Source organism: Methylophilus sp. 'Pure River' (assembly GCF_046765995.1).
GTDB lineage: Bacteria > Pseudomonadota > Gammaproteobacteria > Burkholderiales > Methylophilaceae > Methylophilus.
Window position 1 is genome coordinate 57672 of record NZ_JBKOUE010000008.1, and the last position, 57671, is coordinate 115342.

At 49.0% G+C, this 57671-nt stretch carries 59 protein-coding genes (2 of these 59 cut by a window edge); 38 read left to right on the forward strand and 21 right to left on the reverse strand.

The genetic code is table 11. From position 1 onward, the window contains the following. The 4 genes from ACIDE9_RS10725 to pqqA all read left to right on the forward strand — a co-directional run. Positions 1 to 426, forward strand: partial view of a Fur family transcriptional regulator gene (locus ACIDE9_RS10725; RefSeq protein ID WP_411994749.1) — the 3' portion only. 39 nt of this gene lie to the left of the window's left edge; 426 of the gene's 465 nt are visible here — the last part of the coding sequence; its start codon lies off the left edge, out of view; its stop codon occupies positions 424 to 426. A 118-nt stretch (positions 427 to 544) separates the two neighbouring features. Continuing rightward, entirely contained in the window at positions 545 to 949 is a 405-nt protein-coding gene (gene dksA / locus ACIDE9_RS10730; protein ID WP_194754333.1) for an RNA polymerase-binding protein DksA, read from the forward strand. A 10-nt stretch (positions 950 to 959) separates the two neighbouring features. Continuing rightward, positions 960 to 2192, forward strand: a complete 1233-nt coding sequence (gene zigA, locus ACIDE9_RS10735; RefSeq protein ID WP_411994751.1) for a zinc metallochaperone GTPase ZigA — start codon at positions 960 to 962, stop codon at positions 2190 to 2192. A 139-nt stretch (positions 2193 to 2331) separates the two neighbouring features. Then, positions 2332 to 2403: a pyrroloquinoline quinone precursor peptide PqqA gene (gene pqqA, locus ACIDE9_RS10740; RefSeq protein WP_081624291.1), complete on the forward strand. Its 72-nt coding sequence runs from the start codon at positions 2332 to 2334 to the stop codon at positions 2401 to 2403. A gap of 89 nt (positions 2404 to 2492) precedes the next feature. Here pqqA and ACIDE9_RS10745 read toward each other — a convergent pair whose 3' ends face one another. Further along, the gene (locus ACIDE9_RS10745) at positions 2493 to 5492 is read right to left on the reverse strand and encodes a PAS domain S-box protein (protein WP_411994873.1); all 3000 of its coding nucleotides are present in this window, start codon (positions 5490 to 5492) and stop codon (positions 2493 to 2495) included. Positions 5493 to 5983: 491 nt separating this feature from the next. On the opposite strand from ACIDE9_RS10745, the gene ACIDE9_RS10750 reads away from it, so the two are divergent. Both ACIDE9_RS10750 and ACIDE9_RS10755 read left to right on the forward strand, forming a co-directional pair. Further along, positions 5984 to 6298: a hypothetical protein gene (locus ACIDE9_RS10750; protein WP_411994753.1), complete on the forward strand. Its 315-nt coding sequence runs from the start codon at positions 5984 to 5986 to the stop codon at positions 6296 to 6298. A gap of 173 nt (positions 6299 to 6471) precedes the next feature. Beyond that, positions 6472 to 7173, forward strand: a complete 702-nt coding sequence (locus tag ACIDE9_RS10755) for an OmpW/AlkL family protein (protein WP_194754326.1) — start codon at positions 6472 to 6474, stop codon at positions 7171 to 7173. Between the two features lie 101 nt (positions 7174 to 7274). On the opposite strand, the gene ACIDE9_RS10760 is transcribed toward ACIDE9_RS10755, so the two are convergent. Then, complete coding sequence (locus tag ACIDE9_RS10760) at positions 7275 to 8108, reverse strand: class I SAM-dependent methyltransferase (RefSeq protein WP_411994755.1); 834 nt, start codon at positions 8106 to 8108, stop codon at positions 7275 to 7277. Between the two features lie 224 nt (positions 8109 to 8332). Here ACIDE9_RS10760 and ACIDE9_RS10765 point away from each other — a divergent pair, with 224 nt between their 5' ends. Beyond that, positions 8333 to 9400 carry a YdiY family protein gene (locus ACIDE9_RS10765; RefSeq protein WP_411994757.1) on the forward strand — a complete coding sequence of 356 codons (1068 nt, stop codon included), beginning with the start codon at positions 8333 to 8335 and terminating at the stop codon, positions 9398 to 9400. Positions 9401 to 9571: 171 nt separating this feature from the next. Further along, a complete protein-coding gene (gene ylqF, locus ACIDE9_RS10770) occupies positions 9572 to 10513 on the forward strand; it encodes a ribosome biogenesis GTPase YlqF (protein WP_411994759.1) in 942 nt (313 codons plus the stop codon). Positions 10514 to 10529: 16 nt separating this feature from the next. Here the strand turns inward: ylqF and ACIDE9_RS10775 are convergent, their stop codons facing one another. Next, positions 10530 to 11720 (reverse strand): GGDEF domain-containing protein, encoded by a 1191-nt coding sequence (locus ACIDE9_RS10775; protein WP_228519886.1) that lies wholly within the window; start codon positions 11718 to 11720, stop codon positions 10530 to 10532. A 204-nt stretch (positions 11721 to 11924) separates the two neighbouring features. Here ACIDE9_RS10775 and ACIDE9_RS10780 point away from each other — a divergent pair, with 204 nt between their 5' ends. The 18 genes from ACIDE9_RS10780 to ACIDE9_RS10865 all read left to right on the forward strand — a co-directional run bounded on the left by ACIDE9_RS10780 (position 11925) and on the right by ACIDE9_RS10865 (position 31913). After that, positions 11925 to 13952 carry a UvrD-helicase domain-containing protein gene (locus ACIDE9_RS10780; RefSeq protein WP_411994761.1) on the forward strand — a complete coding sequence of 676 codons (2028 nt, stop codon included), beginning with the start codon at positions 11925 to 11927 and terminating at the stop codon, positions 13950 to 13952. A 78-nt stretch (positions 13953 to 14030) separates the two neighbouring features. Continuing rightward, positions 14031 to 15116 (forward strand): GDP-mannose 4,6-dehydratase, encoded by a 1086-nt coding sequence (gene gmd / locus ACIDE9_RS10785; RefSeq protein WP_411994762.1) that lies wholly within the window; start codon positions 14031 to 14033, stop codon positions 15114 to 15116. Between the two features lie 3 nt (positions 15117 to 15119). Beyond that, entirely contained in the window at positions 15120 to 16097 is a 978-nt protein-coding gene (locus tag ACIDE9_RS10790; protein ID WP_411994763.1) for a GDP-L-fucose synthase family protein, read from the forward strand. Positions 16098 to 16184: 87 nt separating this feature from the next. After that, the gene (locus tag ACIDE9_RS10795) at positions 16185 to 17216 is read left to right on the forward strand and encodes a TDP-N-acetylfucosamine:lipid II N-acetylfucosaminyltransferase (protein WP_411994765.1); all 1032 of its coding nucleotides are present in this window, start codon (positions 16185 to 16187) and stop codon (positions 17214 to 17216) included. A gap of 44 nt (positions 17217 to 17260) precedes the next feature. Next, positions 17261 to 18451: an ATP-grasp domain-containing protein gene (locus ACIDE9_RS10800; protein ID WP_411994766.1), complete on the forward strand. Its 1191-nt coding sequence runs from the start codon at positions 17261 to 17263 to the stop codon at positions 18449 to 18451. Next, positions 18444 to 19250 carry an amidohydrolase family protein gene (locus ACIDE9_RS10805; RefSeq protein ID WP_411994768.1) on the forward strand — a complete coding sequence of 269 codons (807 nt, stop codon included), beginning with the start codon at positions 18444 to 18446 and terminating at the stop codon, positions 19248 to 19250. Before ACIDE9_RS10800 ends, ACIDE9_RS10805 begins: the two co-directional genes overlap by 8 nt. Further along, positions 19247 to 19930 carry a class I SAM-dependent methyltransferase gene (locus tag ACIDE9_RS10810; protein ID WP_411994770.1) on the forward strand — a complete coding sequence of 228 codons (684 nt, stop codon included), beginning with the start codon at positions 19247 to 19249 and terminating at the stop codon, positions 19928 to 19930. Before ACIDE9_RS10805 ends, ACIDE9_RS10810 begins: the two co-directional genes overlap by 4 nt. Positions 19931 to 19962: 32 nt before the next feature. Further along, positions 19963 to 20682: an RraA family protein gene (locus tag ACIDE9_RS10815; RefSeq protein ID WP_411994772.1), complete on the forward strand. Its 720-nt coding sequence runs from the start codon at positions 19963 to 19965 to the stop codon at positions 20680 to 20682. Between the two features lie 96 nt (positions 20683 to 20778). Then, positions 20779 to 21915 (forward strand): dTDP-4-amino-4,6-dideoxygalactose transaminase, encoded by a 1137-nt coding sequence (gene rffA, locus ACIDE9_RS10820; protein WP_411994773.1) that lies wholly within the window; start codon positions 20779 to 20781, stop codon positions 21913 to 21915. Next, positions 21902 to 22606, forward strand: coding sequence for a class I SAM-dependent methyltransferase (locus ACIDE9_RS10825; protein ID WP_411994775.1), 705 nt, complete (start codon positions 21902 to 21904; stop codon positions 22604 to 22606). Before rffA ends, ACIDE9_RS10825 begins: the two co-directional genes overlap by 14 nt. Further along, on the forward strand, positions 22603 to 24039 hold the full coding sequence (locus tag ACIDE9_RS10830; RefSeq protein ID WP_411994777.1) for an MOP flippase family protein: 1437 nt from the start codon (positions 22603 to 22605) through the stop codon (positions 24037 to 24039). The genes ACIDE9_RS10825 and ACIDE9_RS10830 overlap by 4 nt, the downstream gene beginning before the upstream one ends. Positions 24040 to 24145: 106 nt before the next feature. Next, on the forward strand, positions 24146 to 25060 hold the full coding sequence (locus tag ACIDE9_RS10835; protein ID WP_411994779.1) for a glycosyltransferase family 2 protein: 915 nt from the start codon (positions 24146 to 24148) through the stop codon (positions 25058 to 25060). Next, positions 25053 to 25724: a CatB-related O-acetyltransferase gene (locus tag ACIDE9_RS10840; protein ID WP_411994780.1), complete on the forward strand. Its 672-nt coding sequence runs from the start codon at positions 25053 to 25055 to the stop codon at positions 25722 to 25724. Before ACIDE9_RS10835 ends, ACIDE9_RS10840 begins: the two co-directional genes overlap by 8 nt. 21 nt (positions 25725 to 25745) lie before the next feature. Then, positions 25746 to 26504 (forward strand): glycosyltransferase family 2 protein, encoded by a 759-nt coding sequence (locus ACIDE9_RS10845; RefSeq protein WP_411994782.1) that lies wholly within the window; start codon positions 25746 to 25748, stop codon positions 26502 to 26504. Then, positions 26504 to 27394 (forward strand): NAD-dependent epimerase/dehydratase family protein, encoded by an 891-nt coding sequence (locus ACIDE9_RS10850; RefSeq protein WP_411994784.1) that lies wholly within the window; start codon positions 26504 to 26506, stop codon positions 27392 to 27394. The genes ACIDE9_RS10845 and ACIDE9_RS10850 overlap by 1 nt, the downstream gene beginning before the upstream one ends. Then, entirely contained in the window at positions 27388 to 27960 is a 573-nt protein-coding gene (locus ACIDE9_RS10855) for a sugar transferase (RefSeq protein ID WP_411994786.1), read from the forward strand. Before ACIDE9_RS10850 ends, ACIDE9_RS10855 begins: the two co-directional genes overlap by 7 nt. 17 nt (positions 27961 to 27977) lie before the next feature. Continuing rightward, entirely contained in the window at positions 27978 to 29897 is a 1920-nt protein-coding gene (locus ACIDE9_RS10860; RefSeq protein WP_411994788.1) for a polysaccharide biosynthesis protein, read from the forward strand. A gap of 93 nt (positions 29898 to 29990) precedes the next feature. After that, positions 29991 to 31913, forward strand: a complete 1923-nt coding sequence (locus ACIDE9_RS10865) for an ATP-binding cassette domain-containing protein (protein ID WP_411994790.1) — start codon at positions 29991 to 29993, stop codon at positions 31911 to 31913. A 79-nt stretch (positions 31914 to 31992) separates the two neighbouring features. Here the strand turns inward: ACIDE9_RS10865 and ACIDE9_RS10870 are convergent, their stop codons facing one another. The 3 genes from ACIDE9_RS10870 to flgA form a co-directional block, all read right to left on the reverse strand. After that, a complete protein-coding gene (locus ACIDE9_RS10870; RefSeq protein ID WP_370583258.1) occupies positions 31993 to 32475 on the reverse strand; it encodes a flagella synthesis protein FlgN in 483 nt (160 codons plus the stop codon). Positions 32476 to 32477: 2 nt separating this feature from the next. Beyond that, positions 32478 to 32801: a flagellar biosynthesis anti-sigma factor FlgM gene (gene flgM / locus ACIDE9_RS10875; RefSeq protein ID WP_194754308.1), complete on the reverse strand. Its 324-nt coding sequence runs from the start codon at positions 32799 to 32801 to the stop codon at positions 32478 to 32480. A 168-nt stretch (positions 32802 to 32969) separates the two neighbouring features. Further along, positions 32970 to 33731: a flagellar basal body P-ring formation chaperone FlgA gene (gene flgA, locus ACIDE9_RS10880; RefSeq protein WP_194754307.1), complete on the reverse strand. Its 762-nt coding sequence runs from the start codon at positions 33729 to 33731 to the stop codon at positions 32970 to 32972. A 236-nt stretch (positions 33732 to 33967) separates the two neighbouring features. Between flgA and flgB the strand changes: the two genes are divergently transcribed. The 11 genes from flgB (at position 33968) to flgL (ending at position 44013) form a co-directional block, all read left to right on the forward strand. Continuing rightward, the gene (gene flgB, locus ACIDE9_RS10885; RefSeq protein ID WP_194754306.1) at positions 33968 to 34402 is read left to right on the forward strand and encodes a flagellar basal body rod protein FlgB; all 435 of its coding nucleotides are present in this window, start codon (positions 33968 to 33970) and stop codon (positions 34400 to 34402) included. Between the two features lie 16 nt (positions 34403 to 34418). Beyond that, positions 34419 to 34823, forward strand: coding sequence for a flagellar basal body rod protein FlgC (gene flgC, locus ACIDE9_RS10890; protein ID WP_194742118.1), 405 nt, complete (start codon positions 34419 to 34421; stop codon positions 34821 to 34823). Between the two features lie 20 nt (positions 34824 to 34843). Continuing rightward, entirely contained in the window at positions 34844 to 35512 is a 669-nt protein-coding gene (locus ACIDE9_RS10895) for a flagellar hook assembly protein FlgD (protein ID WP_411994794.1), read from the forward strand. Between the two features lie 39 nt (positions 35513 to 35551). Further along, a complete protein-coding gene (gene flgE / locus ACIDE9_RS10900) occupies positions 35552 to 36763 on the forward strand; it encodes a flagellar hook protein FlgE (RefSeq protein WP_194742120.1) in 1212 nt (403 codons plus the stop codon). 36 nt (positions 36764 to 36799) lie between these two features. Then, a complete protein-coding gene (gene flgF, locus ACIDE9_RS10905) occupies positions 36800 to 37543 on the forward strand; it encodes a flagellar basal-body rod protein FlgF (RefSeq protein WP_194742121.1) in 744 nt (247 codons plus the stop codon). 53 nt (positions 37544 to 37596) lie between these two features. Beyond that, the gene (flgG, locus tag ACIDE9_RS10910; RefSeq protein WP_194742122.1) at positions 37597 to 38379 is read left to right on the forward strand and encodes a flagellar basal-body rod protein FlgG; all 783 of its coding nucleotides are present in this window, start codon (positions 37597 to 37599) and stop codon (positions 38377 to 38379) included. 40 nt (positions 38380 to 38419) lie between these two features. After that, positions 38420 to 39070: a flagellar basal body L-ring protein FlgH gene (locus tag ACIDE9_RS10915; protein ID WP_194754303.1), complete on the forward strand. Its 651-nt coding sequence runs from the start codon at positions 38420 to 38422 to the stop codon at positions 39068 to 39070. A 77-nt stretch (positions 39071 to 39147) separates the two neighbouring features. Continuing rightward, a complete protein-coding gene (locus tag ACIDE9_RS10920) occupies positions 39148 to 40227 on the forward strand; it encodes a flagellar basal body P-ring protein FlgI (protein ID WP_194754561.1) in 1080 nt (359 codons plus the stop codon). A 13-nt stretch (positions 40228 to 40240) separates the two neighbouring features. After that, positions 40241 to 41326, forward strand: coding sequence for a flagellar assembly peptidoglycan hydrolase FlgJ (gene flgJ / locus ACIDE9_RS10925; protein WP_411994797.1), 1086 nt, complete (start codon positions 40241 to 40243; stop codon positions 41324 to 41326). 107 nt (positions 41327 to 41433) lie between these two features. Next, the gene (gene flgK / locus ACIDE9_RS10930; protein ID WP_411994799.1) at positions 41434 to 43086 is read left to right on the forward strand and encodes a flagellar hook-associated protein FlgK; all 1653 of its coding nucleotides are present in this window, start codon (positions 41434 to 41436) and stop codon (positions 43084 to 43086) included. Between the two features lie 21 nt (positions 43087 to 43107). Then, positions 43108 to 44013 (forward strand): flagellar hook-associated protein FlgL, encoded by a 906-nt coding sequence (gene flgL / locus ACIDE9_RS10935; RefSeq protein ID WP_411994801.1) that lies wholly within the window; start codon positions 43108 to 43110, stop codon positions 44011 to 44013. 23 nt (positions 44014 to 44036) lie between these two features. Here the strand turns inward: flgL and fliR are convergent, their stop codons facing one another. The 13 genes from fliR to fliF all read right to left on the reverse strand — a co-directional run bounded on the left by fliR (position 44037) and on the right by fliF (position 55694). Further along, positions 44037 to 44804: a flagellar biosynthetic protein FliR gene (fliR, locus tag ACIDE9_RS10940; RefSeq protein WP_411994803.1), complete on the reverse strand. Its 768-nt coding sequence runs from the start codon at positions 44802 to 44804 to the stop codon at positions 44037 to 44039. Positions 44805 to 44835: 31 nt separating this feature from the next. Beyond that, on the reverse strand, positions 44836 to 45105 hold the full coding sequence (gene fliQ / locus ACIDE9_RS10945) for a flagellar biosynthesis protein FliQ (protein ID WP_019882538.1): 270 nt from the start codon (positions 45103 to 45105) through the stop codon (positions 44836 to 44838). A 44-nt stretch (positions 45106 to 45149) separates the two neighbouring features. Continuing rightward, entirely contained in the window at positions 45150 to 45917 is a 768-nt protein-coding gene (fliP, locus tag ACIDE9_RS10950; RefSeq protein WP_194754298.1) for a flagellar type III secretion system pore protein FliP, read from the reverse strand. 113 nt (positions 45918 to 46030) lie between these two features. Beyond that, positions 46031 to 46531 carry a flagellar biosynthetic protein FliO gene (fliO, locus tag ACIDE9_RS10955; RefSeq protein ID WP_194754297.1) on the reverse strand — a complete coding sequence of 167 codons (501 nt, stop codon included), beginning with the start codon at positions 46529 to 46531 and terminating at the stop codon, positions 46031 to 46033. 34 nt (positions 46532 to 46565) lie between these two features. Continuing rightward, positions 46566 to 47051 (reverse strand): flagellar motor switch protein FliN, encoded by a 486-nt coding sequence (gene fliN / locus ACIDE9_RS10960; protein ID WP_411994806.1) that lies wholly within the window; start codon positions 47049 to 47051, stop codon positions 46566 to 46568. Further along, positions 47051 to 48052, reverse strand: a complete 1002-nt coding sequence (gene fliM, locus ACIDE9_RS10965) for a flagellar motor switch protein FliM (protein WP_194754296.1) — start codon at positions 48050 to 48052, stop codon at positions 47051 to 47053. The genes fliN and fliM overlap by 1 nt, the downstream gene beginning before the upstream one ends. 33 nt (positions 48053 to 48085) lie before the next feature. Beyond that, positions 48086 to 48670, reverse strand: a complete 585-nt coding sequence (locus tag ACIDE9_RS10970; RefSeq protein ID WP_411994808.1) for a flagellar basal body-associated FliL family protein — start codon at positions 48668 to 48670, stop codon at positions 48086 to 48088. A 146-nt stretch (positions 48671 to 48816) separates the two neighbouring features. Continuing rightward, entirely contained in the window at positions 48817 to 50220 is a 1404-nt protein-coding gene (locus tag ACIDE9_RS10975) for a flagellar hook-length control protein FliK (RefSeq protein ID WP_411994810.1), read from the reverse strand. 25 nt (positions 50221 to 50245) lie between these two features. Next, positions 50246 to 50692, reverse strand: a complete 447-nt coding sequence (fliJ, locus tag ACIDE9_RS10980; protein ID WP_411994812.1) for a flagellar export protein FliJ — start codon at positions 50690 to 50692, stop codon at positions 50246 to 50248. 13 nt (positions 50693 to 50705) lie between these two features. Continuing rightward, complete coding sequence (gene fliI / locus ACIDE9_RS10985) at positions 50706 to 52148, reverse strand: flagellar protein export ATPase FliI (protein ID WP_411994875.1); 1443 nt, start codon at positions 52146 to 52148, stop codon at positions 50706 to 50708. Positions 52149 to 52282: 134 nt separating this feature from the next. Next, the gene (locus tag ACIDE9_RS10990) at positions 52283 to 52951 is read right to left on the reverse strand and encodes a flagellar assembly protein FliH (RefSeq protein ID WP_019882547.1); all 669 of its coding nucleotides are present in this window, start codon (positions 52949 to 52951) and stop codon (positions 52283 to 52285) included. Between the two features lie 25 nt (positions 52952 to 52976). Continuing rightward, a complete protein-coding gene (fliG, locus tag ACIDE9_RS10995; RefSeq protein WP_194754291.1) occupies positions 52977 to 53975 on the reverse strand; it encodes a flagellar motor switch protein FliG in 999 nt (332 codons plus the stop codon). A gap of 3 nt (positions 53976 to 53978) precedes the next feature. After that, positions 53979 to 55694 carry a flagellar basal-body MS-ring/collar protein FliF gene (gene fliF / locus ACIDE9_RS11000; RefSeq protein ID WP_411994815.1) on the reverse strand — a complete coding sequence of 572 codons (1716 nt, stop codon included), beginning with the start codon at positions 55692 to 55694 and terminating at the stop codon, positions 53979 to 53981. Positions 55695 to 55960: 266 nt separating this feature from the next. Between fliF and fliE the strand changes: the two genes are divergently transcribed. Beyond that, on the forward strand, positions 55961 to 56326 hold the full coding sequence (fliE, locus tag ACIDE9_RS11005; protein ID WP_019882550.1) for a flagellar hook-basal body complex protein FliE: 366 nt from the start codon (positions 55961 to 55963) through the stop codon (positions 56324 to 56326). 24 nt (positions 56327 to 56350) lie between these two features. Here the strand turns inward: fliE and ACIDE9_RS11010 are convergent, their stop codons facing one another. Both ACIDE9_RS11010 and ACIDE9_RS11015 read right to left on the reverse strand, forming a co-directional pair. After that, positions 56351 to 56641, reverse strand: coding sequence for an EscU/YscU/HrcU family type III secretion system export apparatus switch protein (locus tag ACIDE9_RS11010; protein WP_019882551.1), 291 nt, complete (start codon positions 56639 to 56641; stop codon positions 56351 to 56353). Further along, positions 56628 to 57671 carry the 3' portion of a flagellar hook-length control protein FliK gene (locus ACIDE9_RS11015; RefSeq protein WP_411994817.1) on the reverse strand. 39 nt of this gene lie beyond the right edge of the window, so the window shows 1044 of its 1083 coding nt (coding positions 40-1083); its start codon lies beyond the right edge, outside the window; the stop codon is at positions 56628 to 56630. The genes ACIDE9_RS11010 and ACIDE9_RS11015 overlap by 14 nt, the downstream gene beginning before the upstream one ends.

Genomic DNA, 57671 nt, shown 5'->3' on the forward strand with positions numbered 1-57671 from the left:
CGCCCGACCAAAGCGCGCTTGGCCGTATTGAGCTCCCTGCTCAACTCGCACAATGCGCTGAGTCACACTGAGATACTGGCTGCGTTGCAAGGCATCAAAGAAATTGACCGGGTGACGGTATACCGGGTGCTGGACTGGTTACAGGAGCATGCCCTCATCCATAAAATATCCACCGATGACCGCGCCTGGAAATTTCAACTGAATGCCCCTAAACGCAGTTACAAAGCCACAGACGCCAGCACAAACAGCGGTTTGTTAAGCAATCACGGTCATGCTCATTTGCAATGCCAGCGCTGTGGCACAGTCCTTTGCATTCACGAATTGGCTGCGCATATTCCGCAAGCCATTTTCGACACCTACCAAATATCCCACATCGAAATCAACCTCAAGGGCCTCTGCCCACAATGCCAACAAGCGTCGGCCTAAAATAGTCGCGACTTTCTTTTACTACTCGATTACTATCCAACAATTTTGCAACTTAGTTGCAAATAATACCAACACCCACTAAAATGCAACTTTATTGCATTGCAACAAAGTTGCTTAAATGGTTACTCACGCACAATTATTAGCGATGTCAGCAGACGCTTATATGAACGAAGCACAACTGGCCTTCTTTCGGCAGTTACTGGAGGCACAGCTTCAAGCCTTGCAAGACAATATGCGCCAGACCAGTGAACATCTCTCAGATCAGCAAGAAACACCAGACCCGGCCGATCGCGCCACGCAAGAGGAAACACACAGCTTGGAACTGCGCACACGGGACCGCGAGCGCAAGCATTTAAAAACCATTCAATCAGCCTTGCGCCGCATCCAGGATGGCAGTTATGGCTATTGCGAAGACACCGGGGAGCCAATCGGTCTCGCCAGGCTATTAGCCAGGCCAACCACCAAGTTGTGCCTGGAAGCACAAGAGCGGCATGAGCGCCGCGAACGGCAATTTAACCACTAAAGGATGACCTATGAAAAAACTGCCAGTCACGGTACTTTCCGGCTTTTTAGGCGCGGGTAAAACCACCCTACTCAACCATATCCTCAATAACCGCGAAGGCAAGCGTGTCGCAGTGATTGTCAACGATATGTCCGAGGTGAATATCGATGCACAACTGGTGCGTGACGGTGGTGCAGCCTTGTCGCGTCAAGAAGAAAAACTGGTTGAGATGAGCAATGGCTGCATTTGCTGCACCTTGCGCGAGGACTTGCTGATTGAAATCACACGGCTGGCCAAAGAAAACCGCTTTGATTACCTGTTGATTGAAACCACCGGCATTTCCGAACCCTTGCCCATTGCAGAAACCTTTACCTTTGCAGATGAAGACGGCGTTTCGCTGGCAGATGTCGCCCAATTGGACACCATGGTCACCGTAGTAGATGGTTATAATTTTCTCAAAGACTATGGCTCGCAAGATATGCTGGGCGACCGCGGCCTCTCGCTGGGCGAAGAAGATGAACGCACGGTGGTTGACCTGCTGGTTGAACAAATCGAGTTTTGCGACGTGTTAGTGCTGAATAAAACTGACTTGTTAACCCTGGAAGAAGTCTCCAGGCTGGAAGGCATCCTCAAAACGCTCAATCCACGCGCGCAGATTATCCATAGCAGCTTTGGCAAAGTGCCGCTAAATCGCATCATCAATACCGGACTATTTGATTTTGATCAGGCCGCTGAAGCGCCAGGCTGGCTGCAAGAACTACGCGGTGAACATGTGCCTGAAACAGAAGAATATGGCATTTCGAGCTTTGTGTACCGCGCCCGCAAACCGTTTCACCCACAACGATTGTGGCAGTGGTTCAATCAAGAATGGCCTGGCGTTGTCCGCTCCAAAGGCCGCTACTGGATCGCCTCACGGCCAGAGTTCTGCGCCACCTGGTCGCAAGCCGGTGCCGTCACACGTACCGAGCTGGCAGGCATGTGGTGGAGCGCAACACCGCAAGAATACTGGCCACAAGATGAAGAAAGCCTGCAACATATCCACTCGCGCATACAGGCCCCTTATGGTGACCGCCAGCAAGAGCTGGTAATTATTGGCATGGGGATGGATAAAGCCGCTCTCTTTGCTGCCTTCGATGCCTGCCTACTGACAGAAGCAGAGCTGGCATCTGGCATGGATGCCTGGCGGCAACTCAGCGACCCGTTTCCGCAATGGTCAATGAATAGACAGGACGAGTCACCCGAGCTAGTCGCAGATGTTTCTTAATCGATATCAGCAAACTACGTAAAATCATGAGCTGTTTTTACGGATTGGCTTCAGGGTGGTTTTGAAACAGGTAGGTATAGTGTGAGTCATACAAGTACATCAACACGGTGTACTACCAAACAACCTAAAGGAGACTATCATGTGGACTAAACCAGCTGCGACTGAAATGCGTTTTGGCTTTGAAGTGACTATGTACGTCATGAACAAATAATCAGGATTCATCTCAAACTTTGAGATGTACCTGAACAAAAAACCGCCGAATTCCGGCGGTTTTTTATTGCCTAACAACAAGGCTCCCCTCTAAAACTGTGCCCACTCACCATCATCCGTGCCTGTACGTAATTTTCCTGAGCGCTGCATATTCACACTGACAGGTGCTTTACTGGCGCGCGCATGGATATGGCTCACGGTGGAACGTTTGTCGGCACTGCTTTCATGCCCCAGTCGAAAGGCACTTACGGCACGGACAAGGCTTTCAGCCTGATCAACCAACGACTCTGATGCCGCTGCCGCCTCTTCAACCAAGGCAGCGTTTTGCTGTGTGACCTCATCCATCGTCATGACGGCCTGATTCACTTGGTTAATACCAGTGCTTTGCTCAACAGAAGCAGCAGCAATTTCACTCATAATATCCGTCACCTGCTGTACCGAAGTAACCACCTCTTGAATCGTCTTTCCGGCCTCCTCTACCAATTGGCTGCCTTTTGCAGTTTGGGCGACAGAGTCATCAATCAGCACTTTAATCTCCTTGGCTGCCTCGGCAGAGCGTTGGGCCAAATGACGGACTTCGGCAGCCACTACAGAGAAGCCGCGACCCTGCTCGCCAGCACGGGCCGCTTCAACAGCCGCGTTCAGGGCCAGGATATTGGTCTGGAAAGCGATACTATCAATGACCGAAGTGATATCCTCAATCCTTTTCGCACTTTCATTCATGGCGCTCATGGTTGTCACAACCTCACCAACCACATCACCGCCTCTCACTGCGACTTCTGAAGCTGCAGTTGCCAGCTGACTGGCTTGTTTGGCATTGTCGGCATTCTGTTTAACCGTCGCGGCCAACTCTTCCATGCTGGCAGCCGTTTCCTCCAGGCTTGATGCCTGTTGCTCAGTGCGACTGGAAAGGTCATTGTTACCAACGGAAATTTCATCCGCAGCCGTATTAATCATCACCGTCGCTTCACGTACTTGCAAGATCACTTCGCTCATCTTGTCGATGATTGCATTCACACCTTCACACAAAGCAGCAATATCGCCTGTTTTGCCCTCGAGCGATACGCGGCGACTTAAATCGCCAGCCTTGGCGCTCTCAATAATCGCTTTAGTTTCTTGCACTGCGCGGGCCAATGCCTGGGCACTTTCATGCTGTTCGGTAATGTCTGTTGCATATTTCACGACTTTAAAGGGTTTGCCATTCATGTCCAGAATCGGGTTATAAATGGCCTGCATCCACATCACAGCACCGCCCTTACGGATGCGCTTCACTTGCCCAACTTGCGCCTCGCCGCGTCGTAAAGCCTCCCAAAACGCCTTGTAATCATGGCTAGAGCGATAAGCAGACTCCACAAACATGCTGTGATTTTTACCTAAAACTTCCTGTTCGGTGTAGCCGGATAATTGCAAAAACAAGTCGTTTGCCGAGGTGATAGTGCCATCAAGCTCAAACGCAATCACCCCTTGTGTTCTATGAATACCAGAGATTTGACCGGCATTGTCCGCCGCAATCAACTTGGATGCGGTGATATCCATGGTGTAATTGACAATCTTGTAGGGCTTGCCTTTTAAATCATAAATCGGGTTATAAGAGGCCTGTATCCAGACTTCTGCGCCATTTTTTGCAATGCGTTTATATTGCCCCATATCAGAGCCGCCATGCACGAGCTTGTTCCACAAAGATGCATACGCCTCGCTGCCGGCAAAAGCAGGTTCCAGCACCTTGCTCACATGCTGCCCGACCAGCTCATGCTCGGCATACCCCAGCATCTGCAGGTAAGTTTGATTGACCTTGAGCACGGTGCCATCCAGTCCCAGCTCAATCACGCCTTGTGATTTGCCTATGGCTGTAATTTGGCCTTCAAAATCGGCATTGCGGAGTTTTTGCGCCGTGATATCGGTGGCATACTGCACCACTTTATAGGGCTTGCCATCGGCATCTAAAATCGGGTTGTAGGTTGCATCCAGCCAGATTTCCTGACCCTGCTGACCTATGCGTAAACACTCACCAGCGATTGACTCACCGCGCGTTAACCGTTGCCAAAACGCCTGGTGATCGCCACTGCTGACAAATGCGGGCTCAACCAGTTGGCTATGCGGCATGCCGACCAGCGCATCACGTGTGTAGCCCAGCACAGACAAGAAAATATCATTGACGGCAAGGATATTGCCTTCCAGGTCAAACGCCATCGAACCGGTAGAACGGTTAATCGCCGCCAGTTGATTTTCAAACAATGCGGCTTGCTCGCGGGTTTCTATCGCCGATTCTTTTAGCGCGTTTTCGTTCACACTCAGCAAGGTCTGCATTTTCTTCAACGCTTGCAGCACCTCGCTGAGCTCATTGCTACCGCGTGCGTCAATATAAGTGCTGTAGTTGCCAGTCGTGATTTCTTTCACCGCATTCAGCGTTTGCGCCAGTGGCTGGGTAACAGAGCGTGCAATGATCATCGCCAAAGCGAGCAACACGGGTAAGGCCAGGCCCAATCCGGCAAAAGACGTGGCTAGCGATTGTGCGTGATTGGCCACATCCAGTCCGGTTTGCGCCGCCAGCAATGCAAAAGCCGTGGCCGCCAGGCCCACCAAGCGTTGCTTGACGGTAATCGCACCCAGCCTATTTTTTAATTTATTCACCCAGGACACGCTGACCACTTTTCCATCGACAATCGCCAGACCCTTGGCATTGCCTGCATTGAATAGTGCATAGGCGGCAGAAGCCTCTTCAATTTGCGCGCGCGTTGGTTTTCGGCGCGCCGATAAGTAGCCCACCACTTGGTTGTTTTCTGTCACTGGCGTCGCATTCGCCACCACCCAATAAAAGTCGCCATGCTTGGTGCGGTTTTTCACCAGCCCTGTCCATGGCTTACCGGCTTTCAAGCTGCGCCACATATCGGCAAAGGCGGCAGCGGGCATATCCGGGTGGCGTACAATATTGTGACTGCTACCAACCAGCTCAGCTTCGCTAAAGCCGCTGACTTGAATAAAATCCTTGTTGGCATAGGTAATCACGCCCTTGAGATCTGTTCTCGTCAACATAAACTGGGCATCATCAAACTGGACTTCTGTGGCAGTGACTGGCAAATTTAATTTCATCATCTATCGCTTTCTATCCCTGAGTCATTGAGACAATTTAATTTAATAATGGAGAGTCAATCCGCCCCTCATTGCACTCATGCCCATGGTTTTACATGTGCATGGCTTGCAATTAAAAGACTGCTTGAACCTCTGCTTCTCCCAGCTAGATAGCCGTCACGTTTGACACAAAATCACGCTGGCTGATATCCGTTTTTTCTGTTAGACATGTCAGAATTTGTCTTACAAAAAACATAACTTTTATTTTTAAATACAATAACTTAATTAATAAATTACATATTGAGGTAGATCAATAAATCTGCTGAATCATCGACCAAATTGACACTCAAGCCGTCTGGCTGATATTTATGGATGCAGGAACCTAATGCCATGACAGCTTACTAACCACGCATCATCGGCAATTAATCGTGACCAGCCAATATCAAGCCCGAAGGCATTTTGGCTTTATAATCGTGTCGAAATGTTGTTATGTCGTTTTTATGGAGTCTCGCATGCGTTTACAAGCCCTTTCTGTTCTACTCTTGATCGCCACACTGAGCCAGCCAGTGTTTGCTCGCAATATCAGTAATGAGCAAGCCGAAGCGGCTAAAGCACGGGATGCGGTGGGCGATGCCATGAGCAAGCTCAGTGACCTTGAGCAAAAAATTAAATCCCAGGAAGCCCTGGTTGCACAGGAACAAGCGAAGTTACAGCAATACCAAGCCGATAAAGTGCAGACAGAAAAAGACCTGGAAACCAAAAAGTCTATTTTTGAGCAAAAATCCAAAGTGCTGGATGACGCCTGGAAACAGCGCAACGACTATTAGTTTTAGCAGAGCACTCCCTCGCGGATAGCCACGCAGCGCTATCCGCATCCCCATCACCCCTTAGGTGTACATGCGCAGCACAAAGCCGTGCTGAGTTGATTTGGGTCAATACCAGGTTTGGCGAGCAAACCTACAATGACCCTAAATTCAATGCACCTAATGGAGTGATCACAATGAAAAAAACCGCAATCAGTTTTATGTTGGCCGCCTTGTTGCCTGCCACCAACGCCTATGCCGAACAAGGTGACTGGGTAGTTCGCCTGCGTGCAACCAATGTCAGCCCCAATGAAAGCAGCCGCCTGGGCAGTACGGTGAACAAAGCGGTAGGCGCCAATGTGATGACGCCTAGTGCTGACCTGAAAGTCGACAGCAACACCATCCCTGAATTGGATATTAGTTACTACTGGACCAAAAACATTGCAACCGAGCTGATTCTGGCGCTGGGTAGCAAACATGATGTCAAAATCAGCGGTGACAGCGCGGGTGTGGTTGGTAACCAGCATTTGGGTAGTATTGATGCATTGCCACCGACACTCACCGTGCAATGGCACTTTAATCCAGACCAGACCATAGACCCGTATGTAGGCGCAGGCTTGAACGCAACGTTTATGCTGGACCGTAACCTGCGTTTTACTTCTGGTGCGACTGCAGGCGAGAAAATCAAAATTGACCGCAGCAGCTTTGGCCCTGCCCTGCAAGCGGGTGTAGATATCAACCTGAAAGATGGCTGGTTATTGAACGCGGATGTGAAATACGTCTGGATGGATACCGACGTCGAAATGAAGAGTGCAACCACTGGCAACCGCTGGGCAAAAATCGACTCTCTGGACATTAACCCTTGGGTAATCAGCTTAGGGGTCGGCAAACGTTTCTAAACTGGATATTTTAAAGTCTCTTCCCTGGGGCATTAATGCGCTCCATTCACCTCTGACGCCACCCCAGTGTCAGAGGTTTTTTTATATGCGGAGAGACTTATTTACTGAAAGTTGAAGCGCGCAGAAAGACTGGTCAAATTGAGTTGTTCCAGCAACTGTTGTCCGCGCTCGCGTGCACTGCGTTTGCGCTGGCCGGTATATTTGGCAATGATGAGCTCGTTTTTCATTGAGTGTTCCCAGCCTACCAGCTCGGTCACCGTCACCTGGTAGCCGTGCGCTTCCAGCTCCAGACAACGCAACACATTGGTGACCTGGCTGCCAAACTCACGCGTATGGATAGGATGCCGCCACAATTCACTGAGAAAAGTCTGGGCCAGCGTTTCAGCCTTGTGCTGACGCATGACCTCGGCCACTTCTGCCTGGCAGCAAGGCACCAGCACCATAAATTGCGCCTGCTTTTGCAAACCGAACTGGATCGCATCATCTGTCGCCGTATTACAGGCATGCAAGGCCGTGACAATATCTACGGTTTCAGGCAGTTGCTGCGACTGCATAGCCTCGGCCACGGTTAAATGCTCAAACTGCATACGGTCAAAGCCGCACTCTTGCGCCAGTTGGCGTGATTTATCTATCAACTCACCGCGGCTTTCAATACCAATCACCTGTCCGCCAGCGTGCTGCTTGAGTAACAGGTCGTAAAGAATAAATCCCAGATAAGACTTGCCTGCCCCATGGTCAACCAGCACCGGCTGCGACTGTTTATCCATCACTGTCTGCATCAGGGGCTCGATAAAATTAACCAGGTGGTAGACCTGCTTGAGTTTACGGCGGCTATCCTGATTGAGTTTGCCATCGCGCGTCAGAATATGGAGCGCCTGCAATAACGGCAGGGATTGGCCGGGTTTGACCTCGGGAGGCAATTGAGTTTTGACCATGCGTCATGCTGCTTTAAAATATAAGCTGTAAGTTTAACAGCAATGGCTGCTGTTGCCATGACTGCCAACATTCGGGAACTCTCGGCATGGTTCAGGAATCATGACTATAAGCAGTCGATAGACAATAGCCATCAAGCCGGTTATCACTGCTGCAGCGACGCACATGCGCGCTGTTTCAATTCGCTGCTTTCAGCGCTGTTGTTCAATCGTATCAGGGAGTATGTATGTCACATGATTCTGCCAGCATGGCTTTTTTTAATTTACGCAGAAAAATAAAGCCTGCTTTTTCACTGCTGGCGATTTATTCACTGTTCACCAACGCAGCCTTTGCTGATACGGTATGGCTAAAAAACGGTGACAAAATAACCGGTACCATAGGCGTCAAAGTCTCTAACAAGCTCACGGTCAAAACCAGTTACGCAGATGAAGTGAAAATCAACTGGAATGACATTCACAGCATAGATGCTGACAAACCGATGTTGATGCAACTGATGGATGGCAGCATCGTCAATGGCCGACTGGTGCATTCAGACGAAGGCCAAGTCATCCTCGATGAAGAAACCAGCACGCCGCTGGTCGATACCGAGCTCGACGAAATACATTACATCAACCCGACGCGCGACCTGATCGGTGAAGGCTATGTCTGGACCGGCAACCTGAGCCTGGGCGGCGCGTTTAACAATGGCAACAGTACCAATCGCAACATGCAATTTAACGGCGAGTCAGTGTTACGCGGCCTGGATAATCGTTATACGGTACAAGGCTATTACTACTGGGCCGAGGATAACGACCAGCAAACACAAAACAACGCGCGTGTGCGCGGCCAGTATGACCACTTTTTCACAAAAAAGTGGTTTAGCTACCTCAACACCATTCAGGAAAAAGACCGTTTCAGGGATATCAAGCTACGCAGTACCTACGGTGTGGGTACGGGTTACCAGATTTTTGAAGGTGAAAAGCTTAACCTGTCGGTGGAAGGCGGTGTGTCACTGATTAAACAGGATTATTACGAAGAGAGCGACGACAGCCATGCCGCATTGCGTTGGGCGGTGAACTATAACCAATACCTGTTTGACTCCTTTGTACAGGCATTCCATCGCCACGAAGTGTTATACACGCCTAGAAATCCCTCACAAATCCTGGTTTACAGCTCAACCGGCCTGCGCTTCCCGTTTATTTTTGGCTTGAGCGCATCGACGCAGCTTGACTACAACTATGACAGCCGCCCGGTCGATGATCGTGTAAAAGGCGATACGCGTGCACTGTTTACGCTGGGTTATAGCTGGAAATAGCAAGGAGATCGCTGCCACCTGTAAGGAGTGGCTGCTTAAATGTTAAAATAAGCGCTTCATTGTTTTAACTGTCTTTGAATCTCTTTTGTAGAGCATCATGGCATAAAACAATGCGGGGTACGGCAAGGGACATTGATACCGTATTTTTTGAGTTGAAGATGGAGCAAAAATATGGCGATACAATGGTTTCCGGGACACATGACTTCTGCCCGCAAAAAGGCAGAGGAAACACTGGAGCATATCGACGTCGTGATTGAAGTGCTGGACGCACGCGTACCAGCCGCCAGCCACAACCCCATGATTGAGGAAATGCGCAACTTTCGCCAGCGCCCTAACCTCAAAATCCTCAACAAAGCCGACCTGGCTGACCCGCAAGTCACCCAAGCCTGGCTGAATTACTTTAATAAACAACCCAATACCAAGGCGGTCGCGCTGTCGTGTAAAAAGCCTGGCGATGCAAAAAAGATCCCGGGCTTGTGCCGCCAACTAGCGTCACATCGTGGCACGCCGTTAAAACCGTTGCGCATGATGATCATGGGCATTCCCAACGTCGGCAAATCCACCCTGATGAACGCCCTGCTTAACCGCCGCGCGGCCAAAGTAGGTGATGAACCGGCTGTGACCAAAAGCCAGCAGCGCTTTGATTTAAATGATAGCCAGAACATCACCGACACGCCGGGCATGATGTGGCCAAAAATCGAGCATGAATCTGACGGTTACTTGCTGGCGGCCAGCCACGCCATTGGCCGTAACGCCGTGATTGATGAAGATGTGGCCGAGTTTCTGGGCAACCTGCTATTAAAACAGTACCCGGCGTTGATGAATACGCGCTACAAACTGGACGTGATGAAACTGGATGTTGCCACCATGGATGGCATAGACCTGTTGCAAGCCATTGCCAAGCGCCGCACTTACAAGCGTAATGATGGTGAGTGGGATATGGAACGCACCGCCATGGCCTTGCTGACCGACTACCGCAGTGGTGCCATTGGCCGCGTCAGCCTGGAATCGCCACAAAGCCGGGCTGAGATGCTGGCGCTAGCCGCAGAACAGGCTGCGGCGGCGAAAAAAGCAAAAGAAGACCAGGCTACGCCTGAGCCAGATAGCGTATAACCGTTTACGAAAACACTTAGGCAATCAGACTGGCATGCCGCTTGGCAGGCTTACCTGCCTCGGGTGGTTGATTAAGTAGCTGATCAATATTGCTGGCAATGCGGTTACGGCCATTCTGCTTGGCTTTGTAAAGATTCTGGTCCGCCCCCGCAAACAGGCCTTCCAGGCCATAACCGACGGTTTCGGAACTGACAGAGCCAACACTGACCGTACACTTGATGGCCTGTGTATCACTGCTCATGCTTTCCACGCCCGCAATACTCACCGGTGTCACCTCAATAATACGGCGGATACGCTCCGCCAAGATCATTGCCTCATGTTCGCCGGTGTTCGGCATTAAAATACAAAACTCTTCACCGCCATAGCGGCCGATCACATCGCCACCACGCAAAGCGGCACGTATGGTGCCTGCGCACGCTTTTAACACCACATCCCCCACCAGGTGCCCATACACGTCATTGACCTTTTTAAAGTAATCCAGGTCGACAATCAGCATCCCCATCGGCAGGCGGATACGCTGCGACACCGCCTGCATACGCGTGGCGGCTTCTTGCAGGCCGCGACGGTTCAAGACGCCAGTGAGGCCATCCAGCGTGGCGATGGCTTGCAGTCCGGCCTGCGCACGCACATGCATCACCAGCAGCAACAAACTGGTGACGATTGTCATCACCAGCAAGGTAGCACTCATCATATAAGCATGGATGCCCCACTGTGAAAACGACTGCAAACTCTCCTGCTCACTCAAGATCACCTTCACCGCTAAAAAAGCCAGCATCAAGCTGACCAGCGCAAACAGGCTGCAACATAGCCAGAATACGTGCGCGACAAAGTCTTTGCCATGGCCGACCAGGCTGCGGCTACCGTAGCCAAACACCCACATCAACACCAACAGGTTGCTGAGCAATACCCACCGGCTTGGCGCATGCATATTCAGCATCACCGCATTACACGCCAGCAAGGTGGTCACCACCAGCAAGGCCCAATAACGATACACCCGGTAGCCCCTGAACAAGCGGATACCGTTCACAAACAGGCTGATGCCAAGCGCAATAATGGTGACTGAAGCGGCCACGTAAACGCTTTGCGGGCCGAGTATCAAAGAGGTTTGCGACAGAAAGTAAACACAGAGCCCGGCGCCCAAGACCAACAGGCCGCGTACCCAATGCATAATCAGGCTGCGTTGCTGATGGGCGCCAAAGATCAACAAGACCAGAACCAGCGTAAAGGTAAGTCCAATTGATGATAGAATGACACTGTTGAGATCAAACACAGGGGCGGACAAAGTTTGTTTACCTGAAAAACATAATACTATGGTTGAGCGACTATACCCATATAAATGAAGGGGTTAAATAGTCCATACAGGCTAATTCCTACTCCGCTTTTGTTGTTTAGCACAAACCCCTGAAGTCCCATGCAGCATCTACTAAATCCCCCACAGCGCGAAGCAATTCACTACCTTGACGGCCCTCTATTAGTGTTAGCCGGTGCCGGTAGTGGTAAAACACGTGTCATCACGCAAAAAATTGCCTACCTGATTAACCAGGCGGGCTATAAAGGCACCCAGATTGCCGCCATCACCTTTACCAACAAGGCTGCGCGCGAAATGCAGGAGCGCGTCACGCCGCTGCTGGAAGGCAAAAGCGGCAAAGGCCTGACCGTGACCACGTTTCACTCGCTGGGCCTGCAGATCCTGCGCCAGGAAGCGGCACTACTGGGCTACAAGCCACAATTCTCGATTCTAGATGCGTCAGACAGCTTTAAAATCCTGAGCGACATTCTCGCCACGACAGACAAGCAATTGCTGCGCAAAACCCAATGGCAGATTTCCAGCTGGAAAAACGCGTTTGTCAGCCCTGACCAGGCAAAAGCGCTGGCGGATGAAGAAATGGCGCATGCCGCAGCCCGTGTTTACCAGCTTTACCAGCAAACCCTGCGTGCCTACCAGGCAGTGGACTTTGACGACCTGATCAAGGTCCCGGTTGAACTCTTTGACCAGCACAGCGAGATGCTGGATAAATGGCAACGTAAACTGCACTACCTGCTGATTGACGAATACCAGGACACCAACGCCTGCCAGTACAAGCTAATTAAGCAGCTCACCGGCCTGCGCGGTCAATTTACTGCTGTAGGCGATGATGACCAGGCGATTTACGGCTGGCGTGGCGCCGACGTAGAAAACTTGCGTCAGCTCACCACAGACTTTTCAAAACTCAAAGTGATTAAACTGGAGCAAAACTACCGCTCCACCGTGCGTATTTTGCGCGCAGCCAACCAGGTGATTGCCAACAACCCAAAATTGTTTGAGAAAAAACTGTGGAGCGAACTTGGCACCGGCGAGCTATTACATGTCACCGCCACACAAAGCGAAGAACACGAAGCCGAAACCGTGGTCATGAAATTGCAGGCGCACAAATTCGAGCATCGCACCACCTACAAAGATTATGCGATTCTCTACCGCAGCAACCACCAGGCGCGCATCATCGAAAAATTTTTGCGCAACCACAAAATCCCCTACACGATTTCTGGCGGCTCCTCGTTTTTTGATAAAGCCGAAATTAAAGACATCATCAGCTACCTGCGCCTGGTCGCCAATGAAGATGACGATCCTGCGTTCATCCGTGCTGCAACCACGCCCAAAAAAGGCATAGGTAATACCACGCTGGAGCGTCTGGGTGAATACGCCAGCGCGCATAAAATGTCGCTATTTGCTGCCGCCTTTGAAGGTGGTTTTCAACACGACGTCGGTGCTAAACAGCTCGAAGACCTGCTCACCTTCTGCCGCTACATCCAGACGCTACAAGGCCGCGCCGTCAAAGACCCTGCCAACGAAGTGCTCAACGACCTGCTAACCGCCATTCAGTACGAAACCTATTTGTATGACGGCGAAGAAGCGCGCGCGGCTGAAACACGCTGGGGCAACGTCATCGAATTTGTCTCCTGGCTCAGCAAAAAAGGCGAAGGCTCCACAGAATACGGCAATGAGTCCGAAGGCAAAAACCTGCTCGAACTCACACAAATGGTTTCGCTCATCACCATGCTCGAAGGCCGCGAAGACAGCGAACCCGATGCAGTCAAACTCTCCACCCTGCACGCCTCCAAAGGCCTGGAATACGGCCACGTGTTTTTAATCGGCTGTGAAGAAGGCATTTTGCCGCACACAAACTCCATCGATGCGGACCAGATTGAAGAAGAGCGTCGCCTGATGTACGTAGGCATCACGCGCGCGCAAAAATCACTCAATATCACCTGGTGTAAAAAACGCAAACGCGCTGGCGAAATGCAAGCCTGTGAACCCAGCCGCTTTATCGCCGAACTGCCCAAAGACGACGTCAAACACTTCGGCAACCCGTTTAACGGGCCAGACCAGGTACTAAGTAAAGATTATGGGAAGAGCAAGATGGCAAATATCAAAGCGATGCTGGCTAGCAAAACAACATAAGACTTAAAACTCTCCAAACGTAAGCTCAATATTGCTCATGTTATAATCCAAACACTTTTTAACTCAGCAGTTCAAACTATGTCACAAAAAGTCGCTTTAATTACCGGCATCACTGGTCAAGACGGTGCCTACCTCGCTGAACTATTGCTTGGCAAAGACTATATTGTGCATGGGGTTAAGCGTAGATCTTCGTTGTTTAACACAGACAGAATCGATCACCTATATCAAGATCCGCATATTGAGCATCACAATTTCATCCTGCACTACGGCGATCTGACAGACTCTACTAATCTGATTAGAATCATTCAACAGGTTCAGCCAGATGAAATCTACAACCTGGCTGCCATGAGTCACGTTGCCGTTAGTTTTGAAACACCAGAATACACTGCAAATGCAGACGGAATTGGCACACTGCGTATTCTCGAGGCTATTCGTATTTTAGGCCTGGAGAAAAAAACACGCTTTTACCAAGCCTCAACTTCTGAGTTGTACGGCTTGGTTCAAGAAACACCACAAAAAGAGACCACCCCATTTTATCCACGTAGTCCTTATGCCGTGGCAAAAATGTACGCCTACTGGATTACAGTCAACTACCGCGAAGCCTATGGTATTTACGCTTGCAACGGCATTCTGTTTAACCACGAAAGCCCTATCCGCGGCGAAACATTTGTCACCCGTAAAATCACGCGTGCGCTGGCGAGGATTAAACTTAATCTGCAAGACTGTCTATATCTAGGCAATCTGGACTCCTTACGCGACTGGGGCCATGCCAAAGACTATGTTGAAATGCAGTGGCTGATGTTACAGCAAGAGCAAGCTGAAGACTTTGTAATCGCCACCGGCAAACAATACAGTGTGCGTGACTTTGTAAATGCCGCAGCACAGGAACTAGGCATCACCGTCACTTGGCAAGGCAACGGTATAGAAGAAAAAGGTTACTGGGGTGACAAATGTATTGTGCAAGTCGACCCGCGCTATTTCAGGCCCACTGAGGTAGATACCCTATTGGGTGACCCCACTAAAGCTAAAGAAAAACTGGGCTGGGTGCCAAAAACCAGCTTTGAAGACTTGGTTTCTGAAATGGTCCGCGAAGATTACAAATCCGCGCAGCGAGATGAACTCATCAAGCAGCACGGCTATCAAGCCATGGATTATCACGAGTAACCTATGGAAAAGAATGCAAAAATCTACGTTGCTGGTCATCGAGGCCTTGTTGGTTCAGCAATCGTTAAAGCGTTGTTAGGACAAGGCTACACCAATCTAGTGATGCGCACCCATGCGGAACTTGACCTGACCTCACAGCAAGCAGTCATTGCGTTTTTTGCCCAAGAAAAGCCTGAATACGTATTTTTAGCTGCAGCAAAGGTTGGCGGCATTCACGCCAACAACACCTTTCCAGCTGAGTTTATCCATGAAAACCTGGCTATTCAGGCCAACGTCATACACCAGTCATATGTAAATGGCGTGAAGCGCCTTCTGTTTCTAGGCTCTAGCTGTATTTACCCCAAAGATGCACCACAACCAATTAAAGAAGAGCACTTGCTTACCGGCCCTCTGGAGCCAACAAACCGTCCATATGCATTAGCCAAAATTGCAGGCATAGAGATGTGCTGGAGTTATAACCGCCAATATGGCACACATTTTTTGGCTGCCATGCCAACTAATCTTTATGGCCCTGGCGATAACTACCACCCAGAAAACAGTCATGTGATTCCAGCATTGATTCGAAGGTTTCATGAAGCAAAAGTAAATAGTCAAGCCGAGGTTGTGATTTGGGGAACAGGCACCCCCAAGCGTGAATTTTTATATAGCGAAGATATGGCTGAAGCATGCACGCACATTTTAGGCTTAGCGGATCGCGACTTTGCAAGTCTCATAGCCGCTGACAGAAATGATGGCATTCCTCCCATTTTGAATATCGGCTATAACGAAGACATTTCAATCGCTGAATTAGCCGAAACCATTAAAGAAGTAACAGCATACGAAGGAAAAATTGTGTTTGATACCAGCAAACCAGACGGCACAATGCGCAAACTAATGGACTCCAGCAGAATTAACCACATGGGATGGACAGCTAAAACTGAACTAAAAACTGGCTTAAAGGCTGCTTACACTGACTTTATGAACTCAAACGTCGCCTCATAACGTAATTTAATGCGCTATAGACCTTAAGCGCCGGACTCTTTCACAGAAGCACGAACAGCTAGCCATACTCAGGCAGGAACCAGCTCAATGCAAAACAATGAAATATTACACATTTGCAGGCTAGATAAATTTATCCCGCCGTTCATCGACCTAGTTAAAGAAAACTTTTCATTCACAAAACATGCTTTTTTACTGTTTGGAAATCTGCAAACCTTTCCAACCAAGTTAGATAAAAACGTCATTCATATCAATCACGCCTATCAAATATTTGAGCTGATTTTGAAAATGAATACATCAAAAAAAATCATCTTACACAGCCTGTTTAATCCGATTGTTGTATTGCTTCTCTTTTTGCAACCCTGGTTGCTAAAAAAGTGCTACTGGATTATGTGGGGAGGCGATTTATATTATTACGAATTTAGAAACCTATCCTTAAAAACAAATGTTTATGAAAATATAAGGCGTTTTGTAATTAAGAGAATCGGACACTTTGTTACCTATTTCGAAGAAGAGTATGAGTTGGCTCAAAAATGGTATGACGCTACTGGGGTCCACCACGCATGCTTTACATACCCCAGCAACATCTTTAACAAAACTGAGTTATACCAAGGCACCAAGAACTCAATTAACATTCAAGTTGGAAACTCGGCAACACCAACAAATCAACATATGAGCGTGCTTAAAAAATTAGCACCATACAAAGACGAGAACATCAAAATATTTCTGCCATTGTCTTATGGCGACATGGAGTATGCGCAGCAAGTTATCAAGTTTGGCCGTAGTGTATTCGGTGGAAAAATTATTCCTCTTGAACAATTTATGTCACTCAATGAATACCAGAAGTTTTTATCAGATATTGACATTGCGATATTTAACAATAATAGACAGCAAGCAGTAGGGAATATTATTACCCTTCTTGGATTTGGCAAAAAAGTGTTTATGAGATCCGATGTTTCGTCTTGGAAATCCCTTATTAAAATAGGGCTAAAAATTTTTGATATAGATAATCTTGAAATTACCAAACTAGATCCAGATGATGCCAATCATAACAAAACCAAAATATCAGCCTGTTTTTCAAAAACTAATTTGATCAAGCAACTTGAAAGTATTTTCATCTAATTTTTTAGATGAAAAACATACAGTTAGAAACATTTGGACTTTAAATGAAACGCATCATGATTATTGCTGGTGGAGAGTGGCAGATTCCAGTCATTCGCAAAGCCAAACAATTAGGCTTATTTGTAATAAACACTAACTTATACCCCCAATCTTTAGGTTTCAACGATGCTGATGTTGGATTAGTTGCAGACGTTTTAGATAAAGACCAAAACCTAGCCTATGCAAAAGAATGGAACGTAGATGCAGTAATCACAGATCAAAGTGATATTGCTGTCCCCACTGTTGCATATGTTGCAGAACATATGCAATTAAAAGGCGTCGGTACAGCAGTCGCAGATCTATTTACAAACAAATCCTTGATGAGAAGTTTTTGTGTGAAACATGACTTTCCATCACCACATTTCAAATTGTGTAATGAGTTGAAAGATGCAATTGCGTTTTTAAACGAATGCAATTTTCCATTAGTTGTAAAACCACCTGCTAATCAATCAAGTAGAGGGGTTTTAAAAGTTACTAATATGCATGAATTAGAGCATGCTTATACATCAGCTATGCATCACAGCAAAGATGAAACAGTACTTATTGAGGAGTTTATTGGTGGGGTTGAACTGACTGTTGATGGTGTACAGTTGAATACTGGCGAACATTACAGCTTGGCAACATCGACCAAAACTCATTATGCTCACAATGAAATGATTGCAAACCAATTATGGTTTAGCCAGCAACATCCAGAGATTGATTTCGATGCTCTTCACGATCAACACAATCAGATGGTAAAACTAATGGGCCTACCTTTTGGATTAACGCATGCTGAATATAAATATCATGCAGGTAAGTTTTACCTAGTTGAGATCGCAGCTCGTGGTGGAGGTACAAAAATATCTTCTGACATTGTGCCTTTAATGAGTGGCATAGATAGCAATAATTTGTTGATACGAATGGCTTTGGGTGAAAGGATTAATGAAATTCATCCAGAGGCTCGCAAAATAACTTCCGTTTTAGATTTTTTTGAATTCAGCCCAGGAAAAGTCAAAACAATTCAAGGGATTGAGCAAGCTAGTGCACTCTCTGGCGTTATTAGCATCGGATTAAATATTGAAGAAGGCGACATTATTGAAGAGGTGTCAGATGATCGCTCCAGGCATGGCTATATTATTGCATACGCAGAAAATACCGAGTCTTTAAAAAGCTTGCTACGTAAAATACATCAGACAGTGCAGATTACTTATGAATGAAATAGCGATTTTTGACAGCCTAACCCACCCAATGCCTAACAGTGCGTGGATCAACTCACAGTTCGATCAGCAAAACTCTATCCAGAAGCTCACCGCGAGCATGAAGGTGCACAATATACAATGGGCTCTCGCCGTTGGTATGGGAAGTGAAATAGGTGGCTACCATGAAAAAACGTATGCTTCATTCGTACGCGACCACTCAGAAAATCTTTTCCCAATCGCTTTTTTGAATTTTGATGTTTTGAATACAGGCACAACGGTTATAGCGTATTTAGCGAGTTTAAAAAAACTGGGTTATGTTGGAATCAAAATACACCCAAGAATATCAAGCATTACTTACTCGAACAAATTTCTGATCAGTATCATCAAAGAAGCGAATCAACTTGGACTAGTAGTTTTACTGTGCACATACTTCTGGAGTAGAGATAAGAAAATGTGTGCCAACAATCCAGAACAACTGCTTGAGCTCTTGTGTGAGGTCCCTGAAGAAAAGATAGTCCTTCTTCACGGTGGCGCAGTAAGACTGCTAGAAGTGGCTGAAATTGCAAGGCAATTTCATGGCGTGCTGTTAGACCTTTCATTTACGTTGTGCAAATATGAAGGCAGCTCTATTGATCTGGATATTCGGTATCTCTTCGAAAAATTTGATCGGCGAATATGCATTGGCTCAGACAGCCCTGAATTCGATCTTTCTAAGTTGAGGCAACGGTTTAATCAATTAACTGAAGGATTGGATATTGTGAAGAAAAAAAATATTGGATTCCAAAACTTACAGGCTTATGTCGGAGCTGACCTATGAGTATCTCTATGCCTTTATCCGATAAGCAAGAAACTATCGAACGATACTCTTCAAGATACCAAAAGTTTGGCTATTCCCCTAAGTCCTTAGGTTGGGACAAAGGTAAGCAGGATGTGCGCTTTGAGATACTGACATCACAGTATGACTTTTCCGAAAAATCTATACTTGATATTGGCTGTGGATTTGGTGATTTAAATAAAACGCTCAATGAAAAATATGCAAATAATTACTCTTACCTTGGAGTAGACCTTGTACCGGATTTAGTTAACGAAGCCCGTAAACAGTATGTGGGTGACAAGATTAACTTCAGAACAGGAGATTTCTTAGATATATCGTTTGAAAATACATTCGATTTTGTGATTGCCTCCGGGATTTTTAATCACCGCCTCAACAATGCAAATAATTACGACTTAATTGAAGCTGCGATTATCAAAGCATTATCATTATCTAACGATGGGCTAGCTTTTGATTTTCTTTCGGATAAAGTTGACTATCAGTTGGAACACACATTCCATAGTTCTCCAGAGAAAATACTGTCTATCGCATATAAATACTCCAGAAACATTGTGATACGTAATGATTATATGCCCTTCGAGTTTGCCTTATTTATTTTCAAAGATGACTCTTTCTCGACGGAAGATACCCTCTTTAATCAATTTAAAAAGCAAATGAACAAGTAAATTTATCTATTAGAAATTTATTGGGGAAAAAAGTGAGTTATAGAAGTAAAATCATTGATTTTTGTACTGAAAATCGCGTTTCAACAACAGAAGTTGCTGACGCATTGGGAAAGTCAGGTGTACTGCCAAAAGTAACTGCGCTAAACCCTAATCAGTACAGAGTGGGTCCCGTCAGAGCGATATTTACTGCGCACAACTCGAACTATGCAGTGCATGAGCAAATACGAGAAGTAAAAAAGGGCGAAGTTGTTATCATCTTCGCACATGCATGTGAGGACAGGGCCATTATCGGAGATCTGGTATCTAAATACATCTTATTGTACAAGGGCGCTGCGGCTCTTGTCGTACAAGGGTTAGTACGAGACGCTGCAACCTTAAAGCGTCAAAATTATTCCGTTTGGGCAGAAGGCGTTTCTCCACTGGGCTGCTTTAATGATCCGGCCAAACCGTATCCCGAAGACCTGGAAAAGCAAATGCGCTCTACCTATGAAGGTGGAATTGCAATATGTGATGATGGTGGAGTGACTGTTATACCAGCCGACAGATTGAATGAAGAAATGCTGACCCAGTTAAAACTGATCGAAATGCAAGAGGATATATGGTTCTTTTGTCTTGACACATTAAAATGGGATACAAAAAAAATAGTATGCGATAAGGCATATCTAACCGAGCAAAGTTTGCTATCAAGCACCCATATCGAACAGTTAAGCGAATTATCAAAAGCGCTAGATCTTGGAAAAACTAGTGAATAACAGTTTTTCTGATCATTTTGCGCTATAACGTCATAGTGCCCATATAGTCAGAGCAAAAATACCTATTCATTTAGTAAAAGAAAAGAATCCCAAAGCATGATTCCATTTAATCGACCACCATACACAGGCAATGAAGAACAGCACGTATTGAATGCTATGCGCAGTGAAAAAATTTCTGGCGATGGCAAATACGGATTACTCTGTCAGCAGTGGTTTGAAGAAAAACTGAATTGTAACAAGGCATTACTAACCCCTTCGTGCACACAGGCTCTCGAAATTGCTGCAATTTTAATAGATATACAACCCGGTGATGAAGTTATCATGCCTAGCTACACGTTTGTCAGCACGGCAAATGCATTCGTTATGCGTGGTGCTAAAATCGTCTTCGTTGATATTAGGCCAGATACGCTAAACATTGACGAACGACTGATTGAAGCTGCAATCACCTCGAAAACCAAAGCAATTGTGCCAGTGCATTATGCGGGTGTTGGCTGCGACATGGATGTGATCATGGACATCGCTAATCGACACCATCTTTATGTTGTTGAAGATGCTGCCCAAGGCATGATGTCGACCTACAAAGGTAAACAACTGGGCTCTATTGGTCATTTGGCAGCGTTCAGCTTTCATGAAACTAAAAACCTCACCAGCGGCGGCGAAGGTGGGTTACTCATTATTAACGACCCACAATTTGTTGCGCGTGCAGAGATTATTCGCGAAAAAGGTACCAACCGTAGCCAGTTTTTCCGTGGCATGGTCGATAAATATACCTGGGTAGATATTGGTAGTAGCTATTTACCGAGTGAGATACAAGCGGCCTACCTTTGGGCACAATTAGAGCTAGCAGATCAAATTACTGAGAACAGATTGGCAAGTTGGAATAGTTACTACGAACAACTAAGCAATTTAGCAACACAGGAAAAGTTCGAACTTCCGATCATTCCTGAAAATTGCCAACATAACGGGCATATGTTTTATCTTAAAACTAAAGATCTGTTACAGCGCACCGAATTGCTGTCACATCTGAAAGCCGAAGGGGTTTATGCTGTTTTCCACTACGTGCCGCTGCACAACGCGCCAGCAGGAAAAGAGTTTTCCCGATTTAATGGTGCAGATCTGTTCACAACCACAGAGAGTGAGCGGCTGATCAGATTACCCATGTGGTTCAATCTTGACCAAGACTCGTTGAACCATGTAGTGAAAAGTGTTTTGAGTTTTTATGAAAAAAATTAGCGGCCAGCACTCTAATCGCCGCCTTTACAACTGGTTGGCTTATGACATCGGTGATCGCTTTCTCAAAAAGCATTCCGACAAATATAAAGGGCAACTTTACGACCTGGGCTGTGGCGAAGCACCTCATAAGGAGTTTTTTCTTAGTTATGCCGAGAGTTACATAGGCGTCGACTGGACTGGGAGCTACCATAACACGCATGCGGATATTAGCGCCGACCTCAATCTTGAACTTCCTATCTACTCAGAGGTTGCCGATACTGTGATCTCTATGTCAGTCATGGAACACTTGCGTGAACCTCAAATAATGCTTAACGAAGCAAGAAGGATTTTAAAACCTGGTGGAAACATCGTGATGCAAGTGCCATGGCAGTGGTGGTTACATGAGGTGCCATACGACTTCTTTAGATACACGCCCTACGGCCTTAAATATATGTTGGAAAAAGCAGGCTTTACTGATGTTGCGGTTGAGCCGCAATCGGGTTTTTTTAGCATGTGGTTTTTAAAGTTTAACTACTTTAGCTTGCGACTATTGCGTGGCCCCCGCTTGGTTAAAGCAATACTTGCAGTTGCACTTCTGCCTTTTTGGTCTTTAGGGCAATTAATTGCCCCCTACCTGGACAAATTAGACTCAAATTGGAGTGCCGAAACCATAGGTTACTTTGTAACAGCCAAAAAACCATTGGCCAAATGACCCTCAAAAAACAAGCATTTTCTGCTATTCGGTGGACATCGTTTTCTTTGTTTACGAGGGCTTTTTTGCAATTTGCTCAGATTGCCATTTTAGCCAGAATATTAACGCCTGCGGACTTTGGCCTTGCTGCTATCGTGACGTCCATCATGGCTTTCTTGCAGATTTTCGCAGATGCCGGCATAAGCAATGCAATTATTCACCACCAGAACATTTCTAACGATCAACAATCAAGCCTGTATTGGCTCAATGTTTGTGCCACATCGGTGTTAGCGATTGTGCTCGTGCTATTTAGCGGGCTGCTGGCAACATGGTATGAACAGCCAAATCTGGATAACTTAATTATATTGGCTGCGCTGGCAATGATAGCAAGCTCTATTGGTCTACAGCTACGCTTAAAAGCACAGAAAAGCCTCAATTTTTCGCCTCTGGCCAGAGTGGATGTATCAGCGGCGCTTTTAGGCTTTATATCTGCCATCGCCTCCGCATTTGTTGGGTTTGGCGTTTATTCTTTACTTATTGGTGCATTAATCACCTCAGTATTAAGTAGCTTGTTGTCATGGATCTATTTATCAGATGGCTGGAGACCACTAATAAGACTAAAGCTGAGCGAAATTCGTGAATTCTTGCAATTTGGCGGCTACATGATGGCTAACAATCTAGCTAACTCATTCAACTCACAAATTGATGTTTTGCTAGGGGGCAAAATGATGTCAGCGCAGGCAATTGGCCAATATAGCATCGCCAAAAGTCTTAACTTGAATATTGCCATGATTGTTAACCCGATTGTGACGCAAGTGGGCCTCCCTGTAATGGCGCAAACGCAAAATGACCCCGCTCTGCTAAAACGCATCTATTTACAGACGATGCTCATGACGGCATCGATCAATTTTCCTATATACATCTTTCTGATCTTTTTTGCCCCCGAAGTTGTCGCTTTGTATTTAGGCGAGAGTTGGGCTTCGACCATCCCGTTAATGCAAATATTTGCAGCATGGGCATTACTCAGATCTACGGGTAATCCAGTCGGGAGCTTACTGATGGCTAAAGGCCGAGCAGACCTCAGTTTTAAATGGAACCTGATATGGCTGTTTATCACCCCACCTGCGATTTGGTTAGGCAGTCACTATGGTGCAACAGGTATGGCAACGTCCATGGTGCTTCTGGGATTGATAGGTTATTGGCCCAATTGGTTTTTTTTAGTTAGACCGCTCTCGGGTATCACTTTTATAGAATACTCCTTCCTTTTACTGAAACCTCTGCTAACGTCAGTATGTGCTGTAGTGATTAGTTATTTGGGCGTTATGCTTATCACTGCTTCACTTTTGAGGATAATATTCAGTTTATTAATTTTCTCTACTTCTTACCTAATTCTAAGTTTTTACTTTAATCAACAATGGTTTAAAACAATAAGAGACTTTCTCAAAGGAAAATGATCGAATAACATGCTAATGCATGCGATCACTTTTCAATTGCATCCCTGTTAAAATCTTAACAAGTTAAGTAAGTTAACAGTAACGACCTCAGAATGAGTACAAAACTTTGAATTATGCACCTATTGCCCTTTTTGTTTACAATCGCCCGCAGCACACACAGGAGACAGTACAAGCACTGTTAAAAAATCCTGAATGTGCTCAGTCTGACCTTTATATTTTTTCAGATGCCGCAAAAAATGTAGATGCTCAAGACGCTGTTAGCCAAGTCAGGGAGTATGTCCGTCAAGTTTCAGGGTTTCAGACCATTACGATTATTGAAAGGGAAGAAAATTTGGGGCTCGCAAATTCAATTATTGATGGCGTGACTCAGCTTTGTCATCAGTATGGCAAAGTAATTGTTTTAGAAGACGATCTGGAAACATCACCCTACTTTCTGAAGTATATGAATGATGGCCTATCAGTATATGAGTTTCAAAATCAGGTCAGTAGTGTCTCTGGCTATATGTATCCCATAGACCTTGCAGAAAAAGATAAAACATTCCTTTCAAAGATGCCCCAAAGCTGGGGCTGGGCTACCTGGAGTAGAGCTTGGGGCGATTTTAATGTGGATGGCTCTGCGCTACTCACTAAACTATCGCAAAGTAAGTCACTTGGTTCATTTAATAAAAACGGCCCTCACAATTACGTCAAAATGCTCCAAAACCAGATTAAGGGAAAAAACAACTCCTGGTATATACGCTGGTATGCCAGTTTGTTTTTAAAACAGAAGTTAACCCTTATGCCATGTACTTCCTTAATTAGAAATATTGGTATTGATGGTTCTGGGACCCATTGCGCGGAATGGCGATATAACCCTTTTTATGGTGTAGCCTCTAAGGAGCCTGTAACTGTTTCACTCGAACACGTAGTGGTCGATCAAGAAATAGAAAAGAAGCTGGCTACATATTACAAAAAAGTAAAACTACTCAGATATATCAACTTCGTAAGCCGTCTTATAAACGGATGGAGAAAATATGTTTGACGTATTCGTTTGGATTTTTTTTAGACGACTCTTATATTCATTTAAATTGAGTTGCTTTAAAAGCTCGGCTTTCTGCTACGCAGACAATAGATCTACTTTCATGGGGTTTAATAGGCTATACGCAGGTAGTATTGTGAAAGATTCGCACTTGGGACGATTCACTTACATTGCAGGTGCTAGGATTCAATCCTCTCACATAGGAAATTTTTGTAGTATTGGCCCAGGCACCAGAGTAGGTGGCCTTGGACGTCATCCAACACACTGGATTTCGACACACCCCGCTTTTTTTTCTACACTAAAACAAGCCAGTTTTACATTCAGCAAAAAAAATCACTTTCAAGAGTTGGCTGATATTCATATTGGTCACGATGTATGGATTGGTGCAGGTGTACTGGTCCTTGATGGTGTGAAAATAGGTAATGGCGCAGTTATTGCTGCTGGCGCTGTTGTTAATAAAGATGTTGAGCCTTATGCAATTGTTGGTGGAGTCCCTGCGAAACTGATTCGCTATAGATTCGACCAAGCTACGATTCAGAAACTACTTTCAATTGCTTGGTGGGACTGGCCTACTGAGAAACTGGAGAAATTCGCACATCTATTCCGTAGTGACTTTACGGATCAAAGCATATTGTTGTTAGAGTCACACAACTCAACAACAGATTAGAAAAACTTAGTTTGAAATTCAATGAAAATATCTATTATTACGGTCTGCTATAACAGTGCCGATACCATCACAGACACCATCACATCAGTAGCCTCGCAGCAATACAATGACAAGGAACATATCATTGTAGACGGTGCATCTCGTGATGGCACCATGGATATTGTTAAAAGCGCTGTAAGTATCACACGCTATGTTTCAGAGCCTGACAAAGGTATTTACGATGGTATGAACAAAGGACTGAAGCTGGCAACTGGGGATGTCATCGGCTTGCTCAATGCTGATGATTTTTATACTGATGACACAGTGCTTACCCAGGTCGCCGAGGTATTCAAAAATCCCAACATACAGGCTTGTTTTGCAAACTTGGTATATGTTGACCAACACGACACCTCGCGTGTGGTGCGTTATTGGAAATCTCGGCCTTATCAACAAGGCTTATTCAAAAGTGGTTGGATGCCGGCCCACCCAACTTTCTTTGTAAGGCGTGCGGTATATGAGAAATTTGGGGATTTCGATCTGGATTTCCCGCGTCAGGCCGATTTTGAACTGACCATGCGCTTTCTGGAGATCCATCAGATAAAATCCATGTATATACCGAGAATCTGGGTAAAGATGCGTATTGGCGGCGCATCCAACAATAGTATCAAAGGCATTATCAAAGGAAATCTGGAGGCGTATCGAGCCTGTAAACTACACCGCTTACCAGTGGGTCCTTTTTTTATTGCCAGAAAAATCCTTTCCAGAATTCCGCAGTTCTTTAGCAAACCAGAGCTGAAATAATGCAAGTATTGGTCACAGGAGCCAGCGGTTTTGTCGGCCAGACATTATGTAAGCAACTGGCTGCGCATAACCATGCTTACAACGTAGTACGGCGTGAAGCGCTTGATCCTGCATGCTACTCTGGTGCTTATGACTGCATGATACACTTAGCAGGGCGAGCCCATGTGATGCATGACAAGGCAACTGATATCTACCGGGCTTACGCGACAGTCAATATTGAGTACACATTTAAAGTTGCTGAACTGGCCAGGCAGTTGCAAATCAAGCGCTTTGTGTTTTTAAGCTCAATCAAGGTGAATGGTGAAGCATCGGTACACCCCTTTACCGAAACAGATCCACCAGCTCCCCTAGATGCTTACGGGAAAACCAAAATGGAAGCAGAGTTTGTTCTGAGAGAATTCTGCACCAAGCATCAAATAGAATTGGTCATTATCCGCCCTCCCCTTATTTACGGGCCCGGTGTAAAAGCCAACTTTAAGCAGCTGATCAAACTTTGTTTATTACCAGTTCCCTTACCACTTGCTTCGCTCAACAACAAACGCAGTTTTGTTAACTTGGATAACCTTGTGGATTTTATTATTTTGTGCTGCACCCATCAGCAGGCTGCTAATCAAACATTTCTGATATCGGATGATGAAGATATGACGATCGCAGAGTTAATAAGAACAGTCAGGCGCGCCAACCAGCAGACATCAAGGTTGTTTCCTGTGCCGCCCTGGCTTCTGCAATATTTATTCGAATTTATTGGAAAATCAGGATTGACTCAGCGACTGTTGGGTACTCTACAGGTGGATATCTCCAAAGCAAAAACATTGCTCGGCTGGCAACCGATATTGAGTTTTCATGATGGCATTGCAAAGACGTTAAAAGAAACACAATCAATATGTTAAAACAGCTATCCGATCTCCTCCTGAGCCTTCTGGCTATCACTTTGTTATCTCCACTAATGTTGCTTACCTACCTGTTGGTAAAGTTCACATCAAAAGGACCTGCACTTTACTGGAGTAGACGTGTAGGCAGGTATAACAAAACTTTCCTGATGCCCAAATTCCGCTCCATGCGTATAGGGACGCCGCAGATCGCTACCCATTTGATGAACCAGCAGGCTAACCCGGATAGTTTTCTGACACCTGTGGGCAGTCTTATCCGCAAAACGAGTCTGGATGAATTGCCGCAGTTGTGGAGCGTGCTTAAAGGGGACATGTCGATTGTGGGGCCGCGCCCTGCCCTGTTTAATCAGGATGACCTCGTTAGCTTGCGCACAGAGCATGGCGTACATACTTTAAAACCGGGCATTACTGGCTGGGCACAAATCAATGGTCGGGATGAAATTCCGATTCCGCAGAAAGTAGCGCTAGATCTGTATTATCTTCAACATCAATCCCTGCTTCTGGACATAAAGATTGTCATGCTAACGGCGATCAAAGTGTTAAGACGTGATAACATCACGCATTGATTATCAGGTAGTTAAGCATGCCTAAACTTCTGGCTCGTTTCTTATCATTGCTAGCTTATACCCATGATGCAATTGTGATCGTCGTTGCATGGTGGATGGCATTCGCACTTCGCTTCAATTTTCATATCCCCGAAAAATTCATCAGTTATATACTGGAAAGCCTGCCAGTCATTTTTATTTTTCATAGCATATGCTTTTATAGCTTTGGCTTATACAAAGGTGTTTGGCGTTTTGCCAGCCTGCCAGATTTAAAACGAATCATGCGTGCAGTGGCATTTGCAGCGTTGCTTAGTGCCACATTCGCATTGCTCGTACACCCTTCTATTGTTATCCCTCGCTCTGTGCTGATTCTCAACCCCATGTTATTGCTGTTAACCATGGGAGGTAGCCGCTTTATTTATCGCGCCTGGAAAGAACGTCGATTGTTCAATACGCTCGCGGTTCAAGGCAAGCCTGTGATTGTGATTGGCGTCGAGGATGCCTCTTTTAACCTGATTAAAGAGTTGAGCAAGAACCCTGAGTGGCGTGTCGTGGCGATGGTTGACCCTAGTAACAAACTGGTTGGGCGCGAGATTATGCACACTAAGGTCGAGGGTGGGTTAGAAGATATGGCGCAGATTGCGGCACGGCATGGTTGCCAGCATTGCATGATTGCGATGCCGGCTAGCAGGCATGAAAAACGTCGTTTAGCAGTTGAGGCGGCTCGTAAAGTCGAGGGTATGGAGGTATTGACCTTGCCTGCCATGTCGGACTTGATCAGTGGCCGCATCAGTTTGTCGCAGATTCGCAAGATTGATGTGGAGGATTTGCTAGGGCGCGATGTGGTGCAGTTAGACACGCATGGTCTGAGCAGTATGCTAGCGAACAAAGTGGTGCTGGTGTCTGGTGCTGCGGGCTCAATAGGTTCTGAGTTATGTCGCCAGATATTGAGCTTTCACCCGACGCAGTTAATTTGCCTGGATATTTCTGAATATGCGCTTTATACCTTGCAGCAGGAATTTAGCCAGTGGGTGACGGATACCGAGTTGGTGTACCTGGTGGCCGATGTGAAAAACCAGACGCGTATTCAGCGTATTTTGCAAAGCCATCAACCTGATGTGGTGTTGCATGCTGGCGCGTACAAGCACGTGCCGATGATGGAGCACTTTAATGTGGTGGAGGCCTTGCAGAATAACGCCCATGGCACCTACCAGATTGCGTCAGCTTGCCAGGCGGCGGGTGTCCCAACGTTTGTGCTGGTTTCAACCGATAAAGCCGTGAATCCCACCAATGTGATGGGTGCCAGCAAACGGCTGGCGGAGCTGATTTGCCAGGGATTGCAGCATGGCGAGAATAGCCGCACGCGTTTTATCACGGTGCGTTTTGGCAATGTGCTGGGCAGTAGCGGTAGCGTCATTCCCAAGTTCCGTGAGCAGATTGCCCATGGCGGCCCCATTACCATTACCCACCCAGAAATCACACGTTACTTTATGTCTATCCCCGAGGCGGCGCAATTAGTGTTGCAGGCAGCCACCATGGGTAATGGCGGCGAGGTGTTTGTGCTGGACATGGGCACGCCTGTCAGGATTATCGACTTGGCACGCGATATGATTAAACTATCTGGCTTGCAAGAGCAGGATATTCGTATTGAGTTTACCGGCTTGCGCCCAGGCGAAAAACTGTATGAAGAATTGTTGGCAGATGATGAAAACACGCTGCCCACCAGCCATGAAAAACTGCGCATTGCGCAAGCCCGTAGTGCAGATGCACTTTGGTTGGCCAATCTGCTGGATTGGTTAAGCAATATGCCACATTTACAAGAAACACAAATCAAGCAGGACTTGCAGCGCTGGGTGGAGGAGTATCAACCTGATACCCGCCCGGCGCCTGATGTTTCGCTGCGCGGCGGTGCGTTATCGCTAGATACCCTGCCCTCGCCTTCACAGCAGATACACTGATAGATTCTTTTATTTACGCATTAAGCGTAGTGTATGGTTTGATGTCGTTTACAATATCGAATCGATTCAACAACCTCTGCCCCATCCCCCTTTATGCCTCATATTACGCTTGATAATGCCAGCCTGGCATTTGGTCATCATGCTTTACTTGCCCAAGCCTCTTTCCAGTTAGACCCAGGCGAGCGCGTCGGTTTGATTGGCCGCAATGGTGCCGGTAAATCCAGTTTACTGAAAGCCATTGCCGGTACCATCAAACTGGATGACGGCACTGTATGGCGGGCACCAAACGTACGCGTGGTCTATGTGCCACAAGAGCCCGAGCTGGATAAGGCGCACACCGTATTTGAAGCGGTGGCAGAAGGCTTGGGCAGCTTGCAGCAAACCATCATTGACTACCATCAAGTGACCCATGACATGGGCCTGCCGGATGCCAATATTGAGGCGCTGATGGAGCGCATGCAGGCCTTACAGCATGAAATGGATGCGCAAAATGGATGGGTAGCGCAATCACGTGTCGAAACTGTGCTTAGCCGCTTAAAGCTGGATGCAGATGTCCTGATCTCTACCCTTTCTGGTGGCTGGCGTAAACGCGTAGCGCTTGGCCGGGCGCTGGTTGCGGAGCCTGAAGTTTTACTATTGGATGAGCCAACCAACCATTTAGACCTGGAAGCCATCGAGTGGCTGGAAGATTTGCTACTCGGGTTTAATGGCAGTGTGTTGTTCATTACCCACGACCGTCGTTTTTTGGACAAGCTGGCCACACGTATTACCGAGCTGGACCGCGGCAATCTGACAGACTTTGTAGGCAATTTTTCCCAATATCAAGTTAAAAAAGAAGAGCTGCTCGCCGTCGAAGAAACCCATGCGGCTAAGTTCGACAAATTCCTGGCACAGGAAGAAGTCTGGATCCGCCAAGGCATTAAAGCACGCCGTACACGTAATGAAGGACGCGTAAGAAGACTGGAAGCGCTACGTTTAGACCGTGCAGCCAGACGTGAGCGTCAGGGCGATGTCAAACTCAACCTGGATGCGGGAGAACGTAGCGGGAAACTGGTGGCAGAGCTTGATCAGGTCTATAAGTCCTATGGTGACAAAACCTTAATCAAAGGCTTCAGTACCCGTATTTTGCGTGGCGATAAAATCGGTTTATTAGGGCCCAACGGCATTGGGAAATCCACGCTATTGAAACTGATTTTAGGTGACATTGAAGCAGATAGTGGCGAGATTCAGCGCGGCACAAAAATCAATGTCGCTTATTTTGACCAGATGCGTGAGCAGTTAGATGAAGAAGCCACCTTGGCTGACACCATTAGCCCGGGTTCGGACTTTGTTGAAATCGGCAATGAACGTAAACATGTGATCAGTTATCTGGAAGACTTTCTGTTTCCACCACAACGCTCACGCTCACCAGTAAAGTCCCTGTCTGGGGGTGAACGCAACCGTTTACTGCTAGCGCGCCTGTTTGCGCGCCCCGCCAATGTACTGGTGTTGGATGAGCCTACCAATGACCTGGATATTGATACGCTGGAGTTATTGGAGACGCTATTACAGGACTATTCAGGCACCCTTTTTCTCGTCAGCCATGATCGGGCGTTTTTAGAAAACACCGTCACGCAAGTGATTGCTTTTGAAGGACAAGGGAAACTAACCGAGTTTGGTGGTGGCTACGATGACTGGTTAAGATTTACCCAGGATCGTGCCAGCAAACCGAGTATTAGCAAATCAGCGCCTATGCCCAAAGTATCTGTGGCCGCGCCAGTAGCAAACACACCCGCACCTAAGGTCACACCCCGAAAAACATTGAGCTTTAAAGAACAGCGTGAGCTGGAAGCGTTGCCGGCAGAGATTGAGCAGTTGGAACAAGAGCAAGCTGAAATCCAGACCCAGTTTGCACAAGGTGATATTTATAAACAGGCGCCTGAGCAGGTCAAACAGTTGCAAGACAGGCTGGACGACATTGAATTGTTGATCCTGGAAAAACTCGCGCGCTGGGAAGCGTTGGAAAACCTGGCTTAAGCCATTTCTAGAGCCTTAAAAACACAACAGCCGAAGAGATTCTCTTCGGCTGTTGTGTTTTTAAGCGTATGAAGCGTGTTTACACTGAAAAACCACTGCGGCTGGCGTTGGCTCTATGGGCTTGACCATTCTTACCATAAAACTGCGGGGCAGAGCTCTTGCCGTTCAATGCATCCAGTTTTTCCTGGTTACGTATGAAATTCTTGTTGATCAGAATACCATTCAGGCGATTCAGTTCTTTGGCCTGTACCAGTTGTTGCTGGAAAGTCACCCAGGCGGAATCCAGCAATGGGCTAGACTGTGTTTGCAACCAGGCAGACATGCCTTGTTCATTTGGCTCAAAACCGGCCGCGGCCAGTGCGTCATAACGTGAATTAGCGGCGGCACCTAATGCTTGTAGCAGTTCAACACGTTTATCTACCATGCGCTCAATCACATCCAGGTCAGCGCTGACCAAAGCGGACTGTTCAGACTGCAAATCATTCAAAAGTTCTGAAACCAGTGCGGCGTCTTTTTCAAACGTTACTGGAGAAGAAGATAAATGCGTTGCAGTCGCCATCATAGTCACCCTTTATTATTCGGTTGTATCAAATCTTTTACGGTTTGCAGCAAACCATCTGCCACTTTGGCCGTATCAACGGAGAAGTCACCGCGCGCAATCGCCGCTTTGATTTCTTCGACCTTGTTTGTATCAAAGACTTCACCAGACGCTAATCCGGCTTCTAATGACTGCAACTGCACAGAGGCAGAAGATAAAGTCACATTGTCTGTAGAGGCAGTGCTAGACGTATTTGCCGCTTTGTCACTACCTTTGCTCGCAGACCCTTTGTCCAATGTCGGCTTGTCTACGCCAACACCCAATTTTTTAATAGAATCTGAAATGTTCATGCCGTACCTCTTCTGATTTTGAATTGTGTCAGGGCTTATCAAAGTCAAAACCCTCATTCGTTAACAGTACTATCGGCATAGTTTAAGCGAACTTTAGTGCTTAATATACTTTTTATCGCATGTTTATAATTTTCAGACATTTTTTAATTAAAAAGGTTGTCCATCTGACTAAAAGCGCACGTCTACCTTACCGGAAGACTGCGCAACGCCTTTTACAATCTGGCCGCTGCTGACTTTCACATCAACCACCTGACCAACATTCGCGGTTTGCATGGCGGTGCCATCAGCCGAGATGACAAAGCCGTCACCACGACTATTTAATTGAACAGTTTGCCCTTGCTTAATCACCGGTACAGACTTAAGCAGTTCAGGTCTTAACACGGTGCCCAATGGCAAATTCAATGCTGCCTGTTTACCCTCCAGCATAGAGAGATCGGTAATAATGCCAGCTGGCAATTTACTTAAATCCCCAGACTGCATGACCACGTCTGTGGTTTGTACTGGTGAGCCCTGGCTGACTGGCAAGCCAGTGACGGCATATTCTCCCCACACCTGCACATCCGCCTGTACATAGAGTGTCCATGGCTTGGTGTCAGATTGCAGGCAACGCACACCAATATGGGTTTTACCCCACAAACGTGCGCCCTGTACGGTAAATCCTTCCATCAAGGCACACTCAGCAATGCGGATACGGCTGTCCAGCGGCTGAATCTCGATATTGACTTTGCCCGGATAGCCTTGTGTCTGGCTTTGCACATATTGCATCGCCGTCTGATACAAGCGGCTGTGCATGTCATTGCCTGCCGTGGCAGCGCCCGCTGCATGCTGATTCGCAATCACAGTGCGGTCTGCCGCGTGCGCAGAGCCACTCATCAGCCATAACAGGCTAACAATAAGCATCATCACAATCTGGGGCTGGAGTTGTTTCATGTGCCCTATTCTACGCATCACGGGCAAGTTTAATCCCGGAATTAAAGGGGATTTCCCCCGTTTAATTGAAGAATCATTGCATAGGCCGCGGCGTACACTAGGCATAGCTAGTAAAAGTCATGTGTGAAAGCAGACCTGCTTAATCGGGTTAACGGCTGCAGATGGCAAAACTTTAGAGGTTCGAAAGCAACAGGATTCGAACAGGGCTTGAGAAACAGCCAGGAAAGGATGAAACGATGATAAACAAACTGGACGCCGCACTGAATTTCCATCAGACGGCATTGCGCGTGCGCAATCAACGTCAAGAGCTGTTGGCATCGAATATTGCCAATGCAGATACGCCGCAATATAAAGCGCGTGACATCGACTTTCAGTCTGCCATGAAGGCAGCACTGCAACCCAATGCCTCTGCTGGCACAGCCACCACCAATGGTGCATTGCAACAAACCAATGCGGGCCATATGAATGGCACGGGCAGCAGCGGCTATGTCAGTGGCGCCAGTGACCCACTGTTCCGCTCCGTGGTGCAAGGCTCTGCCGATGGCAACACGGTCGACATGGATGTGGAGCGTAATGCTTATGTCGATAACGGTATCCGTTACGAGGCCAGCCTGACCATGATAGGCGGCCAGATTAAGAAAATGCTGTCCGCAATTAACGGCCAGCAATAATTAAAGGAGGTCTGTCATGTCTCTGTTTAACGTATTCAAAATTTCCGGCTCAGCCATGAGTGCGCAATCCATGCGCCTCAACACCGTGGCCAGTAACCTCGCCAACGCAGATAGCGTGGTGAGTTCCGATGGCAAGCCCTACCAGTCTAAACAAGTCGTGTTCAAGGCTGTGCAGGATGCAGCGAATAAGAGCAGCACGGTCGAAGTCGAGCGTGTGATTGAAGATACCAAGCCCGGCAAAATGGTCTACGACCCCAAGCACCCAATGGCCAATGCCGATGGCTACATCACCATGCCGAATGTCAATGTAACTGAAGAAATGGTGAACATGATTTCAGCCTCACGCGCTTACCAAAACAACGTGGAAACCATGAATGCGGCGAAAACCATGTTGCTTAAAACACTGAATATCGGTCAATAACCTGCAGAAAGGACTTCAGCATGACCACCGTTAATACCAACAACCAGGTGTCACAGGATTTACTGAATTCAGTGAACACTCGCAACAGTGCCAGCACCACCGATGAAACACAGGACCGTTTCATGACCCTGCTGGTGACGCAGATGAAGAACCAGGATCCGTTGAACCCGATGGATAACGCCCAGGTCACCAGCCAGATGGCGCAGTTGAATACGGTCACTGGCATCAACAAGCTGAATGAAACCATGAGCAGCCTGATCGGCAGCGTACAGCTTGGCCAGTCTTACCAGGCCACCAGCATGATAGGCCGCAACGTATTGGTAGAAGGCAAAACCCTGACTCATACCGAAACGGGCGGTTACTTCGGCGTGAATGTGCCGAATGGTGCCGACGGCTTGACGGTTGCCATTAAAAACGGCTCGGGTGCCACCATACGTACCCTCACGTTTGGCAAGCAGGATGTTGGCGTGAACGCCTTAAACTGGGATGGCAAGATGGATGACGGCACGACCGCTCCAAGTGGTGATTACACCTATGAGATCACGGCAAAAACGGGGGATACCACAGTGAAGAGTACCGCCCTCAGCCTGGCACAGGTACAAAGCGTGACCACCAGCACCAGTGGCGCAAAACTGAACTTAAGCAACAACACGTCGGTGGCGATTGCAGACATTCAAGAGATTTTCTAATTCCTACTTAGATTTTAGTCTTTATCAAGGAGAGATAACATGGCTTTTTCACAAGGCTTAAGTGGTTTAAACGCAGCGTCCAAAGCGCTGGAAGTGATTGGCAACAACGTTTCTAACGCTAACACCGTTGGCTTTAAACAGTCTCGTGCAGAATTTGCTGATGTGTTCGCCGCCTCATTGAGCGGCGCCGGTGCCACCCAAATCGGTATTGGTACCAAGATTTCTGATGTTGCCCAGCAGTTTACCCAGGGCAATATTACTGCCACCAACAACACCCTGGACGTGGCGATTAACGGTGCTGGCTTCTTCCGCCTGAGTAACAATGGCGCAGTGACTTACACCCGTAACGGCCAGTTCCAGATGGATAAAAATGGTTATATCGTCACCAGTGATGGCAAACGCCTGATGGGTAACAGCGCTGACAACCTGAACGGTTCCAGCCCGGTAGAGATCCAGATCGATACCAGCGACCTGCAACCAGTGGCGAGTAGTAAAATCACCGGCACCTTGAACCTCAACTCCGCCAGTGCCAACATTGACCAGACAGTGACGCCATTCAGCTCGACTGACCCAACCAGCTATACCAACTCCACTGCGATCACGGTCTATGACAACCTGGGCAACTCACACAATGTACAAAACTACTATGTGAAAACTGCGGCTAACACCTGGAGCGTCTACACCACAGTAGATGGCTCTGATGTGACCCCTACGCCTACACCATCCATGGTGTTTAACGCAGGTGGCTATGACTCAACCAACTCCACCGTGTCACCGATCAGCTTTACGCCTACCACGGGTGGCGCCACTATGAATATCAGTTTTGATTATTCAACCAGCACCCAGTATGGCTCTTCTTTCAGCGTGAACAAGCTGAGCCAGGACGGTTACTCTTCTGGCCGTATTGCCAGCTTCACCATTGGTGATGATGGCATTATCCAGGGCCGCTATACCAACGGCCAATCCAAAGACCTGGGCCGTGTGATTCTGGCTAACTTTGTGAACCCGAACGGTTTGCAATCCCTCGGTGGTAACCAGTGGATGGCAACTTACGAATCTGGTGATGAGCTGATTGGTGCGCCTGGTAGCAGTACATTAGGTGTATTGCAATCATCCGCAGTCGAAGACTCCAACGTCGACCTGACCGCAGAACTGGTGAACATGATCACCGCACAGCGTGTCTACCAGGCCAACGCACAAACCATTAAAACGCAAGATCAGGTCATGCAGACTTTGGTCAACCTGCGTTAATAAGGGTTTGATTAACTTCTTGATAGGGGCAGCTTTATGGATCGTCTGATATACACTGCAATGACTGGCGCCAAGCATATTTTGGAGCAACAGGCGACCACTGCCCACAACCTGGCTAACGCCACCACGACCGGCTTTAAAGCCCAGGTGGACAGTTTCCGTGCAGTGCCGATTCTAGGCGATGGCTTGCCTACGCGCGCCTTTGTCGTCGATGCCACAGTTGGCACCGACTACAAAGCCGGCAGTATCCAGCATACCGGCCGCGACCTGGATGTCGCCGTACAAGGCCAGGGCTGGATTGCCGTGCAGCGTGCCGATGGTTCAGAAGGATACACCCGTAACGGCTCGCTCAAAATTAATGAGAACGGGCAGTTACAAACCGAATCCGGCCTCAATGTGATGGGCGATGCAGGCCCGATCAGCATTCCGCCTAACGTGATTGTCAGTATCGGTGGCGATGGCACGATTTCCAGCGTCAACGACTTTACTGCTCCAGGCGCGACCACCATTCTGGGCCGGATCAAACTGGCGAACCCGCCAGAAGCTTCGCTCAAGCGCGCAGATGATGGCCTGTTTGTGACCAGCAACGGCCAGGCCGCACCACTGGACCCTAACGTAAAAGTGGCTGGCGGCGCTTTGGAAACCAGCAATGTCAACGTGGTCGAAACCATGGTGAACATGATCAGCCTGGCGCGCCAGTTTGAAATGCAAATGAAAATGCTGGAAAACGCGCAAAACAACGCTGGAAAAGCCGATCAGCTCTTCAGTATGAATGGCTAAGGCTTGCACTAATATTGCAGTATGAAAACGGGTTTAAGCCCAAGGAGTGAACGATGATACGCTCATTATGGATTTCCAAAACCGGTCTGGATGCACAACAAATGCAGATGGACGTGATTTCAAACAACCTGGCCAACGTCAGCACCAGCGGCTTTAAAAAGTCACGCGCAGTGTTTGAGGACCTGCTCTACCAGAACATTCGCCAGGTAGGCTCACAAAGCTCGCAACAAAGCCAGCTGCCCAGCGGTTTGCAATTAGGTACCGGTGTAAAACCGGTGGCGACCGAGCGTATTTTCACGCAAGGCAACTTGCAACAAACCAGCAACGACAAAGACGTCGCTATTCAGGGCCAGGGCTTTTTCCAGATTCTGTTGCCTGATGGCACAACGGCGTATACCCGCGATGGTTCCTTCCAGGTTGATAGCCAGGGCCAACTGGTGACCGCCAGCGGCTTTCCGGTACAACCGTCAATTACGATTCCAGCCAATGCGCAAAGCTTATCCATTGGCAGAGATGGTGTGGTCTCGATTACCACCCCTAACTCAACAGCCACGACCCAGATTGGCCAGATTCAGTTAGCCACGTTTATCAACCCGACTGGTTTGCAGTCTAAAGGTGAAAACCTGTATGTAGAAACCACCGCATCAGGCAATCCTAATACTAACGTACCAGGCACCAATGGTGCGGGTCTGCTTTCACAAGGCTATGTTGAGACGTCCAACGTTAACGTGGTCGAAGAGCTGGTGAGCATGATTCAAACCCAGCGTGCCTATGAAATTAACAGCAAGGCGATTACAACCTCGGACCAGATGCTGCAAAAACTGTCGCAGATGTAATCCCTGCTTGAGGATCACTCAAATGATGAATAGAACGATCATGAGCTTACTACTTTGCTTGGCGTTTTCTCAATTACTGAACGGCTGCTCCATTACGCCGTCAACCATTGTGCAAAAACCGGACACGCCACGCGTCGCCATGGCACGCCCAGACGCGCGCACTGAAGGCGCCATTTTCAACAGTGCAGGCTTTCGCCCATTGTTTGAAGACCGCCGCCCACGCTATGTAGGCGATATCGTCACTGTTCGCATTGCAGAAAATACCACTGCTAACAAGGCTTCTGATAACGAGCAAACCAAAGATGGCTCAACAGCCGCTTCTGTGACTGGCCTGTTTGGTCACAATGTGCCTAAAGCCGCCTTTAACGCCAGCTCAGCGCTGTCATTTAAAGACAAAGCAGCGGCAGATGCCAGCAATACCTTTAGTGGCTCTGTGACAGCGACCGTGACCGATGTGCTGCCAAATGGCTACCTGGTGATCAGCGGCGAGAAACAGATTGGCTTTGATAAAGGGACAGAATATGTCCGCTTCTCTGGCATCGTCAACCCGGACATGATTACCATCGGCAACGAAGTGGTTTCAACCAAAGTGGCTGATGCGCGTATTGAATACCGCAGCAACAGCAAAATGGATGCCGCCGAAGTGCTGTCCATGTTCTCGCGCTTTTTCCTTAGCATGATTCCATTGTAGGAGAGTTGATCATGCCCATACTGACACACAGATTATTTCGCACCGTACAGCGCGGCCAACGCGCTGTTGCCTATGGCATGCTGGCATGTGGCCTGTTACTGGCCACGCCTTTCGCTCAAGCTGAGCGCATCAAGGATATCAGCAATATTCAGGGCGTACGCGCCAACCAGTTGATTGGTTACGGCTTGGTCGTTGGCCTGGATGGCACAGGCGACATGACTACGCAAACCCCGTTCACTGTGCAAAGTATTATCAGCATGATGAACCAGATGGGTATTACCTTACCACCTGGCACCAACCTGCAATTGAAAAACGTAGCTGCAGTGATGGTCACCAGCTCCCTGCCCGCTTTCGCACAACCGGGCCAAACCTTGGATGTGACAGTATCCTCCATGGGTAACGCCAAGAGCTTGCGCGGCGGCACCTTGCTGATGACGCCTCTGAAAGGTGCAGACGGTCAAATTTATGCCATGGGCCAGGGCAACCTGGTCGTCGGTGGTGTCGGCGCGGCAGCCAATGGCAGCCAGACCCAGATCAACCACTTAAGCGTAGGCCGTATTTCTGAAGGCGCCACGGTTGAACGTGCCCTGCCCAACACCCTGCTGCACCAGGATGTAGTGAAACTCGAATTGAAGGAAAGTGACTTCTCGACCGCCAACAATGTGGTTGAAGCCATTAACAAGAAATTTGGCCCGATGACTGCGCAAGCCGAAAGTGGCCGCGTGATTCAGGTGCGCCCACCTGAAAGCATGAGCCGCGTTTCTTTCCTGGCTAACCTGGAAACGATTAATGTGGCGCTGGCGGCAACCCCGGCCAAGATTATCCTCAATGCACGTACCGGCTCTGTGGTCATGAACAAAGCGGTGACACTGGATAGCTGCGCAGTCTCACACGGCAACCTGTCGGTGGTGATTAATACTTCACCGGTGATTAGCCAGCCTGGCCCATTCTCCAATGGCCAGACGATTTCCACCGCCGTGTCAGAAATTAACATTAACAAAGAGCCAGGCAAAGTGCTTAAGCTGAATAACGGCGCAAACTTGTCTGATGTAGTCAAAGCGCTCAACGCGATTGGTACCACACCACAGGACTTACTGGCGATTTTGCAAGCCATGAAAGCGGCCGGTGCCTTGAATGCCGAGCTTGAGGTGATTTAAGCGAGAGACGGCGATGCAACCCCGTATCGATCCTACGACGCAAAGCCTGGCCATTGACGGTAACTCGCTCAATAGCCTGAAGCGCGGCAATACTGATTCGCCCGAATCTATTCGGGCAGTCGCACGCCAGTTTGAAGCGGTGTTGATGAACATGATGCTGAAAAGCATGCGTGACACCGTGCCGCAAGATGGCATTACCGATAGCGAACAAGGCAAAATGTTCATGGGCATGCTAGACCAGCAACTGAGCACCAACCTCAGCCAGAAAGGCCTGGGGCTGACGGACGTGCTGGTCAGACAACTAAGCAAGTTCAGCCAAAAACCGGGCGATGCCACCGATGGCAGTAAAGATACCAAGTCTACTGGTAAGCTCGATAGCAACGCTGCCCTGCCCCACACCAGCCAAACCAATCCACTAACAAGCAATAGCAATGGCAAAGCCGTGCTGGCGCAAGCGGCACAAAAAATCCGCGAAGCTTACCAGCAGTGGGAAGCCACTGACAGTACCTCCGATAGCAACACCGATACTGCGTGGGCACGCGGTATTCCCGAGTTACCACCGCTCGTGGAAGAAACCCAGGCCAACGTCCAGAGCTTTACCCTGCCGCAAGCCCCATTAGCCACGGCCATGCGTGAAGTGGCAGGTAAAACACAACAATTTATCCAGAGTATGTTGCCGCATGCACAAGCAGCCAGCAGTACTTCCGGCATTCCAGCTAAATTCATGATTGGCCAGGCAGCCCTCGAAAGCGGCTGGGGCAAACATGAAATTAAAACGGACAATGGTGTGAACAGCCATAACCTGTTTGGTATCAAGGCTGATGCCAACTGGAAAGGCAAAGTCGCCAGCAGCACGACCACTGAATATATCAACGGCGTGAAACAGACCCGGGTTGAAAAATTCCGGGCTTACGATAGCTACAGTGATGCCTTCAAGGATTACGCCAAACTGATTTCACAGAATCCGCGCTACCAGCAAGCCATGAACAATACGCATGATGCCAGCGCGTATGCCAATGCATTGCAACGTGCGGGCTATGCAACCGACCCTCAATATGGCAAAAAACTGACGCAAGTCATCAAGAATTTACAAGGCTAAGCAGACGCAACCCTAAAGAAACAAAAAAAAACTGCCGATAGGCTACTTAACCACACTTTAAAGTCGTGTCTGACTCTCTGCAGGGGGCTGACACATGAGGAAATCACATGTCAAATGTACTCAGCATTGGTAAAAGCGCCCTCAATGCCGCGCAAATAGGCATTGCCACCGTTGGCCACAACATTGCCAACGCGTCAACCGAGGGCTACAACCGTCAAACTGTCGTGCAAGCTGCTGCACAAGCACAGAACTTTGGCTATGGCTATGTCGGCCAGGGTACCAATGTGGTGGGCATACAACGCGTATTCAACGAGACGCTGGCTAAACAGGTACTGAATGCCACGGCGACTGCCAATGCCAGCGGTGCCTATTACAGCAATATCAGTCAGATCAACAGCTTGCTGTCGGACAGCACTGCCGGTTTGAACCCGGTGATTACGAGCTTTTTCAGTGCCGTGAGCGCGGCAGCGGCCAATCCAAGTGACACGGCCACGCGTCAGACATTGATCTCTTCCGCACAATCCATGGTGAACCGTTTTAATGCGGTAAACACCCAGTTGGACCAGATGCGCGATAGCATTAATACGCAAATTACCGCCAGTGTAGATGCTATTAACAGCTACTCCTCACAAATTGCCAACTTGAATGACACCATCAGCAAGGCCATTAACTCAACAGGCAATACGCCGAATGACCTGATGGACCAACGTGATCAGCTGGTAGCCAAGCTCAGTGAGCAAATCAAAACCACCGTCATCAAGCAGGATGATGGTTCTTACAACGTATTTGCCGGTAGCGGTATGCCACTGGTCGTTGGTACGCAACAGTACTCTTTATATACACGCGCCAGTGATACCGACCCTACCCGCATGGAAGTGGCTTATGGCAACCCGGCCAGTCCTAAAATCCTGAGCACGGATACCTTGTCTGGCGGCACCCTTGGCGGTGTCTTGCAATTCAGGAGTGAAACGCTGGACGTGGTGCAGAACCAGGTTGGGCAGTTGGCCGTGACCCTGGCCAGTCAGTTTAATGCCCAGCAAACTCAGGGCTATGATTTAAATGGCGTATTGGGTACCAACCTGTTTAATGTCGGTGGACCGACCGCGGTCAGCAGCGCCTACAACACAGACCCGACCAAAGCGGCTTCTGCCACCATCACCGATGCCAGCCTGCTGACCAGCAGTGACTACACGGTCAAATATAACAGCGGTCAATACACCATTACCCGCCTCAGTGATAAATCCGTGATGTGGCAAGGCGCTTCGCTGCCTGCTACCGTCGACGGCATGCAGATTGATGTCAATACCAGCACACCGACAGAAGGCGATTCTTACCTGATCAAGCCGACGCAGTATGCTGCGGGTCAACTGTCACTGGCGTTTACCAATGTCGATAAACTGGCAATGGCAGGCTCAGCCACCACCGGCCCTAACGATAACGAAAACGGCTTGAAACTGGCTGCCTTGCAAACTGGCGCCAACGTGCGTGTGGCAGGCAGCAGCACGAATAGAACCTATGCACAGGCCTTTGCACAAATGGTGAGTGCCGTCGGCACTAAAACCAATGAGCTCAGCATCACCAGCAAGGCTGATGCCACCGCCCTGGAAAATGCAACGGCCGCCATGCAGTCTGAGTCTGGCGTCAACCTGGACGAAGAAGCCACTGATTTGCTGCGTTATCAGCAAGCCTACCAGGCGGCGGGCAAAATGATGCAAATCGCCAGCCAGCTGTTTGAAGTTTTACTGCAAATGGGTCAATAAGTTTTTGAAGGATAGGCCATCATGAGAATCAGTACCAATACCATCTATCAATCTGGTACCAACCAGTTAATGAATCTGCAAGCTGACCTGAACAAGCTGAGCATTCAAACTGCGACTGGTAAGCGCGTAAACTCGCCAGCAGACGACCCGGTGGCAGCGGCACGCATACTCGAGCTCAATACGGCCAAAGACCAGAACGCGAATTACACCAACACGCGTAAAACTGCAGAAACGCTGCTGCAAACCTATGAGGCTAACCTGAGTAGCGTGACAGACACCATCCAGTCCATCCAATCGACCCTGATTGCTGCCGGTAATGGTGCTTATACGGATGCAGAACGTGCCAAGCTGGCCAATGAACTGCAAGGTAGCCTGGACACGCTAAAGGGCCTGGCCAATACAAAAGACTCGCAGGGCAACTACATGTATTCCGGCTATGCCTCGTCTACCGTGCCGTTTGATGGCAACTTTGACTTTGTTGCCAACTCAACCCGTACCAGCTTGCAAATTGATGTGCAAAGCCAGTTGCCAGTCACGTTCACCGGCGACCAGGTATTTGGCGCCAACGGCGACAATGTATTTACTAACTTGCAGGACATTATTGCGCTGTTAAAAACACCGATCACAGACAGCACTACCCAAGACGCATTTAATACCGGCCTGGCAACCAGTATCGACAAAATGAAAGGTTCGTTGAATTCGGTATTGGATGCGCGTTCAGAAATCGGCAGCAGCCTGAATTTGCTGGATACCCTAAACACCACAGGGGATAGCCTGGACCTGCAATATGATGCGTCTATTTCAACGCTGCAGGATCTGGATTATGCGCAGGCATTATCAGATATTTCCAAGAAAACGACGATCTTGCAAGCGGCGCAGAAAGCGTTTGTGGCCACCTCCAACATCTCCCTGTTTAGCCTAATTTAAGGCGGTTGCAAGTGCTTGCGCGGTTAATGCAACACTTGCAACATCAATTGCTGTGCATCGACCAGCCAGCGGCCAACGGGGCTGACCAGAGAAGGCAGGCTTAATAATGTCATCAAAAAGCCGACTGAAATCGTAATTGGGAACCCAATACCGAAAATATTGAATTGCGGTGCTGCCTTGGTTAACACGCCCAAGGCCATGTTGGTAATAAGCAGACTGGCAACCACCGGCAATGACAGCAACAAACCTTGTGAAAAAATATGGCCTCCCAGGCTTGCAATGGCCTGGCTATTCAGCTGCCAGTGCTCCATGCCTATCGGCATGGTTTCAAAGCTTTGCAGCATGACGGCCACCACGATTAAATGACCATCCAGGCTCAAAAACACCAGCAATGCCAACATAGTTAAAAATTGACCAACCGCAATGGTTTGGCCATGCGCCTGTGGGTCATAAAAACTGGCAAACCCTAGCCCCATGCTCATCCCCATCATAAACCCGGCCATTTCAACCGCCGTAAACAGTAAGCGCATGACAAAGCCCATACTGATTCCGATTAAAAACTGGGCCAGCAATGACAACAAGCCTTGCCATGACAACACTTCGATGGGTGGTACCTGAATGGCAGGCACAATCGCCAGCGTAATGACGAAGCCAATGGCCAGCTTGATGCGTTTGGGAATAGAAGGATGGCTAAATAGCGGAACGACGGTGAGGCAGCCTAGCACGCGCGTGAGCGGCCACAATAGCTGGACGATCCACAATTGCAGATCCGAAGCATGGATGGTCAGCATGCAGTCTGTTGCCTAGTTACCCAATAGCCGCTTAGTTCACCAATTGCGGGATCATGGTGAAAATATGGTGCATATAGTCCACCATGGTCATCAGCATCCAGTGGCCTGCCAATAACAGCACCGCCATGACGCCCACCAGCTTGGGGATAAACGACAAGGTTTGCTCATTGATTTGCGTGGCGGCCTGAAAAATACTCACGATCAAGCCTATCATCAGCGCAGTACCCAGCACTGGCGCTGCTACCATCAATGTGGTTTGCATGGCTTCACTGCCTATGGTCAATACCTGTTCCGGACTCATGATGTACTCCTTAAAATGAAAGTATGCTGTGTTAAATCAAAAGGTTAAATCACAAAGCTTTGCGCCAGCGAGCCGAGTATCAGCTGCCAGCCATCGACCAGCACAAACAGCATGAGCTTAAAAGGCAGCGACACAATGGCTGGTGAGACCATCATCATGCCCATGGCCATCAAGATACTGGCCACCACCATATCGATAATCAAAAACGGGATATAGATGGCAAAGCCAATCTGGAAGGCTGTTTTGAGCTCACTGGTCATAAAGGCAGGCACCAGTATTCTGAGCGGTACATCCTCAGGCGTTTGAATAGTCTCGACGTGTGCCATATTGGCAAACATGGCCAGGTCATTTTCGCGGGTTTGTTTGAGCATAAAGCCTTTGAGTGGCAACACACCGCGCTCCAACGCTTCCTGCATGGTGATTTTGCTTTCGGATAAAGGCTGGTAGGCGTCGGTATAGATTTTGTCGAACACCGGCCCCATGACAAAAAAGGTAATGAACAAGGCCAGGCCAATCAATACCTGGTTAGAAGGCGCAGACTGGGTACCCAAGGCCTGGCGCAGCAAAGACAACACAATCACGATACGCGTAAAGCCAGTCATCATCAGCATCGCGGCCGGGATGAATGTCAACGAAGTGAGTAAAATCAGGGTTTGCAGGCTCAGCGTATAGTCCTGGCCACCGCCTGCCCCAGGGGTCACTGTGCCAATCGGTAGTCCGCCAGCCGCACACGACAATAGCGGGAAACCAAGCAGCAAGCCGACCGGCAGCAACAAGGACAATATAGACTTTAACACTGAAAAAACACGCATGTGTATGGCACCCGAAACTTGCTTGCAACTGCGCACGGCAGACACAAGACTATCAATAAGTTAGGGCTATAGTACGCCCGGCCAGGTTAAATCAAAGGCCGGAAATGAGCGACTCAAGGCTTGTTTTTGAGGGATTTGACGGTTTGCTGCAACGTTGCTTGCATGGCTTGTTGCAAACGGACAGCAAAAGAAGCTTGCGGATCGATACCAGAAGACGCAGATTGAGCAGCACTTGCGCCCTCTTCCACTGAGGATTCCGTCGCAGGTGGGGCGACTTCGCCGAGGGCCGTCATCTGGCCTGCATTGATGCCCACCACCAGCCAGCGGCCAGCCACTTCAAGCACCACCACACGCTCCCTGGGGCTTAGCTGCAAACCACCTACTTGTTTGATCACACCACGTTGAGCCATGGTTTGCCCAGGCATCACACGCCGTAACAACCAGGCAATCGCCGCGATCACTAGCAAGACAATCACCGTGCCATAAACCATACGGCCCAGGCTATCACTCGCACTCGGTGCTGCCGCGGCAGTCGCCGCAGGCACAACCGCCCATGCCACGCCGGTCACCAGGCTGCTAAACAAGGCGATCAACAACTGACTGATAATTTTCATGGCGATCTAAACAAAAAGGAATTCAAAAAAGCCATTAACGATTCAGTTTGCGAATACGCTCGGCCGGGGTAATGATATCGGTTAAGCGAATACCAAACTTGTCATTCACCACCACCACCTCACCCTGGGCAATCAGGCAGCCATTCACCAGCACGTCCATCGGCTCGCCCGCCATGCCGTCCAGCTCAACAACAGAGCCCTGCGCCAGTTGCAACAGGTTCTTGATCGAAATCTTGGTGCGGCCTAGCTCAACGGTCAGTTGTACCGGAATATCCAGGATGAAATCAATGTCATTCTGGGTGCCTTCCAGTTTATTGTTGGCACTGAATTCGTTAAATACAGCCGTCTTGCTGGTTGGCTCCTGCAACGCCGAAGACTCCGCCTGGGTTTGCTCAGCCAAGGCTGCACCCCAGTCATCTTCCGCAATCGTCTGCACATCACCGGGATCAGACACTCCCATGGCAGCCATCGCTGCATTCATATCATCATCTGCACTGTTCTTGGCGGGATCCATAGCCATTATGACTCTCCTTGCAATTGCTCCTGACTACCGTCAGCGCGAATTAACTTTTCAACCTTAAGGGCGTACTGCCCGTTAAATACTCCATAACGACACTCCATGACCGGAATGTTGTCAATTTGTCCTTCTATGCTGTCACTGATATTAATCGGGATCACATCGCCCTCTTTGAGCTCCAGCAAGTCTGCCACCGTCAGTTTGCGCGTGGCCAGGTTAGCGACTATCTCGACTTCTGCGGCTTGAATTTGCTGCGTCATCAACTTGACCCAACGCTTATCGCCACCCAGGTTTTCACCTTGTAATGGAGAGGTCAGCAGGTCTTTGATCGGCTCAACCATCGAATACGGCACGCAGAAATGCATTTCGCCACTATTCGGGCCCAGCTCAATATTGAAAGTAATGGCCACCACCACTTCATTCGGCGTGGCGATGTTGGCAAACTGCGTATTCATTTCCGAACGCAGGTACTCAAACTTGATCGGATATACCGGTGCCCAAGCCTTTTCATACGATTCGAACATGATGCCCAGGATGCGCTGGATAATGCGCTGTTCGGTCGCGGTAAAATCACGGCCTTCGACGCGGGTGTGAAAGCGGCCGTCGCCGCCAAACATATTGTCCACCACCAAAAACACCAAGGTCGGATCTATCACGAGCACACCGGTGCCGCGTAAGGGACTAATGTGAATCAGGTTGAGGTTGGTAGGCACCACCAGGTTACGGATAAAATCGGTATATTTGATAATCCTGACCGGCCCGACCGAGACTTCAACGGTGCGGCGCAGGAAGTTGAACAGCTCAACACGCAGTAAACGCGCATAGCGTTCATTAATCATTTCCAGCGTGGCCATGCGGCCGCGCACAATCCGCTCTTGCGTAGCCAGGTTGTAATTACGAACGCCAGCCTCGTCTTTGCCAGACGCATCACTTTCGTCGTCGCCCTCAACACCTTTGAGTAGCGCATCAATTTCGTCTTGTGATAGAAACTTGTCAGCTGACATGATGACTCACTTTAAACAACTGGGCTCATAACATTACTGAATCACGAACGAGGTAAATAATACCTGGGTGACTTTCAGTGGCTTACCGTGTGCAGCGAGCGGCTTTTTCAGTTCAACCAGCAACTCTGCACTCAGTTGTGCTTTGCCTTCCGGCGTAGAAATATCGGAGGCTTTTTTGCTGGTAAGCAATAACAGCACGCGGTTACGCAAGGCTGGCATCTGTGCTTTCATTTTTTCTGCCAGCTCAGCGCCTTTCACCTCTACGGTCAAATCCAGTTGCAGGAACTTGTCATCAGGGTCTGGCAACAAATTCACGGTAAATGTTTCAAACTGCACATAAGTCAGGGCCGTTTTAGGGTCAGCATGACCACCAGCTTCCTCTTCAGGCGCCTCTTCCTCAGCGGCTTCATCTTCAGCAGCCGCCTCTTCATGGCCTTCTGCCTTCTCAGCATGCTTGGCTTTGGCTTGTTGTGCCTCCGGCTTTTTCATTAAAAAGAATGCAGCAGCGCCACCACCGGCAGCCAATGCCAGCACCACGGCCAATATGACAATGAGTTTCTTCTTGGATTTTGGCGCCGCGTCTGCTGCGCCTTCTGCTTTTGCCGGTTGTTGAGCCATGACACAAACCTTTCTTACATTAAACCTAGAGTGTTTATGGTGTCATTATGCGCAAAACAGCGCGCTGGAGATTAGCGGATAAAAGGGTTAAATCAGCGTTTAATCGAAATTTACACCCGCAGGCAGGCCGCTTGCCTGCCCACAGCTTAAACAAAGGTGTCGACCAGGCCACGTGCAACCGTGGTTTTAACCGCTTGCGGGGCAACCACTGCGTCAGCTTCACCTGCGGTGCCCACTGACTGGCCACCTTGACGCGAAGTCTGCTGCTCAAAATGCTGTTGTGCCTGCTGGCCATCACCAACAAAGGTTTGTCCCAGTTGCAAGCCTTGTGACTGCATGCGGTCACGCAAATCCTGCATACCATCTTCCAATGCCTGACGGACCAATGGGTTATCGGTAATAAAGCTGGTATTCACAGACTGGTTATCCACTTTCAACACTACTTGAATCGGGCCCAAATCTGGCGGTGACAAGGTCAGGCTGGCCACGTCATCGCCGCTGCCCACCATATTCATCACATGCTGGTTCATGGCGGTTTGCCAGCGCTCATTACCAAACGGCGCTGCAATTTGCGACATCATCACAGGGCTGCTTTGTGCCACACCGGCCGCATTCAGCCATGTGCTATTCGGCAAGGCTTGCGCGGCTGGCTGCTGCGGTAAACTCAATATATCGGCTTGTGCATCTGCACCACGCATTTCATTAAATGCCTGCGTTGTACGGCCGGTCTCGCCTGTCGCCTCTGCCATCAATTGAGCATTGACCTGGGTTTCAGAAATACCAGCGGCTTCTTTGCCAGTGTCGGCTTGCGCATTGCCAGCCAGTAACTGTTTGAAATCGGCGGCCTGATCATCCTGGCCTGCGTTGACTGCGGGCGTCGTCGGCATCGGCACAGCGGTGGTTTTGGTCATGGCTTCAGAGCTCAGCGGCAAAGCCAGGGCATTGCTATCAACGACAGGCAGTTGCTCGCTATCCACCGTCACGGCAGCGCCATCGGTACTCAACTCGGCTTTAGGCAAGCTATCGGTTTGTGCTGTCGTTGGGCGCATGGCAATCATGGTTTGCATCCATGGCGAAATGCCCGTCGGCAATTGATCATTTGCAGCCAGGTCAGCCAATAAACGTTTTTTACGCTCTTGCGCAGTTTCAATCACAGCCGCGGGGTCTTTTGTATTGCTGGCCGCAGAGGATGTAGTGGCTTCCTCAGTACTTGCTGATGTCTCAGCACGCGCATTCTCATCGCCACTCTCAGCCGCTGTTTTTTGTGCGCTGTCTTCTGATTTGACGGTATTGGATTGTGCCGCTGGTGCTTTTTCTGCAGCCGAGGCGGCTGGCGCTGATTCAGGTTTAGGGGTGTCGGCCTTGTCAGCCATTGTTTTATTGGCGACAGGCATGACAGGCTTGCTGCTTTGCTGCATTTGCTTGCGCAAAGCCTGGGCAAACTCATCAGAGCCATTGCTCTGTGCGTCTTGCGACACCTGATTGGCAGATGCTGTTTTCACGGCGTCTGCGCCCATATTCAATAGAGTTGCGGAATTTAAAAACGCCATATGACTCTCCCGGTCAACATTTGTTTTACAGACGCGTGCGTTTGGCACGGCTTGCAAACTCATCCATCAGTTTCTGATCGCGCTTGCCCTCTGCTTTTGCTTGCATCGTTTCCGCCCGTGTCATCAGTACCTCAAAGGATTTTTGCTTGCGCTGTTTTTCCTGCAATAGCTGTCGTTTGTGCAGGACATTCGCCTGACATTGTTCAATTTGAGCATTTTGACTGCGCACCGCCAATTCCAATTGCGAGAAAAAGCCCTGAAAATTGCGGTATAAATCGGCTTTGAGCCCTTTTTGAGAAGCCAGCTGCCATTGCTGCTCATATTCCTGCTGGTATTGTTCCAGCATGCTGCGCTGCTGTTGTGCCTGTTCAAGCAGTTGCATGGCTTGCGCCAGCTCTTGCATGGCAGCATCTACCTCATCTGTCGCCAGTTGAATCAGCAGTGTCAGCGTTTGTGTCGACTGTTTGGCCATCGCGCACTATTGCCTAGGAAATAGTTTGCGCCAATTGCTGCAAACAGGCTTGCATATAGGCACTTTCGTCGATGTCCTGCTGCAAAAATGCATTGATCTGGTCACGTTTCTTAATTGCGATATCCAGCATAGGATCAGAGCCTGGCTGATAAGCACCAACGGCAATCAGGTCCTGGTTACGCAAATAACGCGAATATAACTGTTTGAGTAAACGTGCTGCCTGTTGGTGCTCTTTACTGGTGATGTTGTGCATGGCGCGGCTGATCGACTGTTCAATATCAATCGCCGGATAATGCCCGCTCTCAGCCAAGGTACGGTTAAGCACAATATGACCATCGAGAATGGCGCGTGCAGAATCGGCAATCGGATCTTGCTGGTCATCGCCCTCGGTCAGCACGGTATAAAAAGCAGTAATTGAGCCCTCGCCCCTGGCGCCGTTACCGGTACGTTCAACCAGCGCGGGCAGCTTGGCAAACACTGAAGGTGGATAGCCTTTAGTCGCTGGCGGTTCACCAATCGCCAATGCGATTTCGCGTTGTGCCATGGCATAGCGTGTCAGTGAGTCCATGATTAACAAGACGTTTTTGCCTTGCTGGCGGAAGCGCTCGGCAATAGCAGTGGCGTAATTGGCACCTTGCAAACGCATCAGTGCCGACACATCTGCCGGTGCGGCCACCACGACAGAGCGGGCCAGACCTTCTGGCCCTAAAATCTGTTCAATAAATTCTTGTACTTCGCGGCCCCGCTCACCAATCAGGCCGACCACAATGACATCAGCGGTGGTGTAACGTGCCATCATGCCCAACAAGACGCTTTTACCTACACCAGAACCGGCAAACAGGCCCAGGCGTTGCCCGCGACCAACGGTGAGCATGGCATTGATTGCGCGTACGCCCACATCCAGTGTTTCTTCAATCGGTGCGCGCATCAGCGGATTAATCACCCGTCCACTCAAAGGCGCCGTAACCTCGGTTGAAATCGGGCCCAGGTTATCCAGTGGATTGCCCGCAGCATCGACCACCCGGCCGAGCAAGCCGTCACCGACCGGAAAGTGGCGTGCACGGTCCTGCGCACGACGGCGTGGCGGACGGCCAAACTGTGGCTTAGGCAAGGTTTCGGTGATTTCCATGCTGAACACTTTGGCACCAGGTACCACACCATCCACAGCAGACTGCGGCATTAATAACAGGTTTTCGCCATCAAAGCCCACCACTTCAGCCTCTACGCGACCACCATCTTGCAGGGGAATAAAACAGGCACCGCCAATTGGCATTTTAATCCCGGTCGCGACCATGATCAGGCCCGTGACCTTGACAATACGTCCAGCCACTTCTAATGGCTCTACCAAATGGATCAGTTCTCTACAGTCTTTGAGGTAACTTTGCCAGCGCTGGTTATGCACATTGGGTGGCAAGTCTTGTTCAACAGGCGCGGCAATCTCTGCCTGATCTGCCATGACATTGGCATCTGTGACTGGCGTCACACCCGCATCATTAGCTAAGTCTTCTGCCAACGCGGGGCTGGCCTCTACGGCGCTATTAGGTTCTGTCATGCTGGAATCAATCACAATCAGTGCATAGGCTGCACGCGTTATTCGTTGCTAGCGACAGGTTTATGCCAGTCATCCACGCGTGACAAGCCTTGTACCAAACGTTTCCAGCGCATTTCGTTACTGGCATCAATCTGGTTTTCTGCGGTTTCCACCAGGCAGCCACCACGCTCAATCTGGCTATCTTCAACCAGTTGCCAGCCTTGTTCTTTCAGTTGCTCACCAATATGGGCACGCAGCACTTTGGCATCTTCATGATGCACGATTAATCTGGCAGGCTGTTTAACTTGTGGCAGGTAATGCATGGCATCCAGTACCACAGGAATCACTGCTTGCGGATCCACCTGCAACTTGGTTTTCATCATGGCTTTTGCCAGGTCCAGCGCCAGGCTCAACACAGACTCGGCCACACTGACATCCTGCATGGCCAATGCCTGCTGGAAGCTGGCAGCCATTTGCGACAACTGCTGGCGCTCAGTGTCAATTTGCGACTGGGCATGTGTCATACCATCGCCGTAACCGGTTTTAAAGCCCTCTTCATAAGCTTCTTGTCTGACCTGTTTCAGAATCTGGCTGACCGTACGTGCATTTTCCTCAGCCTGTTCGCGCTCACGTTTAACACGCTCACTGGAGATGGAATCATCAAAGCTGGCCATCTCCCAGCGTTGATAGGCGCTCATTTGTTCTTTTGGAATTGCAGAAGCTACCATGAGGCACTTTCCTTATATCATGTGTTTATAGATACTGCTCACTGTCGCCTTTACCAGCCAGCATGATCTGGCCTTCATCTGACAGGCGACGGATAATTTGCAAGATTTGTTTCTGCTGGCCTTCAACCTCTGACAGTTTGACCGGCCCACGGCTTTCCAGGTCTTCACGCATCATGTCAGCTGCACGCGATGACATATTGCGGAAGAATTTTTCTTTCATTTCATCTGACGTGCCTTTGAGGGCTACGATCAGCATGTCTGACTGCACTTCACGCAACAGCACCTGAATACCTCTGTCATCGATCTCCATGATGTTGTCAAACACAAACATCTGGTCCATGATTTGCTGCGCCATATTGTCATCGTAGCTTTTAAGGCCATCCATCAGTTTGGCCTCATGCTCGCCACTGATATAGTTCATGATCTCGGCAGCGGTTTTGACACCACCAATCGCTTGCCGCTTAATGTTGTCATTACCGGCCAGCATTTTCAGCATGCCTTCATTCAACTCTCGCAAGGCCGTCGGCTTGATACTATCCAGCGTGGCAATACGCAAGATCACGTCCTGGCGTAAACGCTCGGTAAAATGACTCAAAATTTCTGCTGACTGTTCTGCTTCCAAGTGAGACAAAATGGTGGCGATAATCTGTGGATGTTCGTTCTTGATAAAGTCCGCCACGCTAAAGGCATCCATCCACTTCAGGCTTTCTATGCCGGCCGCATCTTGTGACTGTGGAATGCGGTTCAGCAAGTTGGAGGCTTTGTCGTCGCCAAAGGCTTTGATCAACACCGAGCGGATATAGCTGTCTGAATCGAGGCCGAAATCACTGCTGCTGGCAAAGTCCAGCATGAATTTTTCCAGCACCTGCTCGACCTCTTCGCGTGGCACCGGTTTCATCGACGCCATGACGATACCCAAGCGTTGTACCTCTTTCGGAGACAAATGCTTCATCACTTCAGCCGCCTCGTCTTCGCCGAGCGCCAGCATCAAGATTGCACTTCTGGTTAATCCCTGGTCACTCATGCACTACTTCTCCGCGGAGGTCCAGCTGGACACAACATTAGCCACCATACGTGGGTTATCTTTTGCCACTTGCTTTGCGGCCTGCAAGGTCTGATCCAGGCCGCTTGGTAACGCTGTCGCATCACCACTCAAGGTCACTAAAGTATCATCACCTTCTGCCCCTGCGGCGCCTGCAATAGGCAGCCCGTCAGGACCGGTCAGGGCGGCAGCGCCGTCAGCCAGCGCCTGCTCTTTCTTGTCGGCGCCTGTCAGTTTATTGGCCATGGGTTTGAGCAGTTTTTTGTAAACCATCATCAACACAATCACCCCTGCCAGGAAGCGCAACGCATCTTTACCATACTCAATTACCAGTGGGTCTTTCCACAATGGTGGCTCAGCCAGTTTTTCCTGCGCTTCGGCAATAAACGGCGTGTTGACCACAGAAATCGTATCACCACGTTCTTTGTTAAAGCCCATGGCCTGCATGGCGAGATCACTCACTTGCTGCTTCTCGGCATTGCTCAAGGCACGGTAAGTCGTTTTGCCTGTGCTATCAACCACCGGAATATGATTCACCACCACCGCTACGTGCAGGCGCTTGATGCCGCCTTTGGCTTGCTGGATGTAGCTGACTGTTTTGTCCAGCTCGTAGTTGGTGGTGTTATCTTTTTGGGTATTTTGTGGCGGTGCCGGTGGCGCAGCTGGGGCAGCACCTTCTGCGCCCGGCGCCTGCGCACCCGGCGCATTAATCGGGGCAGTAGATTCACCTGGTGGCTGGTTAGACAAGGCACCAGGCACCGCACCATTACTGCCGCTGGCATTTTGTGACTCATGGCTTTGCGCGCTGCGGATCGCCATATCGTCAGGTTTGGTATTGGGCTTGTATGACTCGTTGGCTTGCTCGGTCATCGAGAAGTCAATCTCTGCGCTGGTTTCAGCGTGCACGTTCTTGGCACCCACGATAGGAGTAATAATCGATTCCACGCGGCGGGCAATGCTGTTCTGCATATTTTCCACGTAAGCCATTTGTTCCGGATCCAGACCGTTTTGTTTTGTCTTGTTAGCATTGTCAGACAGCAAGTTACCGTTCTGATCCACAACCGTCACATGATCGGCAGATAAATTAGGCACGCTACTGGCCACCAGATGGACGACTGCAGCCACTTGCTGGCCATCCAGGCGGCGGCCATTATGCAGGTTTAACAACACGGAAGCCGTTGGATATTGTTGTTCGCGCACAAACACGCTCGGCTTTGGAATGGCTAAATGGATACGGGCGGCCTGCACAGCTGAAATAGACTGGATACTGCGTTCGAGCTCGCCTTCCAGGCCACGTTGAAAATTGACTTGCTCCACAAACTGCGACACACCAAACTTCTGGTTTTCCAGTAATTCGAAGCCGATATTGCCACCTTTAGGCAAACCTTGTGCGGCCAGTTTCAAACGCACCTGATGCACCTGGTCAGCAGGCACCAAAATCGCATTGCCGCCTTCAGCAAACTGGTAAGGCACACTTAACTTGTCGAGTTCGGCCACAATGGCGCCACCATCTTTGTCGGCAAAGTTAGAGAACAACACACGGTAATCCGGCTTCTGGCTCCACAGCCAGAACACCACCATCACGGCAACCACAGCCGCAATACCTGCGACCAATAGCAGCTTCTGTCCGAGTTGACCAAACATATTCGGTGTACCGTTGGACTCACCAGTTGATGTAAGTAAGGCAGCGTCAGCAGCCATCTGAACCTCCATGTTTACTACCGCAGGTTTTCTGAGCCCTGGCCCGATACGGCTTAGCTGACTCAAAAACACCTTCTTGAACTCGAATGCGCTTTAAGGACACATTCACATGGATCACATTATGCACTTACTCGTTATTTTCAAATGCGCAAATAAGACGGATTAATGTTGCCTATTTTACAAAGCGCCCGGTAGCACAGGATGCTAAAGTGTCTACCATGACAATTAAGGGCTTAATCTGCCCATGATGATGAAAGGAGCCCACCATGAACGCAGGCGGTATTGATGCACAACGCATCTCGTCCATGCTGGCACAATTGCGTGCAGCCGCTCAAAAACCTGAAGGTTTGGGTAGCGCGGCCATCGCAAATCCAGTGCAGAAAACCAATGCAGCAGCCCCGACCAGCCAGGTCAGCTTTAGCGATGCATTAAAAGCCTCGCTGGACCAGGTCAACAATATGCAACTGCAATCAGAAAAGCTGGGGCAGGATTTCGCCATGGGTAATGACAATGTCAGCCTGTCTGATGTCATGATTTCAGGCCAGAAAGCCAATATCGCCTTCCAGGCCACGGTGCAGGTACGCAATAAACTGGTCACCGCTTACCAAGACATGATGAACATGCAAGTCTAAAGCGGCATATTCTGCATTGACCGGCTACACAGCAGGCGGTTCCCGGGTTTCACCCTGCTCTAATTGATATAACCATGCCAGGATCTCGGCAATCGCCTGATACAATTGTGGCGGAATATGGGCATCCAGCTCTACTTGCATCAACAGGCTCAATAAGGCCTGTGACTCATGCACATACACTTCATGTTCTTTCGCCAGCGCAATAATGCGCTCAGCCAATAAACCATTGCCTTTGGCAACCACACGTGGCGCAAGGTCACCGGCCTCATAAGCCAGGGCGACTGCAGACTGCGTATACAGTTTATCCTGCTGCATACTGCCGCCTGTCTTGCGCTGTGTCATCCTGGCTAATCTGCAAAGACTCCAGTTTTAATCCCGCCGACTGCAAACTCATGGCCAACTGGCTACGGCCAGACTGCATCTCTTTCAACGCCTTGGCATCTTCCGGTTCAACACGCACGCTAAAGCGGCCGTTGACCATGGTGATCTTGACTGACACCTCACCCAGACGTGGCAAATGCAAGGTCAGGTCACTCTGTAAACTGTTCAGCACCGGCTCTTCTGTCGAATGGGCCGAGGTTTCCTGCTCGTTCACTTGCCATTGCATGGTTTGCCCTGGCCAAACCTCGCCATGCCACACGACGCGCTGCTGTTCCAGCACTTGCAACTGCTGCGCGACCATCTCTGGTGGCACCAGTCCGGGTTTGTTTTGCGGCTCTTGCAAGAGCTGGTGCCAGGGGCGGCTACCTAGTGCAGCCTCCTTCAGGTGCGACTCGTAAAACAGGCCAGAGCTATCCAGCGCATGTTTCAAGTCTTGTGCCAGTACTTGTGGTTTCTGCGGGCTATGGCTCACTACCGTTTGCGCTTGCAAAGCAGTGGTTTGTTGCTGAAACTCAGAAGAGCTGAGCCAGCGTTGCAAATGCTTGGCCGGGCTGCTCAGTTCAACCAGGCTGGCTTGGCCAGCAGCCGTTTTGACCATGTCTTGCAGATGCTCGCCATGATCAGACTGTGACATATCCGTCAGCAAGGCAGTCTCAGCCAAGCGTGCCGTGCCAGCATTAGCCTGGCCACTCCCAGGCTGCACACCCCATTTTACTTGCGGCAGGATATCTTTGCCTGCGCCTTGCTGCGCCAGGCCCATAAACTGCATATGCAGGGTTTGCTGTTGTGCCAGGTGAGCAGGCAACTGCATCTGTACCGTTGCTGGTGCTTGATTAGGAAGTTGGATTTGAACCTTGAACTGTGCCAGTTCTGAGGCTTTGGCGCCCCCTGCTTCTTTTTGCAGAATCAGGCCAGTGAACTGCATGCCAGGCCGCATACGCTCCCATAACGGGGCTTCAGACTG

Excerpts from the sequence above, each read along its gene's own strand:
- ACIDE9_RS10750 (WP_411994753.1), top strand. The coding sequence starts at position 5,984 with ATGCGTTTACAAGCCCTTTCTGTTCTACTCTTGATCGCCACACTGAGC.
- fliQ (WP_019882538.1), bottom strand. The coding sequence starts at position 45,105 with ATGAGTCCGGAACAGGTATTGACCATAGGCAGTGAAGCCATGCAAACC.
- fliM (WP_194754296.1), bottom strand. The coding sequence starts at position 48,052 with ATGTCAGCTGACAAGTTTCTATCACAAGACGAAATTGATGCGCTACTC.
- ACIDE9_RS10990 (WP_019882547.1), bottom strand. The coding sequence starts at position 52,951 with ATGGTAGCTTCTGCAATTCCAAAAGAACAAATGAGCGCCTATCAACGC.
- flgF (WP_194742121.1), top strand. The coding sequence starts at position 36,800 with ATGGATCGTCTGATATACACTGCAATGACTGGCGCCAAGCATATTTTG.
- ACIDE9_RS10760 (WP_411994755.1), bottom strand. The coding sequence starts at position 8,108 with ATGGTCAAAACTCAATTGCCTCCCGAGGTCAAACCCGGCCAATCCCTG.
- flgA (WP_194754307.1), bottom strand. The coding sequence starts at position 33,731 with ATGAAACAACTCCAGCCCCAGATTGTGATGATGCTTATTGTTAGCCTG.
- ACIDE9_RS10765 (WP_411994757.1), top strand. The coding sequence starts at position 8,333 with ATGTCACATGATTCTGCCAGCATGGCTTTTTTTAATTTACGCAGAAAA.
- ACIDE9_RS10840 (WP_411994780.1), top strand. The coding sequence starts at position 25,053 with ATGTTTGACGTATTCGTTTGGATTTTTTTTAGACGACTCTTATATTCA.
- fliP (WP_194754298.1), bottom strand. The coding sequence starts at position 45,917 with ATGCGTGTTTTTTCAGTGTTAAAGTCTATATTGTCCTTGTTGCTGCCG.
- fliG (WP_194754291.1), bottom strand. The coding sequence starts at position 53,975 with ATGAGTGACCAGGGATTAACCAGAAGTGCAATCTTGATGCTGGCGCTC.
- fliJ (WP_411994812.1), bottom strand. The coding sequence starts at position 50,692 with ATGGCCAAACAGTCGACACAAACGCTGACACTGCTGATTCAACTGGCG.
- ACIDE9_RS10870 (WP_370583258.1), bottom strand. The coding sequence starts at position 32,475 with ATGATGGCGACTGCAACGCATTTATCTTCTTCTCCAGTAACGTTTGAA.
- flgJ (WP_411994797.1), top strand. The coding sequence starts at position 40,241 with ATGCAACCCCGTATCGATCCTACGACGCAAAGCCTGGCCATTGACGGT.
- gmd (WP_411994762.1), top strand. The coding sequence starts at position 14,031 with ATGTCACAAAAAGTCGCTTTAATTACCGGCATCACTGGTCAAGACGGT.
- ACIDE9_RS10755 (WP_194754326.1), top strand. The coding sequence starts at position 6,472 with ATGAAAAAAACCGCAATCAGTTTTATGTTGGCCGCCTTGTTGCCTGCC.
- ACIDE9_RS10920 (WP_194754561.1), top strand. The coding sequence starts at position 39,148 with ATGCTGGCATGTGGCCTGTTACTGGCCACGCCTTTCGCTCAAGCTGAG.
- ACIDE9_RS10865 (WP_411994790.1), top strand. The coding sequence starts at position 29,991 with ATGCCTCATATTACGCTTGATAATGCCAGCCTGGCATTTGGTCATCAT.
- fliF (WP_411994815.1), bottom strand. The coding sequence starts at position 55,694 with ATGGCTGCTGACGCTGCCTTACTTACATCAACTGGTGAGTCCAACGGT.
- ACIDE9_RS10810 (WP_411994770.1), top strand. The coding sequence starts at position 19,247 with ATGAGTATCTCTATGCCTTTATCCGATAAGCAAGAAACTATCGAACGA.
- fliR (WP_411994803.1), bottom strand. The coding sequence starts at position 44,804 with ATGCTGACCATCCATGCTTCGGATCTGCAATTGTGGATCGTCCAGCTA.
- rffA (WP_411994773.1), top strand. The coding sequence starts at position 20,779 with ATGATTCCATTTAATCGACCACCATACACAGGCAATGAAGAACAGCAC.
- dksA (WP_194754333.1), top strand. The coding sequence starts at position 545 with ATGGTTACTCACGCACAATTATTAGCGATGTCAGCAGACGCTTATATG.
- flgB (WP_194754306.1), top strand. The coding sequence starts at position 33,968 with ATGATAAACAAACTGGACGCCGCACTGAATTTCCATCAGACGGCATTG.
- flgL (WP_411994801.1), top strand. The coding sequence starts at position 43,108 with ATGAGAATCAGTACCAATACCATCTATCAATCTGGTACCAACCAGTTA.
- ACIDE9_RS10855 (WP_411994786.1), top strand. The coding sequence starts at position 27,388 with ATGTTAAAACAGCTATCCGATCTCCTCCTGAGCCTTCTGGCTATCACT.
- ACIDE9_RS10830 (WP_411994777.1), top strand. The coding sequence starts at position 22,603 with ATGACCCTCAAAAAACAAGCATTTTCTGCTATTCGGTGGACATCGTTT.
- flgM (WP_194754308.1), bottom strand. The coding sequence starts at position 32,801 with ATGAACATTTCAGATTCTATTAAAAAATTGGGTGTTGGCGTAGACAAG.
- ACIDE9_RS10860 (WP_411994788.1), top strand. The coding sequence starts at position 27,978 with ATGCCTAAACTTCTGGCTCGTTTCTTATCATTGCTAGCTTATACCCAT.
- flgK (WP_411994799.1), top strand. The coding sequence starts at position 41,434 with ATGTCAAATGTACTCAGCATTGGTAAAAGCGCCCTCAATGCCGCGCAA.
- ACIDE9_RS10800 (WP_411994766.1), top strand. The coding sequence starts at position 17,261 with ATGAAACGCATCATGATTATTGCTGGTGGAGAGTGGCAGATTCCAGTC.
- flgE (WP_194742120.1), top strand. The coding sequence starts at position 35,552 with ATGGCTTTTTCACAAGGCTTAAGTGGTTTAAACGCAGCGTCCAAAGCG.
- zigA (WP_411994751.1), top strand. The coding sequence starts at position 960 with ATGAAAAAACTGCCAGTCACGGTACTTTCCGGCTTTTTAGGCGCGGGT.
- ACIDE9_RS10795 (WP_411994765.1), top strand. The coding sequence starts at position 16,185 with ATGCAAAACAATGAAATATTACACATTTGCAGGCTAGATAAATTTATC.
- fliO (WP_194754297.1), bottom strand. The coding sequence starts at position 46,531 with ATGAAAATTATCAGTCAGTTGTTGATCGCCTTGTTTAGCAGCCTGGTG.
- ACIDE9_RS10825 (WP_411994775.1), top strand. The coding sequence starts at position 21,902 with ATGAAAAAAATTAGCGGCCAGCACTCTAATCGCCGCCTTTACAACTGG.
- flgG (WP_194742122.1), top strand. The coding sequence starts at position 37,597 with ATGATACGCTCATTATGGATTTCCAAAACCGGTCTGGATGCACAACAA.
- flgC (WP_194742118.1), top strand. The coding sequence starts at position 34,419 with ATGTCTCTGTTTAACGTATTCAAAATTTCCGGCTCAGCCATGAGTGCG.
- fliI (WP_411994875.1), bottom strand. The coding sequence starts at position 52,148 with ATGGCAGATCAGGCAGAGATTGCCGCGCCTGTTGAACAAGACTTGCCA.
- ACIDE9_RS10970 (WP_411994808.1), bottom strand. The coding sequence starts at position 48,670 with ATGGCTCAACAACCGGCAAAAGCAGAAGGCGCAGCAGACGCGGCGCCA.
- fliN (WP_411994806.1), bottom strand. The coding sequence starts at position 47,051 with ATGGCTATGGATCCCGCCAAGAACAGTGCAGATGATGATATGAATGCA.
- ACIDE9_RS10745 (WP_411994873.1), bottom strand. The coding sequence starts at position 5,492 with ATGAAATTAAATTTGCCAGTCACTGCCACAGAAGTCCAGTTTGATGAT.
- ACIDE9_RS10850 (WP_411994784.1), top strand. The coding sequence starts at position 26,504 with ATGCAAGTATTGGTCACAGGAGCCAGCGGTTTTGTCGGCCAGACATTA.
- ACIDE9_RS10975 (WP_411994810.1), bottom strand. The coding sequence starts at position 50,220 with ATGGCGTTTTTAAATTCCGCAACTCTATTGAATATGGGCGCAGACGCC.
- ACIDE9_RS10895 (WP_411994794.1), top strand. The coding sequence starts at position 34,844 with ATGACCACCGTTAATACCAACAACCAGGTGTCACAGGATTTACTGAAT.
- ACIDE9_RS10805 (WP_411994768.1), top strand. The coding sequence starts at position 18,444 with ATGAATGAAATAGCGATTTTTGACAGCCTAACCCACCCAATGCCTAAC.
- ACIDE9_RS11010 (WP_019882551.1), bottom strand. The coding sequence starts at position 56,641 with ATGCAGCAGGATAAACTGTATACGCAGTCTGCAGTCGCCCTGGCTTAT.
- fliE (WP_019882550.1), top strand. The coding sequence starts at position 55,961 with ATGAACGCAGGCGGTATTGATGCACAACGCATCTCGTCCATGCTGGCA.
- ACIDE9_RS10780 (WP_411994761.1), top strand. The coding sequence starts at position 11,925 with ATGCAGCATCTACTAAATCCCCCACAGCGCGAAGCAATTCACTACCTT.
- ylqF (WP_411994759.1), top strand. The coding sequence starts at position 9,572 with ATGGCGATACAATGGTTTCCGGGACACATGACTTCTGCCCGCAAAAAG.
- ACIDE9_RS10845 (WP_411994782.1), top strand. The coding sequence starts at position 25,746 with ATGAAAATATCTATTATTACGGTCTGCTATAACAGTGCCGATACCATC.
- ACIDE9_RS10790 (WP_411994763.1), top strand. The coding sequence starts at position 15,120 with ATGGAAAAGAATGCAAAAATCTACGTTGCTGGTCATCGAGGCCTTGTT.
- ACIDE9_RS10915 (WP_194754303.1), top strand. The coding sequence starts at position 38,420 with ATGAGCTTACTACTTTGCTTGGCGTTTTCTCAATTACTGAACGGCTGC.